The sequence below is a fragment of the Citrobacter sp. KH_055_1 genome, from assembly GCF_057838705.1.
The window spans coordinates 2,067,454-2,124,773 of record NZ_CM174473.1; the positions used below are offsets into that span (position 1 = coordinate 2,067,454).

Annotated in this window: 54 protein-coding genes, 3 pseudogenes and 1 other annotated feature (1 of these 58 running past the window's edge); of the genes and pseudogenes, 30 read left to right on the forward strand and 27 right to left on the reverse strand. The window is 52.0% G+C overall.

Features of this window, described 5'->3' with window-relative positions; all coding sequences use genetic code 11:
- Positions 1 to 7: 7 nt before the first annotated feature.
- Positions 8 to 181, forward strand: coding sequence for a YciY family protein (locus tag AC3ITF_RS09590; protein WP_096756805.1), 174 nt, complete (start codon positions 8 to 10; stop codon positions 179 to 181).
- A 205-nt stretch (positions 182 to 386) separates the two neighbouring features.
- Positions 387 to 548: a hypothetical protein gene (locus AC3ITF_RS09595; protein ID WP_164496617.1), complete on the forward strand. Its 162-nt coding sequence runs from the start codon at positions 387 to 389 to the stop codon at positions 546 to 548.
- Between the two features lie 445 nt (positions 549 to 993).
- Here AC3ITF_RS09595 and AC3ITF_RS09600 read toward each other — a convergent pair whose 3' ends face one another.
- The gene (locus AC3ITF_RS09600; protein WP_003020675.1) at positions 994 to 1,290 is read right to left on the reverse strand and encodes a YciI family protein; all 297 of its coding nucleotides are present in this window, start codon (positions 1,288 to 1,290) and stop codon (positions 994 to 996) included.
- A 215-nt stretch (positions 1,291 to 1,505) separates the two neighbouring features.
- Here AC3ITF_RS09600 and tonB point away from each other — a divergent pair, with 215 nt between their 5' ends.
- Positions 1,506 to 2,231, forward strand: a complete 726-nt coding sequence (gene tonB / locus AC3ITF_RS09605) for a TonB system transport protein TonB (RefSeq protein ID WP_210424343.1) — start codon at positions 1,506 to 1,508, stop codon at positions 2,229 to 2,231.
- Between the two features lie 80 nt (positions 2,232 to 2,311).
- Here the strand turns inward: tonB and yciA are convergent, their stop codons facing one another.
- The 4 genes and pseudogenes from yciA to AC3ITF_RS09625 form a co-directional block, all read right to left on the reverse strand.
- Complete coding sequence (yciA, locus tag AC3ITF_RS09610) at positions 2,312 to 2,713, reverse strand: acyl-CoA thioester hydrolase YciA (RefSeq protein ID WP_115258308.1); 402 nt, start codon at positions 2,711 to 2,713, stop codon at positions 2,312 to 2,314.
- Positions 2,714 to 2,868: 155 nt separating this feature from the next.
- Entirely contained in the window at positions 2,869 to 3,408 is a 540-nt protein-coding gene (locus AC3ITF_RS09615) for a septation protein A (protein WP_115258309.1), read from the reverse strand.
- Positions 3,409 to 3,463: 55 nt separating this feature from the next.
- A complete protein-coding gene (locus AC3ITF_RS09620; protein WP_489176369.1) occupies positions 3,464 to 4,207 on the reverse strand; it encodes a YciC family protein in 744 nt (247 codons plus the stop codon).
- A 28-nt stretch (positions 4,208 to 4,235) separates the two neighbouring features.
- A pseudogene (locus AC3ITF_RS09625) lies at positions 4,236 to 4,322 on the reverse strand (YkgJ family cysteine cluster protein); the annotation flags it as partial.
- 281 nt (positions 4,323 to 4,603) lie between these two features.
- On the opposite strand from AC3ITF_RS09625, the gene ompW reads away from it, so the two are divergent.
- The 5 genes and pseudogenes from ompW (at position 4,604) to AC3ITF_RS09650 (ending at position 12,729) form a co-directional block, all read left to right on the forward strand.
- On the forward strand, positions 4,604 to 5,242 hold the full coding sequence (ompW, locus tag AC3ITF_RS09630) for an outer membrane protein OmpW (protein WP_135911915.1): 639 nt from the start codon (positions 4,604 to 4,606) through the stop codon (positions 5,240 to 5,242).
- A 754-nt stretch (positions 5,243 to 5,996) separates the two neighbouring features.
- A pseudogene (locus tag AC3ITF_RS09635) lies at positions 5,997 to 6,047 on the forward strand (ESPR-type extended signal peptide-containing protein); the annotation flags it as partial.
- A 1,734-nt stretch (positions 6,048 to 7,781) separates the two neighbouring features.
- Positions 7,782 to 10,751: pseudogene (locus tag AC3ITF_RS09640) on the forward strand (autotransporter outer membrane beta-barrel domain-containing protein); the annotation flags it as partial.
- A 128-nt stretch (positions 10,752 to 10,879) separates the two neighbouring features.
- A complete protein-coding gene (locus AC3ITF_RS09645; RefSeq protein WP_117342898.1) occupies positions 10,880 to 11,155 on the forward strand; it encodes a hypothetical protein in 276 nt (91 codons plus the stop codon).
- 101 nt (positions 11,156 to 11,256) lie between these two features.
- Positions 11,257 to 12,729 (forward strand): GGDEF domain-containing protein, encoded by a 1,473-nt coding sequence (locus AC3ITF_RS09650; protein ID WP_117342897.1) that lies wholly within the window; start codon positions 11,257 to 11,259, stop codon positions 12,727 to 12,729.
- Positions 12,730 to 12,762: 33 nt separating this feature from the next.
- Here the strand turns inward: AC3ITF_RS09650 and trpA are convergent, their stop codons facing one another.
- Genes trpA through AC3ITF_RS09675 form a run of 5 tightly spaced genes read right to left on the reverse strand, consistent with a single transcriptional unit; the run spans position 12,763 to position 19,292 of the window.
- Complete coding sequence (trpA, locus tag AC3ITF_RS09655) at positions 12,763 to 13,569, reverse strand: tryptophan synthase subunit alpha (protein ID WP_489176370.1); 807 nt, start codon at positions 13,567 to 13,569, stop codon at positions 12,763 to 12,765.
- Positions 13,569 to 14,762, reverse strand: coding sequence for a tryptophan synthase subunit beta (gene trpB, locus AC3ITF_RS09660; protein ID WP_489176371.1), 1,194 nt, complete (start codon positions 14,760 to 14,762; stop codon positions 13,569 to 13,571). Before trpB ends, trpA begins: the two co-directional genes overlap by 1 nt.
- A 10-nt stretch (positions 14,763 to 14,772) precedes the next feature.
- Positions 14,773 to 16,134 (reverse strand): bifunctional indole-3-glycerol-phosphate synthase TrpC/phosphoribosylanthranilate isomerase TrpF, encoded by a 1,362-nt coding sequence (trpCF, locus tag AC3ITF_RS09665; RefSeq protein ID WP_246864814.1) that lies wholly within the window; start codon positions 16,132 to 16,134, stop codon positions 14,773 to 14,775.
- Positions 16,135 to 17,730 (reverse strand): bifunctional anthranilate synthase glutamate amidotransferase component TrpG/anthranilate phosphoribosyltransferase TrpD, encoded by a 1,596-nt coding sequence (gene trpD / locus AC3ITF_RS09670; protein ID WP_096756814.1) that lies wholly within the window; start codon positions 17,728 to 17,730, stop codon positions 16,135 to 16,137.
- Positions 17,730 to 19,292 carry an anthranilate synthase component 1 gene (locus AC3ITF_RS09675; protein ID WP_181491338.1) on the reverse strand — a complete coding sequence of 521 codons (1,563 nt, stop codon included), beginning with the start codon at positions 19,290 to 19,292 and terminating at the stop codon, positions 17,730 to 17,732. Before AC3ITF_RS09675 ends, trpD begins: the two co-directional genes overlap by 1 nt.
- A 23-nt stretch (positions 19,293 to 19,315) precedes the next feature.
- Positions 19,316 to 19,410, reverse strand: a sequence feature (Trp leader region).
- A gap of 160 nt (positions 19,411 to 19,570) precedes the next feature.
- On the opposite strand from AC3ITF_RS09675, the gene rnm reads away from it, so the two are divergent.
- From rnm to rluB, 3 genes are all read left to right on the forward strand, one after another.
- On the forward strand, positions 19,571 to 20,449 hold the full coding sequence (gene rnm, locus AC3ITF_RS09680) for an RNase RNM (protein ID WP_115258317.1): 879 nt from the start codon (positions 19,571 to 19,573) through the stop codon (positions 20,447 to 20,449).
- Complete coding sequence (locus tag AC3ITF_RS09685) at positions 20,446 to 21,066, forward strand: L-threonylcarbamoyladenylate synthase (RefSeq protein WP_096756817.1); 621 nt, start codon at positions 20,446 to 20,448, stop codon at positions 21,064 to 21,066. The genes rnm and AC3ITF_RS09685 overlap by 4 nt, the downstream gene beginning before the upstream one ends.
- A 100-nt stretch (positions 21,067 to 21,166) precedes the next feature.
- Positions 21,167 to 22,042, forward strand: coding sequence for a 23S rRNA pseudouridine(2605) synthase RluB (gene rluB / locus AC3ITF_RS09690; RefSeq protein WP_096756818.1), 876 nt, complete (start codon positions 21,167 to 21,169; stop codon positions 22,040 to 22,042).
- A gap of 83 nt (positions 22,043 to 22,125) precedes the next feature.
- Here the strand turns inward: rluB and cobO are convergent, their stop codons facing one another.
- Complete coding sequence (gene cobO / locus AC3ITF_RS09695; protein ID WP_096756819.1) at positions 22,126 to 22,716, reverse strand: cob(I)yrinic acid a,c-diamide adenosyltransferase; 591 nt, start codon at positions 22,714 to 22,716, stop codon at positions 22,126 to 22,128.
- Positions 22,713 to 23,474 (reverse strand): YciK family oxidoreductase, encoded by a 762-nt coding sequence (locus tag AC3ITF_RS09700; RefSeq protein ID WP_174360918.1) that lies wholly within the window; start codon positions 23,472 to 23,474, stop codon positions 22,713 to 22,715. The genes cobO and AC3ITF_RS09700 overlap by 4 nt, the downstream gene beginning before the upstream one ends.
- Positions 23,475 to 23,695: 221 nt before the next feature.
- Here AC3ITF_RS09700 and sohB point away from each other — a divergent pair, with 221 nt between their 5' ends.
- Positions 23,696 to 24,742 carry a protease SohB gene (gene sohB, locus AC3ITF_RS09705; RefSeq protein WP_174360917.1) on the forward strand — a complete coding sequence of 349 codons (1,047 nt, stop codon included), beginning with the start codon at positions 23,696 to 23,698 and terminating at the stop codon, positions 24,740 to 24,742.
- Between the two features lie 108 nt (positions 24,743 to 24,850).
- Here sohB and AC3ITF_RS09710 read toward each other — a convergent pair whose 3' ends face one another.
- On the reverse strand, positions 24,851 to 25,102 hold the full coding sequence (locus AC3ITF_RS09710) for a YciN family protein (RefSeq protein WP_003020616.1): 252 nt from the start codon (positions 25,100 to 25,102) through the stop codon (positions 24,851 to 24,853).
- A gap of 399 nt (positions 25,103 to 25,501) precedes the next feature.
- Here AC3ITF_RS09710 and topA point away from each other — a divergent pair, with 399 nt between their 5' ends.
- The 5 genes from topA (at position 25,502) to acnA (ending at position 32,898) form a co-directional block, all read left to right on the forward strand.
- A complete protein-coding gene (gene topA / locus AC3ITF_RS09715) occupies positions 25,502 to 28,099 on the forward strand; it encodes a type I DNA topoisomerase (RefSeq protein WP_174360916.1) in 2,598 nt (865 codons plus the stop codon).
- Positions 28,100 to 28,294: 195 nt separating this feature from the next.
- Entirely contained in the window at positions 28,295 to 29,269 is a 975-nt protein-coding gene (gene cysB / locus AC3ITF_RS09720; RefSeq protein ID WP_115258322.1) for an HTH-type transcriptional regulator CysB, read from the forward strand.
- Positions 29,270 to 29,565: 296 nt separating this feature from the next.
- Positions 29,566 to 29,706 carry a YmiA family putative membrane protein gene (locus AC3ITF_RS09725; protein ID WP_213083822.1) on the forward strand — a complete coding sequence of 47 codons (141 nt, stop codon included), beginning with the start codon at positions 29,566 to 29,568 and terminating at the stop codon, positions 29,704 to 29,706.
- Between the two features lie 2 nt (positions 29,707 to 29,708).
- Complete coding sequence (locus AC3ITF_RS09730; protein WP_168246952.1) at positions 29,709 to 29,879, forward strand: hypothetical protein; 171 nt, start codon at positions 29,709 to 29,711, stop codon at positions 29,877 to 29,879.
- A 343-nt stretch (positions 29,880 to 30,222) separates the two neighbouring features.
- Entirely contained in the window at positions 30,223 to 32,898 is a 2,676-nt protein-coding gene (acnA, locus tag AC3ITF_RS09735) for an aconitate hydratase AcnA (protein WP_115258323.1), read from the forward strand.
- Between the two features lie 64 nt (positions 32,899 to 32,962).
- On the opposite strand, the gene ribA is transcribed toward acnA, so the two are convergent.
- A complete protein-coding gene (gene ribA, locus AC3ITF_RS09740) occupies positions 32,963 to 33,553 on the reverse strand; it encodes a GTP cyclohydrolase II (RefSeq protein ID WP_096756827.1) in 591 nt (196 codons plus the stop codon).
- Positions 33,554 to 33,750: 197 nt separating this feature from the next.
- On the opposite strand from ribA, the gene pgpB reads away from it, so the two are divergent.
- The 5 genes from pgpB to yciH all read left to right on the forward strand — a co-directional run bounded on the left by pgpB (position 33,751) and on the right by yciH (position 37,400).
- On the forward strand, positions 33,751 to 34,515 hold the full coding sequence (gene pgpB, locus AC3ITF_RS09745; RefSeq protein WP_115258324.1) for a phosphatidylglycerophosphatase B: 765 nt from the start codon (positions 33,751 to 33,753) through the stop codon (positions 34,513 to 34,515).
- Positions 34,516 to 34,664: 149 nt separating this feature from the next.
- Entirely contained in the window at positions 34,665 to 34,973 is a 309-nt protein-coding gene (locus AC3ITF_RS09750) for a LapA family protein (protein WP_096756830.1), read from the forward strand.
- Positions 34,974 to 34,979: 6 nt separating this feature from the next.
- Positions 34,980 to 36,149 carry a lipopolysaccharide assembly protein LapB gene (gene lapB, locus AC3ITF_RS09755; RefSeq protein WP_096756831.1) on the forward strand — a complete coding sequence of 390 codons (1,170 nt, stop codon included), beginning with the start codon at positions 34,980 to 34,982 and terminating at the stop codon, positions 36,147 to 36,149.
- Between the two features lie 186 nt (positions 36,150 to 36,335).
- Entirely contained in the window at positions 36,336 to 37,073 is a 738-nt protein-coding gene (gene pyrF / locus AC3ITF_RS09760) for an orotidine-5'-phosphate decarboxylase (protein WP_115258326.1), read from the forward strand.
- The gene (yciH, locus tag AC3ITF_RS09765; protein WP_135911919.1) at positions 37,074 to 37,400 is read left to right on the forward strand and encodes a stress response translation initiation inhibitor YciH; all 327 of its coding nucleotides are present in this window, start codon (positions 37,074 to 37,076) and stop codon (positions 37,398 to 37,400) included. It begins immediately after the preceding gene.
- 103 nt (positions 37,401 to 37,503) lie between these two features.
- On the opposite strand, the gene osmB is transcribed toward yciH, so the two are convergent.
- From osmB to fabI, 7 genes are all read right to left on the reverse strand, one after another.
- Positions 37,504 to 37,722: an osmotically-inducible lipoprotein OsmB gene (gene osmB, locus AC3ITF_RS09770; protein ID WP_096756834.1), complete on the reverse strand. Its 219-nt coding sequence runs from the start codon at positions 37,720 to 37,722 to the stop codon at positions 37,504 to 37,506.
- A gap of 267 nt (positions 37,723 to 37,989) precedes the next feature.
- Entirely contained in the window at positions 37,990 to 38,742 is a 753-nt protein-coding gene (gene yciT / locus AC3ITF_RS09775) for a DNA-binding transcriptional regulator YciT (protein WP_117342885.1), read from the reverse strand.
- A gap of 96 nt (positions 38,743 to 38,838) precedes the next feature.
- Positions 38,839 to 39,021, reverse strand: coding sequence for a YciZ family protein (locus AC3ITF_RS09780; RefSeq protein WP_117342884.1), 183 nt, complete (start codon positions 39,019 to 39,021; stop codon positions 38,839 to 38,841).
- A gap of 183 nt (positions 39,022 to 39,204) precedes the next feature.
- Positions 39,205 to 41,196 carry a cyclic di-GMP phosphodiesterase gene (pdeR, locus tag AC3ITF_RS09785; RefSeq protein WP_115258330.1) on the reverse strand — a complete coding sequence of 664 codons (1,992 nt, stop codon included), beginning with the start codon at positions 41,194 to 41,196 and terminating at the stop codon, positions 39,205 to 39,207.
- Positions 41,197 to 41,457: 261 nt separating this feature from the next.
- The gene (locus AC3ITF_RS09790) at positions 41,458 to 43,392 is read right to left on the reverse strand and encodes an exoribonuclease II (protein WP_115258331.1); all 1,935 of its coding nucleotides are present in this window, start codon (positions 43,390 to 43,392) and stop codon (positions 41,458 to 41,460) included.
- Between the two features lie 89 nt (positions 43,393 to 43,481).
- Entirely contained in the window at positions 43,482 to 44,639 is a 1,158-nt protein-coding gene (locus AC3ITF_RS09795) for a carboxymuconolactone decarboxylase family protein (RefSeq protein ID WP_135911922.1), read from the reverse strand.
- A gap of 217 nt (positions 44,640 to 44,856) precedes the next feature.
- Complete coding sequence (gene fabI, locus AC3ITF_RS09800; protein WP_115258333.1) at positions 44,857 to 45,645, reverse strand: enoyl-ACP reductase FabI; 789 nt, start codon at positions 45,643 to 45,645, stop codon at positions 44,857 to 44,859.
- A 509-nt stretch (positions 45,646 to 46,154) separates the two neighbouring features.
- On the opposite strand from fabI, the gene AC3ITF_RS09805 reads away from it, so the two are divergent.
- A complete protein-coding gene (locus tag AC3ITF_RS09805; RefSeq protein ID WP_117342881.1) occupies positions 46,155 to 46,844 on the forward strand; it encodes an EAL domain-containing protein in 690 nt (229 codons plus the stop codon).
- Between the two features lie 41 nt (positions 46,845 to 46,885).
- Here the strand turns inward: AC3ITF_RS09805 and sapF are convergent, their stop codons facing one another.
- The 6 genes from sapF to pspF all read right to left on the reverse strand — a co-directional run bounded on the left by sapF (position 46,886) and on the right by pspF (position 53,270).
- Positions 46,886 to 47,692 (reverse strand): peptide ABC transporter ATP-binding protein SapF, encoded by an 807-nt coding sequence (sapF, locus tag AC3ITF_RS09810; RefSeq protein ID WP_096756842.1) that lies wholly within the window; start codon positions 47,690 to 47,692, stop codon positions 46,886 to 46,888.
- A gap of 1 nt (position 47,693) precedes the next feature.
- Complete coding sequence (sapD, locus tag AC3ITF_RS09815) at positions 47,694 to 48,686, reverse strand: peptide ABC transporter ATP-binding protein SapD (protein ID WP_096756843.1); 993 nt, start codon at positions 48,684 to 48,686, stop codon at positions 47,694 to 47,696.
- A complete protein-coding gene (sapC, locus tag AC3ITF_RS09820) occupies positions 48,686 to 49,576 on the reverse strand; it encodes a peptide ABC transporter permease SapC (protein ID WP_117342880.1) in 891 nt (296 codons plus the stop codon). The genes sapD and sapC overlap by 1 nt, the downstream gene beginning before the upstream one ends.
- Positions 49,563 to 50,528 (reverse strand): peptide ABC transporter permease SapB, encoded by a 966-nt coding sequence (gene sapB, locus AC3ITF_RS09825; protein ID WP_489176372.1) that lies wholly within the window; start codon positions 50,526 to 50,528, stop codon positions 49,563 to 49,565. Before sapB ends, sapC begins: the two co-directional genes overlap by 14 nt.
- Positions 50,525 to 52,168: an ABC transporter substrate-binding protein SapA gene (gene sapA / locus AC3ITF_RS09830; RefSeq protein WP_117342879.1), complete on the reverse strand. Its 1,644-nt coding sequence runs from the start codon at positions 52,166 to 52,168 to the stop codon at positions 50,525 to 50,527. The genes sapB and sapA overlap by 4 nt, the downstream gene beginning before the upstream one ends.
- 112 nt (positions 52,169 to 52,280) lie before the next feature.
- The gene (pspF, locus tag AC3ITF_RS09835) at positions 52,281 to 53,270 is read right to left on the reverse strand and encodes a phage shock protein operon transcriptional activator (RefSeq protein ID WP_170973006.1); all 990 of its coding nucleotides are present in this window, start codon (positions 53,268 to 53,270) and stop codon (positions 52,281 to 52,283) included.
- A gap of 155 nt (positions 53,271 to 53,425) precedes the next feature.
- On the opposite strand from pspF, the gene pspA reads away from it, so the two are divergent.
- From pspA to AC3ITF_RS09870, 7 genes are all read left to right on the forward strand, one after another.
- Positions 53,426 to 54,094, forward strand: coding sequence for a phage shock protein PspA (gene pspA / locus AC3ITF_RS09840; RefSeq protein ID WP_096756889.1), 669 nt, complete (start codon positions 53,426 to 53,428; stop codon positions 54,092 to 54,094).
- Between the two features lie 54 nt (positions 54,095 to 54,148).
- Positions 54,149 to 54,373 carry an envelope stress response membrane protein PspB gene (gene pspB, locus AC3ITF_RS09845; protein WP_115258337.1) on the forward strand — a complete coding sequence of 75 codons (225 nt, stop codon included), beginning with the start codon at positions 54,149 to 54,151 and terminating at the stop codon, positions 54,371 to 54,373.
- Positions 54,373 to 54,732 carry an envelope stress response membrane protein PspC gene (pspC, locus tag AC3ITF_RS09850; protein ID WP_096756891.1) on the forward strand — a complete coding sequence of 120 codons (360 nt, stop codon included), beginning with the start codon at positions 54,373 to 54,375 and terminating at the stop codon, positions 54,730 to 54,732. Before pspB ends, pspC begins: the two co-directional genes overlap by 1 nt.
- Positions 54,733 to 54,740: 8 nt before the next feature.
- Complete coding sequence (gene pspD / locus AC3ITF_RS09855; protein ID WP_096756892.1) at positions 54,741 to 54,962, forward strand: phage shock protein PspD; 222 nt, start codon at positions 54,741 to 54,743, stop codon at positions 54,960 to 54,962.
- 76 nt (positions 54,963 to 55,038) lie between these two features.
- A complete protein-coding gene (gene pspE, locus AC3ITF_RS09860; protein ID WP_115258338.1) occupies positions 55,039 to 55,356 on the forward strand; it encodes a thiosulfate sulfurtransferase PspE in 318 nt (105 codons plus the stop codon).
- 142 nt (positions 55,357 to 55,498) lie between these two features.
- Positions 55,499 to 56,896, forward strand: coding sequence for a YcjX family GTP-binding protein (locus tag AC3ITF_RS09865; protein WP_135911928.1), 1,398 nt, complete (start codon positions 55,499 to 55,501; stop codon positions 56,894 to 56,896).
- Positions 56,893 to 57,320, forward strand: the beginning of a protein-coding gene (locus AC3ITF_RS09870) for a YcjF family protein (RefSeq protein WP_096756894.1). The gene runs 634 nt beyond the window's last position; the window shows 428 of its 1,062 coding nt (coding positions 1-428); the start codon lies at positions 56,893 to 56,895; its stop codon lies beyond the right edge, outside the window. The genes AC3ITF_RS09865 and AC3ITF_RS09870 overlap by 4 nt, the downstream gene beginning before the upstream one ends.

A 57,320-nucleotide genomic window follows, 5' to 3' on the forward strand; every position in this document is an offset into this window, starting at 1 on the left:
GGTTAACATGAAGCGTAGTAGAACGGAAGTGGGGCGCTGGCGGATGCAGCGTCAGGCCAGTCGCCGTAAAGCGCGTTGGCTTGAAGGACAATCGCGCCGCAATATGCGCATCCATACCATCAGAAAGTGCATTCTCAACCATCAACGTAACTCGTTGTTGTTTGCAATCCACAGCGTCTGATCAAAATGGGCATCGCTGGCGGTGCCCAATGACCACAGCACAACCCGCCATCTTTTATCCTCCCGCTTAATATTCTGCGTTATTCAATCAGCCCCTTATTTATTGATTGCTCGTGTCGGATATGTTTGTAACAATGTGCCGGTAATAACTAATTATATAAATTTTCACCAATATTTTTGTACGGTTTTTGAAAAACGGAGTTTAGATGAAGTATTTAATGGCGCTCATGCTGAGTGTGACGTTGTCTGGTTGCACGGCAAGCGACTGGATTGATGCTGCCGGTGGCATCATGCAGGCAACAGATAAAAATCAAAAAGACGCCAGGACTAAGCGAATCAATGCGGCCAATAAAGCTGCTGGATATTAAAGAATCAGTGAGTTAATGCCACTTCTGATGGCGTAATGCAGAAGTGGTATTGGGTTTCTCAGATGGATGCGGTGATGTATCTTGTTGTTTTAAAAGTGATAAGTTAGTGAGTTAAAATTTTATTGAGCTTGATGTATCGCTTTTCAGAAGTGAAATACATAATAAATTGATAATGATAAATAGCAATTTAATAGGAAGTCGACAGCATTCCTCTACCTTATTATACGTCTATCGAAAAGACTGTCATTATTTATAAAAAGATTCCCTGCATAACATTTTGCCAGATGCTTTAGTTTTCTAACCACTAAGTGTTATATGCCATGGTGAGTATTGAAATAGCAATAATACAGGTGCATTGAATATTATCTATTCAGATGCACCCTTGTGAATATTATAAGCGGGTAGATAATCACTCTACTTATTAATGTTAGTCTGACGTTGTTGCTTAAAATACTTTCTTATACGGTTTTACTGAAACTTGCGCATAAACGCCTGCCGCTACATACGGGTCAGCTTCAGCCCATGCTTGTGCAGCTTCGAGTGATTCAAATTCGGCAATGACGGTTGATCCGGTAAATCCGGCCGCACCCGGGTCGTTGCTATCCACGGCGGGCATAGGACCTGCGGTCAACAGGCGACCTTCGTCATGGAGAAGTTGCAGACGTGCCAGATGTGCCGGGCGCACGGAAAGGCGTTTTTCGAGAGAATCAGCGATATCTTGAGCATAAATAACATACAGCACGGGAAGAGCTCCTTGATCGGTAAAAGTCGTTAATTACGTTATTGGAAAGGCCTAACAACTGCAACGGAAAGATAACGGATTTGTTAAGCCCCTACTTTAGAAGTGGGTTATTATCATAAAATCGCGTTTTAAATGCCGCTTACCGCCATGGGCTTATTGAATATGATTGCTATTTGCATTTAAAATCAGGGCCTGGTTTTTTAACTGAAACGATTATGACTTCAATGACCCTTGATTTACCTCGTCGCTTTCCCTGGCCGACGTTACTTTCTGTCGGCGTTCATGGTGCTGTAGTGGCAGGACTGCTGTATACCTCGGTACATCAGGTTATTGAACTGCCTGCGCCCGCGCAGCCGATTTCTATCACGATGGTCGCGCCAGCTGACCTCGAACCGCCGCAGGTTGTTCAACCGCCTCCGGAGCCCGTCGTCGAGCCAGAACCGGAACCCGAACCGATTCCTGAACCGCCAAAGGAGGCACCGGTCGTTATTGAGAAACCGAAGCCAAAGCCAAAACCGAAGCCAAAACCGGTGAAAAAGGTGCAAGAACAGCCGAAACGTGACGTTAAACCGGTTGAATCACGCCCGGCTGCGCCAGTTGAAAACACCGCGCCTGCGCGCCCGACCACCAGTACCGCCCCGGCCACCAGCAAGCCGACCGTCAGTGCGCCTGCTGGCCCGCGTGCGCTGAGTCGTAATCAGCCACAGTATCCGGCACGTGCGCAGGCGCTGCGTATTGAAGGTCGTGTAAAAGTGAGATTTGACGTGACGTCAGATGGCCGGGTTGAGAACGTGGAGGTGCTTTCCGCGCAGCCCGCCAATATGTTTGAGCGTGAAGTGAAGAATGCCATGCGCAAATGGCGCTACGAGGCGGGAAAACCCGGCTCCGGACTGGTGGTGAATATTGTTTTCCGTCTGAACGGTACTGCGCAGATCGAGTAAGAAGTTGGCCGGATGAGGCGCTACGCCATCATCCGGCAATTAGCATAATGCTTGTCTGATTTCGACGTTAACGTGTCGTATCAGGCAGAGGCGGGGATCGGACGGGGTTTCCCATCTTTATCCACGGCCACGTAGATAAACAACGCTTCGGTGGCTTTGTAGCGTTGCCCAATTGGCTCAGATGCCACTTTCTTAACCCAGACTTCAATATTAATGCTGATGGATGTGTTACCGCGCTTCACACAGCGCGCATAGCAACAGACCACATCACCGACGGCAACCGGGCGTAAAAAACTCATTCCTTCCACTCGCACCGTGACCACACGACCGTGCGCGATTTCCTTGGCCTGAATAGCGCCACCGATATCCATTTGCGACATCAGCCAACCGCCAAAAATATCGCCGTTAGCATTGGTATCGGCTGGCATGGCCAGAGTACGTAAAACCAGCTCACCTTGAGGGGTGTTATTCGTTGTTGTCATTGTAGAACCGACTGTAGAGAAAGATTACAGGCGCGATGCTACTAGAATTTATGGGCTGAGAACAGAGGGGAGGCGGTGTGCAACGCGGTGTTAAAGTGAGAGAAAGGTATGGTGGGTTAAAAATTCGCCAGATCCGCAGATCTGGCGAATGCACATTATGACTTATCTTCCTGCGGCAGATGACGGTAAATATATACCCCGCTCAGCAGCGTGAAGACCAACGTCAGGGCGGTTAAGCCAAACACTTTGAAGTTAACCCAGATATTTTGCGGCAGCCAAAACGCGATGTAGATATTCGCCAGACCGCACAGGATGAAAAAGACGGCCCAGGCCAGGTTCAGTTTCGACCATACCGGCTGCGGCAGCGTCAGTTCTTTACCTAACATGCGCTGAATCAGCGGTTTTTTCATCACCCACTGGCTGACCAGTAAGGCACCCGCAAACAGCCCATATATCACCGTTACCTTCCACTTAATGAATTCATCGTTGTGGAAGAAAACGGTCAGGCCGCCAAAAACAGCCACCAGAATAAAGGTGATCAACGCCATCTTCTCGACCTTGCGATAGCGAACCCAGCTGTAAATCAACACAATGGCCGTCGCGACAATCAGTGCCGAGGTCGCCGCATAGATGTCATAAAGCTTATAAAAAGCGAAAAAGACCACCAGCGGTAAAAAATCAAGAAACTGCTTCATTCTTCGATTCCGTAATCAAAAAGCATCGACCAAGAGGCCGGGATGCGTTCAGGGTTTATTGGCGAATCAGCATATACAGGCGGAACAAATAGATCAGCAAAACGGCAGAAATCATATTGCTCAGCGTATTCGCCACTACCGCGCCAACATTCGGCGATAATACAGCAAAAGTGGGGGCGAGCAGCAACAGTGACGTTTTTGCCAGCAGCCAACCGATCACAGCGGGCGCAACCAGTCGCATATTAGACCACGCCAAACGCATACTGTTGCGCATGGCTGCAAAGACACCCATCTTATCCTGAACCATCATCACTGGCGCAAGCGACAGCAGAATGGCCAGCACAATACCGGGTACAACGACCAGCATAATCCCGATTTGCACCAGCAGGGTAGTCAGAAAAATCAGAATAAACAGCTTAGGCAATACCGGTGCACTGGCGCCAATGGCCCGCAGCGCGCTGACTCGATGGCCTGCTGAAATTAACTGGATCATCAGAATAATACCACCCGCGAGGATGGCATTGCCGATAAGTCCAGAAAATGTCGATGCCGCTGACGCACGTAGCAGGATTTGCTGCTGTTCCGGTGTCATGTTCTGCACCAGGTCGAACAGTCCCACGCTGTTGGTTATCTGATCCCCTTCACTGAGTTGCGCAATCTGCGCGTCGCTGGGGGAAAAAGCATGCCCGAACACCACCGTGATAAACGCGCACAACAGCGATACCAGCAAGATGGTAATGAATTGATTACGGAAAAAGTTTCCCGTGTCACGGTAAACGGACTTCGCCGTGATTGACATGCACTCTCCTTGAGTTTTGCAGGTGTTCATTTGCGGGCAATTGTACCCTGGATAACTCAACAGTGGCAGCATCGCGAGGTGTATGGAAAAGCATATCTTTGTAAAGCGGCGGTAATTTTTGGCTATGACTTCAGCATTATGCAACAACGCTGTTTGTTCTGTGTACACCATGGCGTCATTACATCCGTATACCATTGAAGGGAAAAATGCTCACAGGGTGGAAATATATCAAAATTGATCTGAATTAAGTTAACCAGGATTTTGAATGCAAGTTCTAACTTAATCTGGATCAATAAATGTTAAATTACAGACGTCAATGTGATCTGTGTTAGATCATTTATTACTCCATTGTAGGTATATTCGTTCCGCTTTTATAACCATAACGATGGAGCGGACATGAAAAAATTAACAGTGGCAGCATTGGCATTAACAACTCTACTTTCCGGGAACGCATTTGCGCATGAAGCGGGAGAGTTCTTTATTCGCGCAGGTTCTGCAACCGTAAGACCGACGGAAGGTGCGGGCGGTACGCTGGGAAGTTTAGGCGGTTTTGACGTCAGCAATAACACGCAACTGGGGCTGACATTCACCTATATGGCGACCGACAATATTGGTGTCGAATTACTGGCAGCAACGCCGTTTCGTCATAAAATCGGCACCTCAACCACCGGGGATATCGCGACCGTTCACCATTTACCGCCAACGCTAATGGCGCAGTGGTACTTTGGCGACTCCAGCAGCAAGTTGCGTCCTTACGTTGGCGTCGGCGTTAACTACACCACGTTCTTCGACGAAGGATTTAACGATAACGGCAAAGAAACCGGATTATCTGACCTGAGCCTGAAAGACTCCTGGGGTGCGGCGGGACAGGTGGGGATGGACTACCTGATCAACCGTGACTGGTTGATTAACATGTCAGTCTGGTACATGGATATCGACACCACCGCGAACTACAAACTGGCTGGCGCACAGCAGCACGACAACGTACGCCTCGATCCGTGGGTGTTTATGTTCTCAGCGGGTTATCGTTTTTAAGTTCTTCTGCTTCGCTTTCTGCAAAGACGGGTCATCAAATGGCCCGTTTTTCCACCTTATATCGCCATCGACCATCTCCCTCGCTTTACGCGGCAGAATCATCTTGTGCTGATAGCCGTATTAATATCGAGTATATTTAACCCGATAAGCGATGTCTGTTATTCGTTTATTATGAGCAGCAAACAAAGTCAGCAAACTGGTTATAATAGCCGGCTTGGACGTTACCTGTATCCAGTCGATAACCATCACTCTTTTGGCATTTTATTCGTGCAACGCAAATACATTCCATTTTTAATCGCAATCGAATTTTTAGGGGGGGGAGCTTATAGACGCTGTGTGGTCTGCTTAAATGCGATGATGTTAAAAAGTTGCGTATTGCTTCTTTATATTCTTGTCGTGTTTTAATGAAAATTAAACGTTACTTCTTGTAATGCTGCTTGATCTAATGGATTACATTTTTGACGTGGATCATTAACATTTCATTGTGTATTTTTTGTGCTTATCCAGTTTTAAAGTCTTTGTCAGGGTAATATTTAGATAAATTATCTATAAAGTGTATAAGTTACGATATAAATGGATGCGGTAGCGTTCCTGCAATACCATCAGTCAGTCGCGTACGGATTGCTCAATGTTTCTGCGGATAAGCAGCCGGTGAAGGCGTAGTGTCCGCTGAGCACTCATAAATGCTCCATTGCTATGTTGCCGCGACAATGAGTTGAATGTTGAGGCCTGTGGTATTATTCGGAAGGTAATTATGAACAAGGTTTATCGTGTTATATGGAATTCCACTCAGAATTTGTGGGTTGTGGTTTCGGAATTTGGTAAAGGAAAAACGAAAAGTAAAATCTCGACCCAATTCTCGCAAAAAATACAATGTTTACAGTTTCACCTTAAAGCGGTTGCCGCGGTGGTCACATTGGCCTTTGCTGCCAATGTTAATGCACTAGATATCAATAACTACACTGAGTTTACTTCATCCGAGACCATAACCGATGGCATGCAATGGAATAACACTGCGACAGTTCAGATAAATAATGGTGCTGACGTTACTGTTACCGGTGGAAATATAACTATGGCACCATCGGAAAATGCGAACACGTCTTTATGGATAAATGGTGGGAGCCTGACGTCAGAAAAGAATAGTGCATTATTGTTAGGTAATAATAGCATGCTCCAAATTGGAGGCGCTCAGCTGGGTGGCTTGACCTCCGGGCAGGCAGGGGGAACCGCTGGCGTCCTCTCCGTTGGTGATATCAAAATAGCTTCTGGCGCGACGAGTGCTACTCTCTGGATGTTTGGCTCAGCAGATGCAACGGCTAAATTAACGGCAGAAAACATCAGCCTGACGGCAGACCGTAACCACATATGGCTGGCAAATACTACACCTTCGGAGCGCGGCGTGGATGTTGATGTTACGGGTGATATGACCGTGATAAACACCCTGGGTGGCATGTTTATGATGATTGGCAATTCTCAATTGAACGTGGGCGGCGACCTGTATCTTGATACCACTAACGGAAGTTTTTTAGTCACGGATAATTCCGCGTCGAAGGGGATCAACGTTGGTGGCGATTTCACTATCAGTAACAACGTTGCTTTAGTTGATATCAACGAGGTGAGTATTGCTGCCGGTATTTATTCAACGGTTGTCAATGTTGATGGCGATATCAATGTTATCGGTGAAAATGTCGGTAATACCGGTCTGCAGATAATGAATGCGGCTGGAACCGGCATCACCACGCAGGGTGACTTTAATCTGTCATCAACGGTCGCAGATAATGTCACGAAAGTGATCATCGGGCATAGTTCGAAAGTGACGGCTGAAAATAATATTACATTAAACAGCGTAATCGGTGGCGCCACCCAGCTTTATATTGGTGATTCTAAGTACGGCGCTCCCGCTGCGCTAGTGGCGAAAAGCATCGAAATGAGTGGTGATGGAGAAAACACCGTTATTTTTAATAACACCAATCCAACTCAACCGGGTACTGAAGGTTACCTGTTTAATGTTGCGATCAACGGTGAGGGGGCCGTGGAACAACAGTCAGGGCATACCAGCCTGGGGGTAGTGTCAAATTATAGTGGTGGAACGGCCATTAGTGGTGGTTTGCTTTCCGTGGCGAACAGTAAAGCACTGGGGAGTGGCGGAGTCTCTGTTAATACCGCGCCTAACAATAATACCGGACTGGACATCGCCTATTCTGATGGAAGCGCTTTCGACAATACGCTGACCGGTAGCGGAAACTCAACCGTATCCGGCAATGCCCGGATTACAGGCGCTAACCAAAACTATGCAGGCAACTGGAATATCACGGGTACCGCGTCAACCGATACTACGGTATCCACAACGCAGAGTAATTTTGGCTCTGGCGATATCAATCTTAGCAGCGGCGGATATGTGGTCGCTAAAACGAACGCCGGATTCAGCTTCGATAACCGGTTGACCGGAACGGGATCTCTCGTTGCCGACAACAATGGCAACACGTTTGACTTCAGTTCTACAACAGGAACTGCGTTCGCGGGAAATGTGATCCTCAATAATAATCTGTTTGCCCTGGAAGGGGATAACACCTCTGCCTTAACGCATGCCACGCTGAGTGTGGGTCAGGGTAATGCCACATCTGTTGGCATGGGGACCCAAAATATAGGGGGACTGGCCTTTAATGGCGGGACATTAATCTATGGCGCGGTATCCCCTGGCGATACGCTCAGCGATCGGTTCATTGAGACTGAAAACGATCTCGACTTAACTGGCAGTGGGCAAATTCAAATTAGCATCGGTGGTGATTTTGAGAACACCTCACAGCACCCTGACACGACGAAACCGTTACTCCAACAGGATGAAGGTGGCGTCATGGTTAAGCTGGCTGAGAGCCTGGGTACTGTTACCGGCAGTGGTGGGAACCTCAGCTTGATCGATCAGAATGGCGATGCGATTTCTCATGCCCAGACATCTCACATTACCCAGAATGGAGAGACAGTCGCCAATGGTGTTTACGATTATCGTCTGACAAGTGGTGAGAACGGCGACGGGCTTTACATCAATTACGGTCTGACCCAACTTGAACTATTTGCGCAAGGGAATAACGCGCTGACCCTTGATGCGGAAGGCAATACCGGTAATGCCGCTGATATGAGCGCTAAAATCACCGGTTCTGGTGATCTGGCGTTTGCAAGTCATAAAGGGCAGACAGTCTCACTTTCAAATTCAGATAATGATTACACCGGTATAACCGATGTACGCAGCGGCAATGTGCTGATGCGAAACGATAATGTGCTGGGTCAAACCAGTGAACTTCGTCTGGCTGCCGATACCGGCTTTGACATGAATGGCTATAGCCAAACGTTGGGTAAACTGACCACTGCGGTAGATTCGCTGCTTAACATCAACGGCGGAAGCCTGACGATAGAGCACGGTGGGCAGGTAAGCGGAACCTTAACCGGTAGCGGTGCGATTAACCTGGCGGGGGGCACGTTAGCGGTAACGGGCGAAAACAGCAGCCTGACGGCAGAAACCACCATTGCCAAAGGGGCAACCGCACAACTTAATTCAACGCTGGGTTTAGGCACGGGAAACATCGTTGTGAGCGGGACGCTGACGCTGAACAATGCTGCAGGCACGTTCTCTAATGTAATTAGCAACAACGGCAATGTAGAACTTACTTCAAGTGATGTCGTCCTGACGGGCAACAACAGCGAATTTTCGGGCGTGTTTAATATTGACAGCGACGCCCAATTAACCGCCAGTGTTGCGGAACATCTGGGTGCCGCGGAAGTGAAGAATAATGGGGGACTGGTGCTTGACAGCAACAGTTCTTGGACGCTTGAAAATGCGGTTAATGGCAGCGGCAGCGTCACTAAACAGGGATACGGTACGATAACCTTGGGGGATAACGCTACCTGGGCAGGGCAAACGGATATTGAGCAAGGCGGCCTACAGCTGGGCAGTGAAAGCGCCCCCGTTACGCTTGCCAGCACGCAGGTCAACATTGCTGAACAAGGGATGTTGTCCGGGGTTGGCGGTGTTGCGGGCAATGTCGATAACGCCGGTGTACTGCAGGTGGGGGCCGGGACCGGCGATAATCTGCTGTTCACGGTGGGGGGCGACCTTGTTAACAGCGGTATGCTTGCCACAGGCGTCAATGGTCAGCAGGCCGGTAATCTGCTGGTGGTTAATGGTAATTACACCGGTAATGACGGTCATCTTTCCTTAAACACCGCGCTGGGGGATGACAATTCCGTAACCGATAAGCTGGTGGTGAAAGGTGACACCAGCGGTACCACTTCTGTCAGTGTTACCAACGCCGGTGGGCAAGGGGCCGCGACGATCGACGGCATTGAAGTTATCCATGTTGACGGCGAGTCAAACGGTGAGTTCACTCAGGCTGGCCGTATTGTGGCCGGGGCCTACGACTACAGCCTTGGACGCGGGCAGGATGAAAACAGCGGTAACTGGTATCTGACCAGCGGTAAAACTAATCCTGACCCTGAGCCGGAGCCAAAACCAGATCCGAAACCTGATAACGATCTGCGTCCGGAAGGGGGCAGCTACACGGCTAACCTGGCGGCGGCAAACACCCTGTTCGTCACCCGCCTGCACGATCGTCTTGGCGAAACACAGTATATCGATGCCTTAACCGGCGAGCAGAAAGTGACCAGTATGTGGATGCGTCATGTCGGTGGGCACAACCGCTGGCGTGACGGCAGCGGCCAGTTGAAAACCCAGAGCAACCGTTATGTCATGCAGCTGGGGGGCGATATTGCACAGTGGAGCCAGAACGGGCTCGATCGCTGGCACCTTGGCGTGATGGCGGGCTACGGCAACGATCACAACAGCACCCAGTCCTCGCGTACGGGTTACCGTTCAAAAGGGTCAGTCAATGGCTACAGCAGCGGCGTTTATGCCACGTGGTATGCCAACGATGACTCGCATAATGGCGCCTGGCTGGACAGCTGGGCGCAGTACAGCTGGTTTGATAACCATGTTAAAGGTGATGATTTACAGGGCGAATCGTACAAATCGAAAGGGATCACCGCCTCGCTGGAAATGGGTTATGCCCAAAAAATGGGGGAATTCGCCGGTAGTCAGGGCACGCTGAACGAATGGTACATACAGCCTCAGGCCCAGGCGATATGGATGGGCGTGAAAGCGGACGATCACCGGGAAAGCAACGGTACGCGCATCAAAGGCGACGGGCACGGTAATGTGCAGACTCGTCTGGGGGTGAAAACCTGGATTAAGAGCCATCACCAGATGGATAACGGGAAAGAACGCGAGTTCCAGCCCTTTGCCGAGGTGAACTGGCTGCACAATTCACACGATTTTAGTACGCAGATGGACGGCGTGAACGTGCGTCAGGACGGCGCAAAAAATATCGCCGAGGTCAAAGTGGGCGTGGAAGGACAAGTGAGCCCGCGCCTGAATCTGTGGGGTAATGTCGGCGTTCAGGTTGGCGACAAGGGATATAACGACAGCGCCGCGATGGTCGGCGTGAAGTGGAACTTCTGAGTCGGTAATCCCCCTGAAAAGCGGGTCGCACTGCGACTCGCTTTTTGCATACTGTTTTTCCCCTCCCGCCTTTTCACCCTTCGATCAAATGCTACTCTTTAAGCAAACCTGCTTTGAGGGCATTGACGATGGAATTGTCCCGCCAACAGCTGCAACAAAAAATTTCACTTCTGGAATCATCACCCAACGATGACATAGCAGAATTCGCCCTGTATGCTGCGCGCGCACTGCTGGGGTATATGACTCGGGTGGAGAGCCTTGAACACGCTCTGGCCGTACCGATCAAATTACCTTATTGCAGTGCCAGCCCGGTTTGCGAAATTGAAGCGGGTTATGCCGCTGGCGTCAGCGACTGCCGTGAGGCCATTCGCCGGGCGGGCTATCTGCTCGATGGTGAAGACTAGTTTGCGCATTTGTTAATAAAGATATGCTTTTTATGGGTAAATCTGTAACTTAGCGCTCAAGTAACTGATTTGGCAATGCGGGTAACTATCAGGGTGGACGCGTGAAGATTGTGCAGGATAAGCTCAGAAACAGGCAGGCGTTGCTGGTCTCTGGCCTCATTACACTGATATTTACATCACTGTTCCTGTTCATCATTTACGAGCAGCGTACGGCCACCGCAAGTGAAGGTATCAACCGTCTCCAAACGCGTCTCATGGACATCTTTAACGACAATGAACTGATCGCGGACGCCATCGGTGAGCGTTATCACCACACCATTAATGGTGGACGATGTGGCAGCAAGTCGCGCTTTGTTCCGCGCGAGGAGGGGGAGTGGGGAATCAACGCCGATCGAAAGCGGATACATTCGGCATCTGGAGCCATTATCGCTAAGCAGCCCAGCCAGCAGGCCCTGTGTATGTTTACCGCCGCAGAGTTTATCCGCGGAATGGTGAATGAGCTCAATCCGGGCACTTTCGACGCGCATCGTTATATTATCGCCAAAGACGCAGATTATTTTTACTGGTTTACTCCTGCCGACTCTCACAATTTTTCTTTCGCTGACTCCGAGATGGCGCTCGATATTTCCAATTTTTTCTACCCGCCGGTCGATTTTTATACCCGACTACTGCAAAAAAACGTCAAAAACAAAGCCCTTAGTTCGACCAATTTTTACACCGATAAAATCACCGGTGATAAGGCGTACAGTGTCGTTAGCTATATTTACGATCTGTCAGGCGATGATATCTCCGATCATATCGTGGCGTACCTGGTTTATGACCATTCGAAACCGGAATTGCAAGATGAGTTGGCAAACGCGTTTGAATACCAGCTTCCGCCGGGTCTTAATGTGGCATTGGTGAATTTACTCAACAACGAGAGTCTCTGTTTAGCGGGGAAATGCGCAAACCTGAACAACGCTCATGTCAGGATGTTGTCAGAAAAGTACGCGCTGCACTATTCGATCTCGTTAGGTCGTTTTATGGTACACGATGCGCATGCCGGAATTGTGATTCTTTTGGCGCCGTTCTTCTTTATTATCATTAGCTTTTCGTTGAAATCGTGGCTGAATGAAAGCGATCTAAAGGTGTATATCGATTCGCTGACCGGTTGTTTTAACCGCAGGATCCTCGACATTATTAAACGCCGGGATTTATCCCATTGTTCGGTGGTACTTCTGGACTGTAATAAGTTTAAGGCCGTCAACGACACCTGGGGCCACGCGGCCGGGGATCGCGCACTGCAAACCATTGCCAACAGAATGCTGTCTAATACCCGAACCAGTCACGATCTGGTGATTCGTACCGGCGGGGATGAGTTTATGATCCTGCTGTTTCGCTCTCAGGCGAGTGACGCTATCGCCATCGCTGAGCGTATTAGCGGTCAGGTCAATAATCACGTATTTGTGGTGGAGGGGCACACTGTGCCGCTGTCGGTGTCATGGGGAATTGCGGAAGTGAACGGTGAACTGGATGTGGCTATTCAGAACGCAGATAACGCCATGTACAAAATGAAGCAGGCGAAAGAAGGATAAAACCGCCAGATTTACGCTGGCGGTTGTGGCTTATTACTGATGCGTGGCGGCTTTCATCGCGCTGACAAAAGCCCTTAGCTCTGTCAGCATCTGTTCCGGTGCGGCGACATTTTTCTCAATAATTTTCACAATCGCCGAGCCTGAAATCGCCCCGGCAGCACCTGCTTCAATCGCCCCCGCGACCTGCTCAGGCGCTGAGATACCGAAGCCTTGCAACGACGGCGGTGCATTGTATTGTTTCAGCTTCTCGACCAGATGATGCAGCGGTAGCGCGGCACGCTTTTCAGCGCCAGTCACACCAGCACGAGACAACAGATAGGTATAACCGCGACCATGGGACGCAATCTGGCGCAGCAGGTCGTCATCAGCGTTCGGCGGGCAGATGAAAATCGGTGCCACGTTGTGGCGCAGTGCCGCTGTCCGGAATGGCGCAGACTCCTCAACCGGCACATCTGCGACTAACACGGAATCCACGCCGACTTTTTCACACTGGGCGTAAAATTCGTCAATGCCTTTACTGAACACCAGATTGGCGTACATCAGCAGGCCAACAGGAATGTTGGGATGTTTTTGACGGATCAACGCCAGCATTTCGAAGCATTGCGACGGCGTGACGCCTGCGGCAAAAGCACGTAAGGTCGCATCCTGAATGGTCGGGCCGTCAGCCAGCGGGTCGGAGAAGGGGATCCCGAGTTCGAGCGCATCAGCTCCGGCGTCGATCAGCGTATCAATAATCTTCAGCGACTGCTCAACAGAAGGGTCGCCGAGGGTGACGAAGGGGACAAATGCACCTTCTTTGCGGTCCTTCAGCAGTGCAAACAGGTTTTCATAACGTTCCATCAGATTTCCCCTCGTGCTTTCAGAATATCGTGTACGGTGAAGATGTCTTTGTCGCCGCGACCGGAGAGATTAACCACCAGCAGCTGCTCTTTGTCCGGATCCTCACGCATCATTTTCAACGCGTGCGCCAGGGCATGTGATGACTCCAGGGCCGGAATGATCCCTTCATGCAGGCACAGGGTTTTAAAGGCTTCCAGCGCTTCGTCATCGGTAATCGATACGTAATCGGCACGGCCAATACTGTTCAGGTAAGCATGCTGTGGCCCGACGGACGGGAAATCCAGACCCGCTGAAATCGAATAGGACTCTTCGATTTGCCCCTCTTCGGTTTGCATCATCGGCGATTTCATGCCGAAGTAAATTCCGACGCGACCATGCTTCAACGGCGCGCCGTGTTCACCGGACTCAATCCCGTGACCGCCCGGCTCAACGCCAATCAACCCGACGCTGGTGTCATTAATAAAATCAGCAAACATACCGATAGCATTCGAACCACCACCCACGCAGGCGATAACGGCATCCGGCAGACGACCTTCTTTTTCGAGGATCTGCGCTTTGGTTTCTTCGCCGATCATGCGCTGGAACTCACGCACAATAGTTGGGAAAGGATGTGGGCCAGCCGCCGTACCAAGCATATAGTGCGCAGTATCGTAGCTGCCGGACCAGTCGCGCAGCGCTTCATTACAGGCATCTTTCAGCGTGGCGGAGCCGCTGTGAACCGGGATCACCTCGGCGCCCATCAGCCGCATACGGAACACGTTGGGAGACTGGCGTTCGATGTCTTTCGCACCCATATAGATCCGACACTTCAGGCCAAGCAAGGCACAGGCGAGCGCGGAAGCTACGCCGTGTTGACCGGCACCTGTTTCAGCGATGATCTCGGTTTTACCCATACGTTTTGCCAGCAGCGCCTGACCCAACACCTGGTTAGTCTTGTGCGCACCGCCGTGCAGCAAGTCTTCACGCTTCAGATACAGGGTGGTGCGAGTACCTGCGGTGATGTTCTGGCATTTGGTCAGCGCGGTAGGGCGGCCTGCATAGTTTTTCAGCAGGTCGGCAAACTGCGCCTGAAACTCAGGATCTTTCTGCGCGCTGACGAAGGCTTCTTCCAGCTGGCGCAGGGCAGGCATCAGAATCTGTGGCACATACATGCCGCCAAATTCACCAAAATAGGGGTTGAGTAATGTTGTCATGTCCTTTTCCTTAATATGCGCGCAGTGTTTGAAAGACCGAGGCCAGCAGACGCGCATCTTTGATGCCCGGCTGCGACTCTACGCCAGAATTGAAATCGAGACCGGCACAGCCGGTTTTAGCCGCCTCGACGCAGTTATCTGCACCGAGTCCGCCAGCCAGTAAAACGTTATCCAGTGATTGCCCACCCAACAGCGACCAGTCAAAGCGCTGTCCGCTGCCGCCCTGGCCGTTGTCGAAAACGTATCTATCAACATGCAGATAGCTGCGGACTGGCAGTGACTCGCCCACGCTCAGCGCCTTCCAGATTTGCACCTGTTGCGGTAATGCCGCACGCAGCGTATCGATATAAGTCTGATTTTCGTTCCCGTGCAGTTGCACGGCTGTCAGTGATAAATGCCCTACGGTGGAGCACACGTCATCAATATTGCTGTCGCGAAACACGCCAACGTACTGTAGCGGCGCACCTGTCATGACCTCACGAGCCTGCTCAATATTGACGGCACGTGGTGAAGAAGGAACAAAAATCAGTCCGCCATAAATTGCGCCGGATTCATACGCCGTATGGGCATCCTGTGCGCGCGTCAGTCCGCAGACTTTATTCTCGCCGAGCAGCACGCGACGTACCGCTGCATGTAGGTCCTGATGCGACATTAGCGCGGAGCCAATCAGAAAACCGTTGGCGAAATGGCTGAGTTCGCGCACCTGGCCGTAGGTATTAATGCCGGACTCGCTGATGACGGTCACGCCGTGGCCCAGTCGCGGTGCCAGTTGGCGGGTGCGATTGAGGTCAATCGACAGATCGCGCAGGTCGCGGTTGTTAATGCCCACGACTTTTGCGCCAAGCGCAATGGCACGTTCCAGCTCTTCTTCGTTGCTGACCTCGGTCAGCACACCCATTTTCAGGCTGTGTGCCACGGCGGCAAGCTGACGATATTGTTCGTCATCCAGCACGGACAGCATCAGTAAACAAGCGTCAGCCTGGTAGTGACGGGCCAGGTAAATCTGGTAAGGATCGATAATAAAGTCTTTACACAGAATCGGCTGTGGTGCGATGCGGCTGACGATGGGCAGGAAATCAAAGCTTCCCTGGAAATATTTCTCGTCGGTCAGCACAGAAATCGCCGAGGCATAATGTTTATACACACCCGCAATATGTGCCGGGTCAAAGTCATCACGGATCACGCCTTTTGACGGAGAGGCTTTTTTGCACTCCAGAATAAACGCGGTCCGCGCGCCTTGCAGCGCATCATAAAAATGTCGCGAGCTTGGCTGAACATCATTTTGAAAGCTGGCCAACGGTTGTTGCTGTTTGCGGGCTTCTACCCAAATCGCCTTGTCTGCGACAATTTTCGCTAAAACGGTTTGCATCATTTACCCTCTTGCTGCCAGGGCGGTGACCCGGTCATAGGCCGCACCGCTCCGCAGGACATTAATCACGATTTGTGCGTTGGCTTTTAAATCTTCTTCGCCGTGCAGGCGCATTAACATGGCGACATTCGCTGCCACGGCGGCCTCGTGCGCGGCTTCACCTTTACCTTGTAACAAGCGACTGAGAATGTCACGGTTTTCTTCCGGCGTGCCGCCCGCCAGCTGTTCCTGGTGATATGGCGTCAGGCCAAAGTCGTCTGCCGTCAGCTGATAACTCTTGATTTCGCCGTCATGCAATTCGGCCACAATGGTCGGTGCATGCAGCGAAACTTCATCCATTCCGCCGCTGTGCACCACGGCTGCACGCTGATATCCCAGCACGCGCAGGGTTTCGGCAATGGGCAGTACCAGCTCCGGGCTGTAGACGCCGATCAGCGCCAGCGGCGGATGCGCAGGGTTAATCAGCGGCCCGAGCACGTTAAACAGCGTGCGGGTTTTGAGCTGCTGACGAACCGGCATGGCGTGACGAAAACCGGTGTGATATTTCGGTGCAAACAGGAAACATACGCCCAGTTCGTCAAGCGCCAGGCGCGACTTATCGGCATTCATATCCAGGTTGATGCCAAAGGCCGCCAGCAGATCGGATGATCCTGATTTACTGGAGACGCTACGGTTACCGTGCTTCGCTACCTTTAACCCACAGGCTGCGGCGACAAACGCGCTGGCGGTGGAAATATTGATGCTGTTGCTGCCGTCACCGCCGGTCCCGACAATGTCGGCAAACAGATAGTCCGGACGTGGGAACGGCGCGGCGTTCTCCAGCAGGGCCGTCGCCGCCCCGGCAATTTCATTCGGATGCTCACCGCGCACTTTCATGCTGACCAGTGCGGCAGCCAGCTGCTCCGGCTTCAATTCACCGCGCACGACTGCAGAGAACAATTGGTGGCTCTCCTGCTGGGACAGCGTCTGGGCCTGATACAGTTTTTCGAGAATAGGCTGCAGCGTGTTGGTTTGTTCAAGCTTCTGCTGTGCCCAGGCCAGCGTTTGCTCCAGCAGACGCGCGCCCTGAGTGGTGAGAATTGATTCCGGATGGAACTGGAATCCGCACACGCGGTCGGTGTCGTGGCGAACCGCCATCACCATGCCGTTGAAGTGGGCGTTAATGGTTAGTCCCGCCGGGACGTTGCTGCCGACCAGTGAATGGTAACGCGCCACAGGCAAGGGATTAGCCAGACCGGCGAACATTTCCTGACCGTCGTGTTCAATACTGGAGGCTTTGCCGTGCAGGATTTCTCCCGCCTGACCTACATATCCGCCGTAAGCTTCGACAATCGCCTGATGCCCAAGGCAAATACCGATAATCGGCAATTTGCCGCGCAGGCGAGTCAACAACTCCGGCATGCAGCCTGCTTCGCTTGGCGCGCCCGGACCTGGCGAAAGCATCAGTACCGGGTTTTTCATGGTCGCTAAGCGGTCAATTAAGGTCTGAGCCGGGATATGGTTGCGATAAATCACCACGTTGTGGCCGTTGGTACGCAGCTGATCTGCCAGGTTATAGGTAAAAGAGTCAATGTTATCGAGCAGCAGAATATCAGCCATTAGAAAATCTCCTGTGCGTGGTGTGCTGTGGCGATAGCACGCAGAACCGCACGCGCTTTATTACGGGTTTCATCGGCTTCAGACTGCGGTACAGAGTCCAGAACAATCCCGGCACCCGCCTGCACGGTGGCGATACCGTCTTCTACCAGGGCAGAACGAATCACAATGCACGTGTCCAGATCACCGTGGGCGGTGAAGTAACCGACCGCGCCGCCATAGCTACCGCGGCGGCGACCTTCAGCCTCGGCGATAAGCTGCATGGCGCGCACTTTCGGCGCACCGCTCAGCGTGCCCATGTTCATACAGGCACGGTATGCATGCAGGACGTCCAGGTCATGACGCAGTTCGCCGACCACGCGGGAAACCAGGTGCATCACGAAGGAATACCGGTCAACTTTGGTCAGGTCGGCCACGTAGCGACTGCCCGGGGTACAAATACGTGCCAGGTCATTACGCGCCAGGTCCACCAGCATCAGGTGCTCGGAAAGTTCTTTATGGTCAGTGCGCATTTCCAGCTCAATACGGCTGTCGAGATCTCGGTCCAGCGATCCGTCAGCACGACGGCCGCGTGGGCGAGTCCCGGCAATAGGGTAGATCTCAATCTGGCGGCTGGCGGCATCGTATTTCAGCGAACTTTCCGGCGAGGCGCCGAACAACGTGAAATCGTTATCCTGCATAAAGAACATGTACGGGCTAGGGTTGCTCTTTTTCAGAACATAATAGGCAGCAAGTGGTGACGGGCAGGGCAGTGAAAAACGGCGGGAAGGCACCACCTGGAAAATCTCACCGGCACGAATGGCTTTTTGCAAACCGCGCACGACGGTACCGAACTCTTCATCGCTCTGATTACACTCGCAGCGCATTTCTGGTACTTCAATAACGGGCAGCGGCGGCGCGGGTTCGGTTAACTGCTGGCTCAACTGCGCCAGTCGGTGGGCCAGACGCTGTTTTTCTTCCTCGCAGGGCGTGAACACGCTGGCCTGAATACGGGTGCTTTTTTTCTGGTGGTCAATGACCATCAGGGTTTCGGCCAGGTAGAAGCAGTAATCAGGGCAGCGGTTGCCGGCTTCAAGCTGGGGTAAATCTTCGAATCCAGCGACCAGATCGTAGGAAAACAGACCGCCGAAGAACATGGCTTCACGCTCCTGCTCCGGCACATTAACCAGTTCCTGCATTAAACGGAACGTGTCAAAGACCGACAGGGAACATAAGCGGGCATCTTCATCTAGCAGTGGGCTGACGGCCGGAAAACGCAACTGGCGGGCATTCGGCTGTTGTTGGTTTTCAACACCAGTTGGCAAGGCGGCATCCAGCAACGGGAGCAGGGAGGCACCATTCGCCGACAACGCCTGAATGGTAACGGTGTCACCTAAGGCGGTAATACGCAGCGCGCTGTCGACCAACAGCAGACTCTTCAGGTCGTCCTTGCTGTCGATATCGGCGGATTCCAGTAACAATGTCGCCGGGCGCGCGCCGCAGACCTGATGAAACAGCTCGGTCGGGTTGTTACGGTAGGCGGCGTCACAGGCCAGCAGTTCGAGTGTCGGTTTTTGTGTTTGCATCGTTATTCTCATTAATTTTGTTCAAAAAAAAGCCCGCTTAGTTGGCGGGCCGGGTATCTGGTTGCATATTGCAGACGTAAGACACTGCCCGAAATCAGGAAGTGCGCCACCCACCGTGCAGGACATATGTTGCTTTCATCTCAGATACCTTCTTTCTTCATGTGAACTTGCGTACTAGTTAACTAGTTCAATGGAATAAAGTCAACACCTGATTTCAGTAAATTTGTCTAAAACGCTATGATGAGCGTGATACGACATTTATTGAAACGGGAGCCGCCTTGAGCGACACGAATTACGCAGTGATTTACGACCTGCACAGTCATACAACGGCGTCCGATGGACGATTGACACCTGAAGCATTGGTACACCGTGCGGTAGAGATGCGAGTCGGGACATTGGCGATTACCGATCATGACACCACGGCAGCGATTCCGGCGGCAAGAGAAGAAATTTCACGTTCAGGTTTAGCGTTGAAGTTGATAGCGGGCGTTGAAATTTCCACGGTCTGGGAAAACCACGAGATCCATATCGTCGGCCTGAATATCGATATCGACCACCCCATGATGCGTGCGTTTCTGGCAGAACAAACCGCGCGTCGTCAGCTGCGTGCGCAGCTAATTGCTGAGCGACTGGACAAAGCACATATCCCGGGCGCGTGGGAAGGCGCGTTACGTCTGGCTGACGGCGGGGCCGTCACGAGAGGCCATTTTGCGCGTTTCCTGGTTGAGAGTGGCAAAGCCACGACCATGGCTGACGTGTTTAAAAAATACCTTGCCCGCGGGAAAACCGGTTACGTTCCGCCACAGTGGTGTACAATAGAACAAGCTATTGATGTCATTCATCATTCTGGCGGTAAGGCGGTACTGGCTCATCCTGGTCGGTACGATCTTAGCGCTAAGTGGCTGAAAAGACTGGTTGCCTGGTTTGCCGAACATCACGGTGACGCGATGGAAGTGGCACAGTGTCAACAGTCTCCCAATGAGCGTACCCATCTGGCGACGCTGGCGCGTCAGCATCAGCTGTGGGCATCACAAGGATCTGATTTTCATCAGCCGTGCCCGTGGATTGAATTGGGTCGTAAGCTCTGGTTGCCCGCAGGCGTTGAAGGCGTCTGGCAGCTTTGGGAACAGCCCGAGACCACTGAGAGGAAAGTATGAGTCAGTTTTTTTATATCCATCCTGATAACCCACAGCAACGCCTGATCAATCAGGCCGTTGAAATTGTGCGTAAAGGTGGGGTGATCGTTTATCCCACTGATTCCGGCTATGCGTTGGGCTGCAAAATCGAAGACAAAGGGGCGATGGAGCGTATTTGCCGTATCCGTCATTTGCCTGATGGACACAACTTCACGTTGATGTGCCGTGACCTGTCCGAACTGTCGACGTATTCGTTCGTGGACAACGTTGCTTTTCGTTTAATTAAAAACAATACGCCGGGCAACTACACCTTCATCCTGAAAGGGACGAAAGAAGTGCCGCGCAGGTTGCTGCAGGAAAAACGTAAAACCATCGGTCTGCGCGTACCGTCCAATCCGATTGCGCTGGCGTTGCTGGAAGCGTTGGGCGAGCCCATGCTCTCAACATCGCTGATGCTGCCGGGTAGCGAATTTACCGAGTCCGATCCGGAAGAGATTAAAGATCGTCTGGAGAAGCAGGTGGATTTGATTATCCACGGCGGGTATCTCGGTCAACAGCCCACCACGGTTATCGATTTAACCGATGACTCGCCGGTGGTGTTGCGTGAAGGCGTCGGCGACGTTAAACCTTTCTTATAAGGGCGCAACTCGGTATACTACGCGGCCTTAAAATGGTGCTAACTGGCGCCGTTGATTCTCCTGTTCGACGCCTGTGAAGGCGACACCTAAAGGAAGCTCTATGAGCGAAAAGTTACAAAAAGTGCTGGCGCGCGCTGGCCACGGTTCTCGCCGTGAAATTGAAACCATTATTGCAGCAGGTCGCGTGAGCGTTGACGGCAAAATTGCCACGCTTGGCGATCGCGTTGACGTAACACCGGGTCTGAAAATCCGTATCGACGGTCATCTGATTTCGGTTAAAGAATCTGCGGAACAAATCTGCCGCGTTCTGGCGTATTACAAGCCGGAAGGTGAATTGTGTACCCGTAATGACCCGGAAGGTCGTCCGACCGTCTTTGACCGTCTACCAAAACTGCGCGATGCGCGCTGGATTGCGGTGGGGCGTCTGGACGTGAATACCTGTGGTTTACTGCTGTTCACCACCGATGGTGAACTGGCGAACCGTCTGATGCACCCGAGCCGTGAAGTTGAGCGTGAATACGCGGTGCGTGTGTTTGGTCAGGTGGATGAAACGAAACTGCGTGACCTGAGCCGTGGCGTGCAACTCGAAGATGGTCCGGCCGCATTTAAAACCATCAAGTTCAGCGGTGGTGAAGGGATTAACCAGTGGTATAACGTCACCTTGACCGAAGGGCGCAACCGCGAAGTGCGTCGCCTCTGGGAAGCCGTTGGCGTGCAGGTGAGCCGTTTGATCCGCGTACGTTACGGTGATATTCCGCTGCCGAAAGGTCTGCCGCGTGGTGGCTGGACGGAGCTTGATCTCGCCCAGACAAACTATCTGCGTCAACTGGTGGAACTGCAGCCGGAAACCAGCTCGAAGGTTGCTGTTGAGAAAGACCGTCGTCGCATGAAAGCGAACCAGATCCGCCGTGCAGTTAAACGTCACACCCAGGTCGGCGGTAGCCGTCGTCCGGGCGGTCGTAACAACAACGGTTAATCATGAGTAGGCCTGATAAGCAAAACGCCATCAGGCGTTAGCGTGGAGCCGGATGCGGCGCAAACGCCTTATCCGGCCTACACTCAATAATCGATCCCTATTTGGGCTTTCACCCCCGCCTCAAAGGCGTGCTTGACCGGGCGCAACTCGCTGACCGTATCAGCTAATTCCAAAATATCGCGATGGCATCCTCGACCAGTGATAATCACTGTCTGGTGAGAAGGGCGCGCGCTTAAGGCGTCGAGCACCTCTTCCAGCGGTAGATAGTCATACGCCACCATGTACGTCAACTCATCCAGCACCACCATATCCAGCTCAGGATCGGCCAGCATCCGTTTACCGTGCTCCCACACGGCCAGACAGGCAGCGGTGTCAGAATCTCGGTTTTGCGTCTCCCAGGTAAATCCTGTCGCCATGACCTGAAACTCCACGCCGTGGGGTTCCAGTAAGTTTCGTTCGCCGTTGGGCCACGTGCCTTTAATGAACTGCACCACGCCGACTTTTTTACCGTGACCGACCGCGCGCGTGGCGGTACCAAATGCGGCGGTGGTTTTCCCTTTACCGTTGCCGGTAAAGACGATGATGATACCGCGCTCGTCCTTTGCGGCGGCAACGCGTGCGTCAACACGGTCTTTTACGCGCTGCTGGCGCTGCTGATAGCGTTCTTCACTCATTGGGCAATTCCTGGTTTACGGCCCGGTTGGGCGTCGAAGGTCATACCGGTTTTACGCCGGCTGTCGTCGCCCATCAGCCACAGGTACAGCGGCATAATGTCGGCGGGTGTTTTTAATTTTTGTGGATCTTCTGTCGGGAATGCGCTGGCACGCATGCCGGTACGCGTGCCGCCAGGATTAATACAGTTTACGCGCAAATGATGGTTTTGATACTCGTCTGCCAGCACCTGCATCATGCCTTCGGTGGCAAACTTCGAGGTTGCATAGGCCCCCCAGTTGGCGCGTCCCTGACGACCAACGCTGGATGAGGTAAAGACCAACGATCCAGAATCAGACTTAAGCAACAAAGGGAGCAGCGCCTGGGTCAGCATAAAGGTGGCATTGACGTTTACCTGCATGACCTCCTGCCAGACCTGCGGAGTTTGTTCGATCATCGGACCGATTTCACCCAGTAACCCGGCATTATGCAACACGCCATCCAGACGCGGGTAATGGGCGTTGATTCGCTGCGCCAGTTCATGGCACTCAGTGGAAGTACAGGTCAGCAGATCCAGCGTAAACCACTGCGCGGGCACGCCGTTTTCTGCGGAAACGGCCTGGGCGACCTGACGAAGTTTTTCTTCATTGCGCCCGAGCAGAATCACGGTTGCACCGTAGCGGGCATAGGTCAGCGCAGCTTCTCGACCGATGCCATCGCTGGCTCCGGTGACCAGAATAATGCGATCCTGTAACAGATCTTGTTTGGGTTGGTAATGCACGGTTACTCCTCGGCGACGCTCTGGCCATCCCGTTTTCTAGAACTTGTCGGTTTTATGCCTTAAACCCTGCTATTTTTCAATCAGCCAAAGGTAATAACACCGTAAAATGAACACTTTGTCATGCTTTTTACCGATTACCATGCGGATGGATGAAGCAAGACGGGTTAACACACCTGTTGTACACTGAGCGAAAGTTGCGTTGTTTAACCAAGGTGGGATTCGTGGAATTGTTGTCTGAATATGGGCTGTTTTTGGCAAAAATCGTCACAGTGGTAGTGGCGATTGCGGTGATTGTTATGCTGATCGTTAATGCGACACAACGCAAGCGTCAGCGCGGTGAACTCCGGGTCATTAATCTCAGTGAACAATATAAAGAGATGAAAGAAGACCTGGCGATGTCTTTACTGGACAGCCACCAACAAAAGCTCTGGCATAAAGCGCAGAAAAAAAAGCACAAGCTGGACGCGAAGGCGGCCAAAGCCAAAGCAAAATTGGGAGAGAATACATCGTCGGGTAAACCGCGTGTCTGGGTGCTTGATTTTAAAGGCAGTATGGATGCCCATGAAGTCAGCGCGCTGCGTGAAGAGGTGACGGCGGTACTGGCGGTAGTAAAACCACAAGATCAGGTGGTTATTCGCCTGGAAAGCCCCGGCGGTGTGGTGCATGGCTATGGGCTGGCGGCATCACAATTGCAGCGTCTGCGCGATAAGCAGATCCCATTAACGGTGACGGTCGATAAAGTTGCCGCCAGCGGCGGATACATGATGGCCTGCGTGGCAGATAAAATTGTTTCGGCACCGTTTGCTATTGTGGGCTCAATTGGCGTGGTGGCGCAGATCCCTAACTTTAACCGTTTCCTGAAAGGCAAAGACATTGATATTGAGTTGCACACTGCCGGGCAATACAAACGGACGCTGACGCTGCTTGGTGAGAACACGGAAGAGGGGCGTCAGAAATTCCGCGAAGACCTGAACGAAACGCATCATCTGTTTAAAGATTTTGTGCACCGCATGCGTCCGACTCTGGACATTGAACAGGTTGCCACTGGGGAACACTGGTTCGGTCAACAGGCGCTGGAAAATGGGCTGGTGGATGAAATCAATACCAGCGATGAGGTGATCCTGAGTTTGATGGAGGGTCGCGAAGTGCTTAACGTACGCTATCTGCAGCGCAAAAAACTGATGGACCGTTTCACTGGTAGTGCAGCGGAAAGTGCGGATCGCTTGCTGCTGCGCTGGTGGCAGCGTGGTCAAAAACCGTTGATGTAAAATTGTCATTGCCGGATGGCGATGCTAAAGCATCTTATCCGGCCTACAGGATCGTCGCATCGTAGGCCGGATAAGGCGGAGCCGCCATCCGGCAAATCATTTCTTGTATTAATCGATCAGGTGATACTTTTCAGAAAGGACATGCGCCAGGTGTTTAAACATATTAAACACTGCGGTGCTTTTTGGCGTAGGAAGCCCTTGTTCATCTAAAAAGTAATCTCCGCTGAAAACCAGCACGCCATTACGCTGTGTGACGCCGGTGGCGACAATCCCCGCCAGCGTGTCCTCATGCTCACGAATGATTTTGTTGGCTTCAATCAGCAGAGTTTCGCGATCGATGGGTTGAGTGTCTTTATGCATTATTTACTCCTTAAACAAGGACATTAGTCTACGCCGAGCCCGCCTTATGGGCAAATATTCCCTGATAAAAGAGCGGGTCTTACGATAGTGTGCCTACTGGCGAGATTTGTTTTTGCATGCTAATAAAGTTGCGTAACGCATTTTATCAGGTACAGTGTGACGCTTTCGTCAATCTGGCAACAGATTTGCTTGACATTCGACCAATATTCCGTCGTGCTTTAGCGAATTCGTGAAAAAAATCCTGTTAACTCAGTTAGATGGGAGTTACATTACGAACCCGCGACCGGTACCAGGGTTGATATCCGCCGACGCAGAGACCATATCGATGTCTCGTCGCCAGTGGAAGGTGAATCAACGCGCGACGCATTCCTGGAAGAATCAAATTAGGTAAAGGTGAATATGGGTAAAGCTCTTGTCATCGTTGAGTCCCCGGCAAAAGCCAAAACGATCAACAAATATCTGGGTAATGACTACGTGGTGAAATCCAGCGTCGGTCATATCCGTGATTTGCCGACCAGTGGCTCAGCAACTAAAAAGAGCGCCGACTCAACCGCCACCAAAACGGCTAAAAAGCCCAAAAAGGATGAACGTGGCGCTCTCGTCAACCGTATGGGGGTTGACCCGTGGCACAACTGGGATGCGCGCTATGAAGTGCTGCCCGGTAAAGAGAAGGTCGTCTCTGAACTGAAACAATTGGCTGAAAAGGCCGACCACATCTATCTCGCAACTGACCTTGACCGCGAAGGGGAAGCCATTGCATGGCACCTGCGGGAAGTGATCGGGGGCGACGACACCCGCTACAGTCGCGTGGTGTTTAATGAAATTACCAAAAATGCCATTCAGCAAGCGTTTGAAAAGCCGGGCGAACTGAACATCGACCGTGTCAATGCGCAACAGGCACGCCGCTTTATGGACCGCGTTGTGGGCTATATGGTGTCGCCGCTGCTGTGGAAAAAGATTGCTCGTGGCCTGTCTGCCGGTCGCGTACAGTCGGTCGCCGTGCGCCTGGTTGTAGAGCGTGAACGTGAGATCAAGGCATTCGTTCCGGAAGAATTCTGGGAAATAGATGCCAGCACCACGACGCCTTCCGGTGAGGCGCTGCCACTGGAAGTCACGCACCACAACGAGAAGCCGTTCCGTCCGGTTAACCGCGAACAGACACTTGCTGCGGTAAGCCTGCTGGAAAAAGCACGTTACAGCGTGCTGGAGCGTGAAGATAAGCCGACCAGCAGCAAACCTGGCGCGCCGTTCATCACCTCTACGTTGCAACAGGCTGCCAGCACCCGTTTGGGCTTTGGCGTGAAGAAAACCATGATGATGGCGCAACGCTTGTATGAAGCGGGCTACATCACCTATATGCGTACTGACTCAACCAACCTGAGCCAGGATGCGGTTTCTATGGTCCGCGATTACATCGGCGAAAACTTTGGTAAAAAGTATTTGCCGGAGAGCGCAAACCAGTACGCCAGTAAAGAAAACTCGCAGGAAGCGCACGAAGCCATCCGTCCTTCAGACGTCGCCGTACTGGCTGAATCGCTGAAAGATATGGAAGCTGATGCGCAAAAACTGTATCAGCTGATCTGGCGTCAGTTTGTCGCCTGTCAGATGACGCCAGCTAAATATGACTCCACCACGCTGACCGTTGGCGCAGGTGATTACCGCCTGAAGGCGCGCGGTCGTATTCTGCGGTTTGATGGCTGGACTAAGGTCATGCCAGCCCTGCGTAAAGGCGATGAAGATCGTATCTTACCGGCGGTGGATAAAGGCGATGTGCTGACATTGGTTGAACTGACCCCCGCACAGCACTTTACCAAACCGCCTGCGCGCTTCAGCGAAGCGTCACTGGTTAAAGAGCTTGAAAAGCGCGGTATCGGTCGTCCATCTACCTATGCGTCGATCATCTCTACGATTCAGGATCGCGGCTATGTCCGTGTTGAGAACCGTCGTTTCTACGCAGAAAAAATGGGTGAAATCGTCACCGACCGCCTGGAAGAAAACTTCCGCGAATTGATGAACTACGATTTCACCGCGCAGATGGAAAACAGTCTCGACCAGGTGGCGAAACACGAAGCCGAATGGAAGGGCGTGCTCGACAACTTCTTCAGTGATTTTACTCAGCAACTCGATAAAGCCGAGAAAGATCCTGAAGAGGGCGGTATGCGTCCGAACCAGATGGTTCTGACCAGCATCGACTGTCCAACCTGTAGTCGTCAGATGGGTATCCGTACCGCCAGTACCGGTGTATTCCTCGGTTGTTCCGGTTACGCGCTGCCACCAAAAGAGCGCTGCAAAACCACCATTAACCTGGTGCCGGAAAACGAAGTGCTGAACGTGCTGGAAGGCGATGACGCGGAAACTAACGCGTTACGCGCGAAGCGCCGTTGCCAGAAGTGTGGCACGGCGATGGACAGCTACCTCATCGATCCAAAACGTAAGCTGCATGTGTGTGGTAACAACCCAACTTGCGACGGTTACGAAATCGAAGAAGGCGAGTTCCGCATCAAGGGCTACGACGGTCCGATCGTCGAGTGCGAGAAATGTGGTTCTGAAATGCACCTGAAAATGGGGCGTTTCGGTAAATACATGGCGTGTACTAACGACGAGTGTAAAAACACCCGTAAGATCCTGCGTAATGGCGAAGTTGCGCCACCGAAGGAAGATCCGGTTCCACTGCCGGAATTGCCGTGTGAAAAATCGGACGCGTATTTCGTGTTACGTGATGGCGCAGCAGGTATCTTCCTGGCGGCGAATACCTTCCCGAAATCGCGTGAGACGCGTGCGCCGTTAGTGGAAGAGCTGTACCGCTTCCGCGATCGTCTGCCGGAAAAACTGCGCTACCTTGCCGATGCGCCGCAGACCGATCCGGATGGCAACAAAGCGATGGTGCGTTTTAGCCGTAAAACCAAGCAGCAGTATGTGTCTGCCGAGAAAGACGGTAAGGCGACCGGCTGGTCTGCATTCTTTGTTGACGGTAAATGGGTAGAAGGCAAGAAGTAACAGCCCGACAGTTTGACATCGCCTTAAAGGGTCGCGTAAGCGGCCCTTTTTTATAGGTGACGGTATCTATACAGCTCTGATTAAAATGATATAGTGGTTATAGTTAACAAACTTTTTATTATTAAATCGTATTAGCAGCGCGATTCAGCCTGCTCATAAACGATGGTCTGATGCCGCTAATCTGGATGGTCTAACATGAAATTACAGCAACTTCGCTATATTGTTGAGGTGGTTAACCACAACCTTAATGTCTCCTCAACGGCCGAAGGGCTCTATACCTCTCAACCGGGTATCAGTAAGCAAGTTCGTATGCTGGAAGACGAACTGGGTATCCAGATTTTTGCCCGTAGCGGTAAACACCTTACGCAGGTTACCCCGGCAGGGCAGGAAGTCATTCGTATTGCGCGCGAAGTTCTGTCTAAGGTAGATGCCATTAAGTCGGTTGCCGGTGAACATACCTGGCCGGACAAAGGCTCGCTGTATATTGCGACCACCCACACCCAGGCGCGCTATGCGCTGCCTAACGTGATTAAAGGCTTTATTGAGCGTTATCCTCGCGTCTCTTTGCATATGCATCAGGGCTCGCCGACCCAAATTGCGGAAGCCGTGTCGAAAGGCAACGCAGATTTTGCCATTGCAACCGAAGCGCTGCACCTGTACGACGATCTGGTGATGCTGCCGTGCTACCACTGGAATCGTTCGATTGTTGTCACGCCGGACCATCCGCTGGCGGGTAAATCCTCCGTGTCGATTGAAGAACTGGCGCAATACCCGCTGGTGACGTACACCTTTGGCTTTACCGGACGTTCAGAACTCGACACCGCGTTTAACCGCGCGGGTCTGGAGCCGCGTATTGTCTTTACCGCGACCGACGCGGATGTTATTAAAACCTATGTGCGACTCGGACTGGGCGTGGGCGTGATTGCCAGCATGGCGGTCGATCCGATTTCCGATCCGGATTTGGTACGGGTTGATGCGCATGATGTCTTTAGCCATAGCACCACCAAAATCGGTTTTCGTCGTAGTACGTTCCTGCGCAGTTACATGTATGATTTTATTCAGCGTTTTGCGCCGCATCTGACGCGCGATGTAGTGGATACGGCGGTCGCGTTACGTTCTAACGATGACATTGAAGCAATGTTTAAAGATATTAAATTGCCGGAAAAATAATAACGGGCCAGCGCTCGTCGGTATCTCAGTATGAAAAACGCTACCGACGGGCAAATCTGAATTAGTTACATTAACCGCATATTATTTAAGGAGAATGTTCGCCAAAGTAGTTTTAAATTAGAAAATCTGCTCAAAACCCTGTCAAATATTTAAATCGGATCAAACAATTGATTTATTCACGGCCCAGGATTCGAAAATTAACTGGCTTTTTCACGCCTTTTTCTTTAGGATTTCTCTTATCTGATGATTAATTGTACCAATCGTTTGGTGCCAATATGATAAGTGATTTCGATAGTATGAGGTTAGCGATGCCTTCTGGAAACCAGCCAGCACGCCGGGATCCCGCGCTGAAACGTAAAGCATGGTTCACGGTCTTTCTCGGTTCAGTCCTGTTCTGGATTGTTGTTGCGCTCGTGGTTTGGAATGTGTGGAGTTAGTCATGTCCGTGCAACAGCAGCAACCCACGTCTACACCTTCTCAGCAAGACAATGAGCCAGCGCAGGATGCGACTACTGAATGTAGAAAGAATATTCCTGACGCGTGGCAACTTTCCCCGGCACAGCAGGCTTTTATTGATCTATTTGATGAAGATGAAGAACAGAAACAATAATTAACCCGCGTTTTATAGCCGTCATACTTAAAGCAGCATGTGCGTTATTTCCGTTCGTTCACCCCAGTCACATAGTTATCTATGCTCCTGGCGATTCACTCACTTGCCGCCTTCATGCCGCTCTAATTATTTTGGCTATATCTTCATTAGAATTAGTTCACCGTATTGAAGAGTGAATGACGTAATTCCACCTTCACGCCGTAATCCCCTTGTATCGCCATTTATGCTTCTCCGCTTTTATCAATTTGAGTTGTTATCAAAGCGTTACATTTTGTTTGTGTTATCTTTAATACTAACCCTGAGAAAAGTCAGGGGATGCCACCCTGTCATTTAAGGAGGAGCTATGTCGTCGACCCTACGCGAAGCCAGTAAGGACACATTGCAGGTTAAAGATAAAACCTACCGCTACTACAGTTTGCCGCTGGCTGCCAAATCATTGGGTGATATCACCCGTCTACCCAAATCGCTAAAAGTCTTGCTGGAAAACCTGCTGCGCTGGCAGGACGGTGATTCAGTTACTGAAGAAGATATTCATTCTCTGGCTCGATGGCTGGACAATGCCCATGCCGATCGCGAGATTGCCTATCGACCCGCCCGTGTACTGATGCAGGATTTTACCGGCGTTCCGGCGGTGGTCGATCTGGCGGCCATGCGCGAAGCGGTTAAACGCCTCGGCGGTGATACGGCTAAAGTGAACCCGCTTTCACCTGTTGATCTGGTGATTGACCACTCGGTGACGGTAGACCACTTCGGTGATGATGATGCGTTCGAAGAGAACGTTCGCCTGGAAATGGAGCGTAACCACGAGCGCTATGTGTTTCTGAAATGGGGGCAGCAGGCATTCAGCCGCTTCAGCGTTGTACCGCCGGGGACGGGGATCTGCCACCAGGTTAACCTCGAATACCTGGGAAAAGCGGTGTGGAGTGAATTGCAGGATGGCGAGTGGGTGGCTTACCCGGACACGCTGGTTGGTACCGACTCCCACACTACGATGATTAACGGCCTTGGTGTACTGGGGTGGGGCGTGGGCGGAATTGAAGCAGAAGCCGCGATGCTGGGGCAACCGGTCTCAATGCTGATCCCGGATGTCGTTGGCTTCAAGCTGGATGGAAAACTACGTGAGGGGATCACCGCCACCGATCTGGTCCTGACCGTGACCCAGATGCTGCGTAAGCACGGTGTGGTCGGTAAATTTGTTGAATTCTATGGTGATGGCCTCGACACGCTGCCGCTGGCAGACCGTGCCACCATTGCCAATATGGCACCGGAGTATGGTGCGACCTGCGGTTTCTTCCCCATTGATGGCGTCACGCTCGAATACATGCGCCTGAGCGGTCGCAGCGAAGAGCAAGTTGAGCTGGTTGAGTCCTACGCCAAAGCGCAGGGAATGTGGCGTAATACGGGCGATGCGCCGATCTTTACCAGTTCACTGGAACTGGACATGGCCGATGTGGAAGCCAGCCTGGCCGGACCGAAGCGTCCGCAGGATCGCGTCGCGCTGGGGGATGTCCCGAAAGCATTTGCGGCAAGCAATGAGCTTGAGCTGAACAGTTCGCACAAAGACAGTCAGCCGGTCGACTATGTTCTGAACGGTCATCAATACCAGCTGCCAGACGGTGCGGTGGTGATTGCGGCTATTACCTCCTGTACCAACACCTCAAACCCGAGCGTGCTGATGGCGGCGGGCTTACTGGCGAAAAAAGCGGTCACTCTTGGTCTGAAACGTCAACCATGGGTCAAAGCCTCGCTAGCACCGGGATCAAAAGTGGTGTCTGACTATCTGGCGCAGGCCCGGCTGACCCCGTACCTTGATGAACTGGGGTTCAATCTGGTTGGCTATGGTTGTACCACCTGTATTGGTAACTCTGGGCCGTTACCCGATCCTATTGAAACGGCGATTAAAAAAGGTGACCTGACGGTGGGGGCGGTACTTTCCGGTAACCGTAACTTTGAAGGACGCATTCATCCGTTAGTGAAAACGAACTGGCTGGCCTCTCCGCCACTGGTGGTCGCTTACGCGCTGGCGGGCAATATGAACATTAACCTGACCAAAGATCCGCTCGGGCACGATAAAAAAGGTGACCCCGTATATCTGAAAGATATCTGGCCTTCTGCACGGGAAATTGCCCGCGCCGTCGAGCAGGTATCCACGGAGATGTTCCACAAAGAGTATGCGGAAGTGTTTGAAGGCACGCCGGAATGGAAATCGATCAATGTTGATCGTGTCGACACCTACGGCTGGCAGTCTGACTCGACCTATATTCGCCTGTCACCGTTCTTCGAGGGCATGCAGGCTACGCCGGCTCCGGTAAACGATATTCATGGGGCGCGTATATTGGCGATGCTGGGTGACTCGGTGACCACAGATCATATTTCCCCCGCTGGCAGCATTAAGGCGGACAGCCCGGCAGGACGCTATTTGCAGAGCCACGGCGTTGAACGCCGGGATTTTAACTCCTATGGTTCACGACGTGGAAATCATGAAGTGATGATGCGAGGTACTTTTGCCAACATTCGTATCCGCAATGAAATGGTGCCGGGAATTGAAGGCGGGATGACTCGCCATTTACCGGGGACGGAAGTGGTAGCCATTTACGATGCGGCCATGCGTTATCAGCAGGAGAGCGTGCCGCTGGCGGTGATTGCCGGTAAGGAATACGGATCAGGCTCCAGTCGCGACTGGGCAGCGAAAGGCCCACGTTTACTGGGTATTCGCGTGGTCATCGCAGAATCGTTTGAGCGAATTCACCGTTCCAACCTGATTGGTATGGGGATCCTGCCGCTGGAGTTCCCGCAAGGGGTGACGCGTAAAACGTTGGGACTCACCGGTGAGGAAGTGATTGATATTACGGATTTACAAACAATTCAACCGGGCGCCACAATTGCGGTGAATATGATGCGCGCAGATGGCAGCAAAGAGGTGATTATGTGCCGCTGTCGTATCGATACTGCGACGGAGTTAACCTACTACCAGAACGACGGTATTTTGCACTATGTGATTCGTAATATGCTGAAGTAAAAAGTGAAAAAGCCTGCGTAAGCAGGCTTTTCATGGGGCAGGTGCATGTGCAATTACCGGGCGATTATTCGCTCAATAAATGGCCCATTTTGGCGGCTTTGGTATCCAGATAATGCGCATTTTTCGGGTTCCGGCCCACGATCAGCGGCACGCGTTCGACAATATTGATCCCAGCTTCGGTCAGAATCTCAACTTTCTTCGGATTATTGGTCAGCAGTCGTACTGCATCTACGCCCAGCAGCTTAAACATATCTGCGCACAGGGTGAAGTCGCGCTCATCGGCAGCAAAACCTAACTGGTGGTTGGCTTCAACGGTATCGTAGCCTTGATCTTGCAACGCATAGGCGCGGATCTTATTCAGCAGGCCGATGTTGCGACCTTCCTGACGATGGTAAAGCAGGATACCGCGTCCCTCTTCAGCAATGTGCGTGAGCGCGGCTTCCAGTTGGAAACCGCAATCGCAACGCAGGCTGAAAAGCGCATCGCCAGTCAGACATTCGGAATGGACGCGTGCCAGGACCGGTGTTTGACCCGAAATATCGCCAAATACCAGCGCGACATGATCGTGCCCGGTTGCCAGTTCTTCAAATCCCACCATCAGGAAATCACCCCAAGGGGTTGGCAGTTTGGCTTCTGCCACACGTTTAAGCTGCATGTATTTCTCCAGATTACGCTGGCACTCGCCGTGCCGTCGCCTATTGGCTTCTGTATGGCACTATTTTGCCATAAGGCGACGGCGTTCGCCTAATGGCGACAGCGCATTCGTATTTGCAATGGCACAAAATTGTCAATTTTCCCGGCGCGCAATTTTTTCAGTTATGATTGTGAGACTTATCGACGAAAGGAGATGCAATGCTTTCTATCGCAAAGCGAACCGCCGTAGGTGCTGTTCTGTTGTTGATTATGCCAGTGTCCATGTGGGTGTCTGGCTGGAGTTGGCAGCCAGGGAACAATGTCTGGTGGTTAAAATCCTTATACTGGATAACGGAAACGGTGACGCAACCCTGGGGAATCATTACTCATGTGTCCCTGTGTGTGTGGTTTTTGTGGTGTCTGAGATTTCGTCTGAAAGCCGCGATGATGCTGTTCGCCATCCTTGCCGCGGCAATTTTGATCGGCCAGGGGGTCAAGTCATGGGTAAAAGAAAGGGTGCAGGAGCCACGACCTTTTGTGGTTTGGCTGGAAAAAACGCACCATGTCCCTGTTGATGAGTTCTACACTTTAAAGCGTAAAGAGCGCGGACACTTAGTCAAAGAGCAATTATCAGGACAGCAGGATATCCCGACCTTTTTACGTAAACACTGGCAAAAAGAGACGGGTTTCGCATTTCCCTCTGGTCATACGATGTTTGCCGCCAGTTGGGCGTTACTGGCCGTGGGGCTATTATGGCCGCGTAGACGTACGCTGACGATTGTTTTCTTGCTGGTCTGGGCGACGGGTGTAATGGGCAGTCGTTTGTTACTGGGCATGCACTGGCCGCGAGATTTAGTCGTGGCGACGTTGATATCATGGCTGCTGGTTACGTTGGCGACATGGCTTGCACAACGGGTCTGTGGGCCATTAACACCGCCGGTTCAGGAGCAACAAGAAATCGCGCAGCGTGAACAAGAAAGCTGACCGTGATTGATTTTTCGTGTTTTGCCCTTAAATCATAAAGACTAAAGCGCTTTTCCATTTCGCACTCGTCGTGAAAATGGTAATTTAAAGGGCTCAACGCGGTAAGTTGTACACGATTTATTCGCTCAAACCACATAACGGGAAGTAATGTGAAATATTTACTCATTTTCTTACTGGTGTTGGCGATTTTTGTTATTTCGGTGACATTAGGTGCGCAAAACGATCAACAGGTAACGTTTAACTACCTGCTGGCCCAAGGTGAATATCGTATTTCTACGCTGCTTGCCGTGTTGTTTGCTGCAGGATTTGCGATTGGTTGGTTAATTTGCGGCCTTTTCTGGCTGAGGGTTCGCGTGTCTCTTGTGCGTGCCGAACGTAAAATCAAACGACTGGAAAACCAGCTTGCGCCTGCGACCGACGTTGCGGTTTCTGCCGATTCGTCGGTTGTGAAGGAATAATTATTTATGCTGGAGTTGTTGTTTCTGCTGTTACCTGTAGCCGCTGCCTATGGGTGGTATATGGGTCGCAGAAGTGCGCAACAAACAAAACAGGACGAAGCTAACCGTCTGTCGCGTGACTATGTCGCCGGGGTTAACTTCCTTCTGAGCAACCAACAAGATAAAGCGGTGGATCTGTTCCTCGATATGTTGAAAGAGGATACCGGCACCGTTGAGGCTCATCTCACCCTCGGAAACCTGTTCCGCTCGCGCGGTGAAGTCGATCGCGCTATCCGCATCCATCAAACGTTGATGGAAAGTGCGTCATTGACCTACGAACAGCGTTTGCTGGCGGTTCAACAACTCGGTCGCGATTACATGGCCGCAGGTCTGTATGACCGCGCTGAAGACATGTTCAATCAGCTTACCGATGAAACCGATTTCCGCGTGGGTGCGTTGCAACAGCTGTTGCAGATCTATCAGGCAACCAGTGAGTGGCAAAAAGCCATTGACGTTGCGGAACGCCTGGTGAAGCTCGGTAAAGATAAGCAGCGAATTGAGATCGCACACTTCTACTGCGAACTGGCCCTTCAGCAACTGGGCAGCGACGACATGGACCGCGCCATGACGTTGTTAAAAAAAGGGGCTGCCGCCGACAAAAACAGTGCGCGGGTTTCCATCATGATGGGACGCGTGTACATGATGAAAGGGGACTATGCGAAGGCGGTCGAAAGCCTGCAGCGCGTAATTTCCCAGGACAAAGAGCTGGTCAGCGAAACGCTGGACATGCTACAGAGTTGCTACCAGCAACTTGGTAAGAACGATGAATGGGCGGAGTTCTTACGCCGCGCCGTTGAGGAAAATACCGGTGCCGCCGCTGAGCTGATGTTGGCGGATATCCTCGAAGCGCGTGAGGGCAGCGATACCGCGCAGGTTTATATCACCCGTCAGTTGCAGCGTCATCCGACGATGCGCGTCTTCCACAAACTAATGGACTATCACCTCAATGAGGCCGAGGAAGGGCGTGCTAAAGAGAGTCTGATGGTGTTACGGGATATGGTCGGCGAACAGGTTCGCAGTAAGCCGCGCTACCGCTGCCAGAAATGCGGATTTACCGCCTACACGCTGTACTGGCATTGCCCATCGTGCCGTTCATGGTCAACCATTAAGCCAATTCGCGGTCTTGACGGTTTGTAATTAAAAAAATACCGACTTTAGTTACAACATCCTTATTGTTTAATAACATCCTGCACATTTAGCCTCCGTGCCACATCGCCAGGCAGTGATGTAATCGAATCTGTTAATTTCCTATGACCACAGGTAGAATGCACGCCGTTTACCCATTTTGTGCCGAAAGGTGCCCATCTTCAGGAAGGTCTGGTTATGACGTTTACTGCTTCATCTTCTCCCCGTGCTGTTACTGATTCTCCTGTCGTTGTCGCTCTGGACTACAATAATCGCGATAAAGCATTGGCATTTGTCGACAGAATTGATCCCCGTGATTGCCGTTTGAAAGTGGGCAAAGAGATGTTCACGCTTTTTGGACCTCAATTGGTGCGCGACCTGCAACAGCGTGGATTTGACGTATTTCTGGACCTGAAATTCCACGACATCCCCAATACCACGGCACATGCCGTAGCGGCTGCGGCAGACCTTGGCGTGTGGATGGTTAACGTTCATGCTTCGGGTGGGGCACGGATGATGACGGCGGCTCGTGAAGCCTTGGTACCATTTGGTAACGATGCGCCGTTGTTAATTGCCGTGACGGTGCTGACCAGCATGGAAGCCAGCGACCTTGCCGATCTGGGAGTGACGTTGTCACCTGCGGAGCATGCAGAAAGACTGGCACGGTTAACGCAAAACTGCGGGCTGGACGGCGTTGTCTGTTCTGCACAGGAAGCGGTACGATTCAAACAAGAGTTTGGTCAGGCGTTTAAGCTGGTAACGCCTGGTATTCGTCCTGAAGGCAGTGAAGCGGGCGATCAGCGCCGCATTATGACGCCACAGCAGGCACTGTCAGCGGGTGTGGATTATATGGTGATTGGTCGTCCGGTCACGCAGTCGGCGGATCCGGCCCAGACGCTGAAGGCGATCAACACCTCACTGAAACGAGGAGCGTAAATGAGCGACGCTAACTCTCGTCTGGTCTACTCGACTGAGTCCGGACGAATTGACGAACCTAAAGCGGTGACAGAACGTCCAAAAGGCGATGGTATTGTGCGAATTCAACGCCAGACCAGCGGTCGAAAAGGAAAGGGCGTTTGCCTGATTACCGGTATTGATCTGGACGACTCAGAGCTAACCAAATTAGCAGCCGAGTTAAAGAAAAAATGTGGCTGTGGTGGGGCCGTGAAAGAGGGCGTCATTGAAATACAAGGCGATAAACGCGACCTGATTAAATCCTTGCTGGAAGCCAAAGGCTTGAAAGTTAAACTGGCTGGCGGCTAATAAAAAAAGCCACGAAAATATTCGTGGCTTTATTATTAGTAATGTAAATAGTACGGTCGCGAAAAAGTAAACGTATTATTATATCGAGCCGGTCAACCGTAGATTATTTACCCACCTGGTGGCCGATAATACCACCTACTGCAGCACCACCCAGCGTACCCAGCGTACTGCCGTCCGTCAGGACTGCACCACCAATGGCACCTGCACCCGCACCAATGGCGGTGTTGCGGTCTTGTTTAGACCAGTTAGAGCAGGCACTCAAAGACATAGCCAGAGTAATCGCCAGAATGGCAGCGGTCATTTTTTTGCTCGTTACTAACATAATACTTTCTCCTGAATGATTGATTCACGGAATCCAGTCTCTTTAATGATAGCGTGAAATTAAGGTCATTAAAGGTATTTCCGTGAAACCGTTTAGCGCAGGGCATGACCATCAATCATCTGTTGATGAGAGTGTGTTCCTGTTATATCGCTAACATTAATTTTACGACATTACCCTGTTAACAACAGGTAAAAAGTCTTAATTGGACGGTCGGATAAGTCTCAGAGAGAAGATGATTTGCCGACAGACAAATCATCTGGTGATGTATTATGCGTGGGTATCGATGATGTTAACGATTAGTCCTGAATGCTCTAGTTGCATTTGCACGCTGGCGCTGAGTTTTGCATCAGTGACGACACGATTGAATCGCTCCAACGGACCTAGTGTGTACGGATGAATGGCGTCAAACTTCGAGCTGTCGGTGAGCACAATCACCTCTGAGCCTTTTTCCAGCACTGCATTGACCACGTCTGAACGCATCATGTCACGGCCGGTGAAGCCGGTTTCAGGCTGCCAGCCATCGATTCCAATAAAAGCCTTACTAAAGTGAACCTGCTGGATAAACTGACGCGTTAATGGCCCAACCATGCTTTCGCTTTTTTTCTGATAGATCCCGCCGAGGAGGATTACTTCGCAGGGTGTTTCTTTCAGCAGGTGAGCGATATAGCTGCTGACCGTAATGATAGTGACGTCTTTTTGTTCCGCCAGCGTTCTGGCCAGCAGTGCATTACTGCTACCGTTTTCAATAAATACGGATTCACCAGGATTGACCAGTGAGGCGGCAAACTCAGCCAGTTCACGTTTCAGGGTGAAGTTGGTCATCATACGCGTTTCAACATCGTCGCTATTCAGTGACACTGCGAAACCATGCGCACGGCGTAAATAACTCTGTTTTTCCAGCGTGTTCAGATCCTGTCGAATCGTCACTTCAGAGACACCGGTGATTTTGGCAAGCTCAGATACGCTCATCTGGCCTTTATCGGTCACCATCTGCAAAATAGATTGTTGTCGGGAATTCATAGTATTAATTTTTATAGCGGTATCGTATCGGACATTAAACGGAGGTTACGTTATCAGCAGTCTGATATCAGCAACCACATAACAAGTACAAAGCCGTCAGATCTCCCACGGGGCTTTGTGTTTTTTTGACACTGGCGCTGTTTCTTCGTTGACCGTGCTTAACAGTTCAGCCTTGAGGATTTCGAGATTGTGGATGGCTGAATGAGAGTCACCTGCAACAAGGATATCCAGTACGGTATCAATGCGTTCGGCCAGTCGTTTTGCGTCGATATCAGACATGGTCATCATCCTGGTGTCAAAAAATTTAGAATTTCATGATGCAGAAAATCATCACAAAAGAGAAGGGAAAAATAGTATTAACCGACATGATCGGAGAATATTATATATTCCGTGATTACAGACAGATACGATAGTCACGGAATGTACATTCTTCGCTATTTCTCGACGAGTATTCCTGCATGGTTAGCGCATTTTTTTATTCAGATGTCGCTTATACCAACGTTCAAACGCGGCAGCTGGCATTGGCTTAGCGAACAAAAATCCCTGACGCTCATTGACACCATTCTTGGTCAGAAAGGCATCCTCTTTCGCACTTTCCACGCCTTCAGCAATCACCTGTAGATTTAGCGCTTGCGCCACCGCAACAATGGCGCGTACCAGCGACTGTGAAATTGATTGTTTGTGGATATCCCTGACGAAGGTCTGGTCCAGTTTAATCGCATCGAGCGGGAAGCGGGCAAGCTGGGAAAGTGAAGAGTATCCTGTGCCAAAATCATCCAAATGGATCTGGGCGCCAAGCTGACTAAACTGCTGAATAACGGACAGTGCTAGCTGTTCATTCTCAATTAAACTGCTTTCTGTTAACTCGACGTCAATGGGGCAATACTCAAAATTCAGATCGTGGAGAACCTGCTTCAGATCGGTGAACAGTGTTTGATCGGCCAGTTGACGCGCCGAGACGTTTACCGCCACGCGCAGATTGATTCCCTTATCGCGCCACTTCGCCACCTGGCGCACAACGTCCAGAATCACCCAGCGCCCCAGCGGGACGATAAGCCCTGATTCTTCGGCGTAAGAAATAAATTCCAGCGGCGGAATTAACCCACGCTCTGGCGACTGCCAGCGGACCAGCGCCTCCAGGCTGCGGACTTCACCCCGCCAGGTTATTTTGGGCTGGTAGTGGATCAGCAACTGATCGTTTTCCAGCGCCTTACGCAGGTTGGTATCCAGCCACAGATACTCGAACACCCGCTGATTCATTTCAGGGGAGAACACGCAAAACTGCCCACGTCCGCCTTCTTTGGCGGTATACATGGCGGTATCCGCGTTGCGAATGACGTTTTCGCTGTCATTACCATGCTGGGGTGCCAGGGAAATGCCGATAGAACAGCCGGTATACACTTCAATCAGGCCAATGCGGAACGGTAGCCGCAGACGGGTCAGAATGCGCGAGGCCGTGGCCTCCAGCGCCCCCTGGGAGGTTCCCGTCGCGAGGACGATAAACTCATCACCACCGAAGCGCGCCAGTAACTGGTTATCTTCGAGGCAACTTAGGATGGCCAGCGAGACACTCTGTAAAAGCTGGTCGCCAAACATATGCCCGTAGGCATCGTTGACCTTTTTGAAGTTATCGAGGTCGAGATAAATAATGCCGACCTGCGTGTCGCCCGCGTTATCAATCGCTTCGCTAATCAACTCATGAATGGCGTTACGGTTGGGTAACCCAGTGATGGAGTCGGTGTTCGCCAACACGCGAAGTCGCTCCTGGGCGCGCCGTTCTTCGGTAATATCGGTCCCGGAACAGATCAGAAATATTTCGTTCTTACCGCTGCCGTTATGCACAAATTTATTACGAAACAGGAACAGGCGCTGACCCTTACAGGTGTTAACCCAGCGCTCGACTTCATACGAGTTGCCTTCACGAAAAAAAACGTCAATATTGCGTCTTGATGCCGCAGCTTCACGACGGCTCATAAACAGCGTGAAGACGCTTTGCCCGATCACTTCACGTTCTCTTAGTCCGGTGTATTCTTCGCATAACCGATTAAAACGTTGAATGTTACCCTGTCGGTCAAGTATCACGATAACTGAATTGGCTTCCGATACGACCTGTTCGGCAAAGGATAATCCTTGTGCCAGATCGCGTGCTACAGATGGGGTGTCGTCCCAAGCTGATGCGCTACCAGCCCATTCACGTTTATTAATTTTTCGCCCGACAAGGTGCACGGGAATGTCATCCGTATCGATGGGAAGGGTCATCAGCAGACTGGATGTAATCACTGTCATTTCCCGAATGCGATCGGCTTGTTCCGGTGATAATTCGATGGTTTGTTCTGCTGCGGCCGTTTCGTCAATAGAGAAATGCAGGATGTTACACTCCTCTGACAAACGCCAGTAGGGGTTGTGAGAACCCACAAAGCTATACAACGTTACCAACTCCCGAACGTCTTTCATGATGTGTACTATCCCGTTTAAAGCGCATAGAGCCTCAAAAGTAAGGGTAGCCATGATTCATACAGGGTGATTATGGCTGAACATATTGTTTTATTTATATATTTATGTGTAATCCAGATTCAGGAAAAAGCAAAGTCAGCAGACCTGAAAAGAGTAAAAATAATTTGGACTGGATGAAGGAAGTGTAGTGCGTGGCGGCGTATCAGGGGGAAAAGAAAACGACCTTTCACAAAAAGAGAAAGGCCGTTGAGTTTAGTGGTGCTACGCGGCTGGACGTGCGATAACGCTGCGGGTTTCCATTCGCACTTCTGCGATGGTCACGTCGATCACGTCAGTGACCTTGTAAACCACGTCACCTTTGATCTGTACCGTGCCGTTTTCCTGGCTGCACACCAGTTCATCACGGACCGCGTGCAGGAACGGTGCCGGGATAAACGCGACGGCGCCATTGTCGACTAAGCGCACCCGCATACCGCCGCGGCTGACATCGATGATTTCAGCCGCAAAACGGGTGTCAGTCCCGGCTTTGTCACTCAGGAAGCGGGCGTATAACCAGTCACCGACGTCACGTTCGGCCATCCGGTTCAGGCGACGGCGTTCCGTCATCTGTATCGTGATGTCGTCCTGTGGTCGAGCGATGGTTTCGCCTTTAATTACCGCTTTTAACAGGCGATGGTTGATCATATCGCCATACTTACGGATAGGTGAGGTCCAGGTGGCGTATGCCTCCAGGCCCAGGCCAAAGTGCGGACCTGGCTCGACGCTGATTTCAGCGTAGGACTGGAAACGGCGAATACGGCTATCGAGGAAACCAGAAGGTTGAGCATCCAGTTCACGACGCAGTTTGCAGAAGCCTTCCAGCGTCAACACCTCTTCGGCATCCACGTGCATACCATGGGTTTTCAGCAGGGCGGCCAACGCTTCAGCATTCGCCGGATCGAACCCCATGTGTACGTTATAAATCCCGAAGCCTAGTTTGTCGCGAAGAACGCGCGCGGCGCAGATGTTTGCCGCAATCATCGACTCTTCCACGATACGATTAGCAATGCGACGCGGTTCCGCCACGATATCCAGCACTTCACCTTTTTCACCCAGTACAAAGCGGTAATCCGGGCGATCTTTAAACACCAGGGCGTGGTTATGACGCCACTCGCCACGGCTCATGCAGATACGCTGCAACAGACGGATCTGCTCGGCAATCTCGTCGTTTTCAGGCTGCCAGCCATTATTCCCTTCCAGCCAGTCAGACACGTTGTCATAGGCCAGTTTCGCTTTGGATTCGATGGTCGCCGTGAAGAAGGTGATGTCGTCTTCAATAGTGCCGTCAGCCGCAATGGTCATGCGGCAAGCGAGCACCGGACGGACTTCGTTAGCCCGCAGCGAGCAGAGGTCGTCTGACAGTTCACGCGGTAACATCGGGATATTGAAGCCCGGGAGATAGTTGGTGAACGCGCGAATTTTAGCAGTGTTATCCAGCTTGCTGCCTTCGGCAATCCAGGCGGTAGGATCGGCAATGGCGACGGTTAATTGCAGTTTGCCATCTGCCAGTTCCTCGGCGTACAGCGCATCGTCCATATCTTCGGTGCTGGCACTGTCAATGGTGACGAAGTTCAGTGCGGTAAGATCCTGACGTTCCAGACCTTCATCCAGCATTTCGGTGGCTACGCCGTTAGGTGCTTCTTTTTCAAGATTGTGGCGCGCCAGCGTGACCCACCAGGGGACGAAATGATCGTCAGCAAAGGTGATGAACTGGGTTAATTCAGCGTAGAAGGTGCGGTCGCCTTTCAGCGGATGGCGACGCATTTCTGCGACGGCCCAGTCACCTTCCTTAAATTCATGATCCACACCGCGAGCAGCGCGGCAGGGGATAGCGTCTTTCAGTAACGGATGATCTGGCACAATGGACAGACGATCGTTCTTACCCTGAACTTTACCCACAAAACGCGTCAGGAACGGTTCAACCAGTTCTTCCGGCTCGGCAGATTCGCGATCTTTTTCGCTATGGATCACCGCGACAATGCGGTCACCATGCATCACTTTTTTCATCTGCGGCGGTGGAATGAAATAGCTTTTTTGTGCATCGACTTCCAGGAAGCCAAAGCCTTTTTCCGTGGCTTTTACCACCCCTTCAGCACGCGGCGTCTGGGAATGTAGTTGCTGTTTAAGCTGCGCTAGCAGCGGGTTGTCCTGAAGCATAATTGTCTATTTTCGTGGCCAAAAGAGCGGCTGACAGTTTTACGCGAAACTGCCAGTCGCAGCAAGCGCTCTTTCAATGAGCGGAGTGGTTAGTGAGTCTCGCCCAGCGCGATTTTCAAGCGATTCAACCATCCGCACAATCCACTCCAGGCCAGTAAGTTAATAGCCTGTTCCGATGAGGTACCCTGTTCAAATAACGGGGTTAACAGTGCGGCGCTAAAACGGTCGGGCGCCCGGGTTAGCCATTGTACCGCTTGCAGGGTAGCGCGCTCAACCGGATGTCGTTGTTCCCAGCGCTGCAATTCGCGTTCATCCAGACGCAGTATCGTGATGAAGTCCGCCAGTTGATGAGCTGTGAGGGCCTGTTCATTAAAGCATGCCACGCTGCCGTTAATGCGTGATGTCAGCAGTGTGGCGAGAGAAAACGCCCTCGACGGTGTATCTGTACATAGCGTACTGGTCAGCAATGATCTGAGTAAAGCCAGTATCGTCGGTGAATGTGCCAGCAGCGGCGCGAGCGTTTGTAAATCCGGGATGCGCCCGTTTTGGTCAACGCTGCCTGGTGAAGCCTCGCGAGGCGGGATGACGTCTATCGGGAATGCGGCCATTTGCCATTGTGCATCGGCGTTGTTAAAAATAGCGGCCTGCGCGTATTGCTGAATATCAAGGCCCGGTATGCGACGCAAGGGATGGCCAAAATAAGCCTGAAGGACCGCCACGACACGGGCCTGAAAACCGACAAAGCCGATGACCTGATTAATCAAGATGATATCGCAGGTTGTTAATCCAACGTCATCAAGATGCTGGCGATCGCGTGCGCCAATCACGGCGGGAGAACTGGCAAGTTGGCGAGCATACTGGGTAATTTGTGCCAGCCGGTGATTACTCTCACGGGAGGAGTCCGGGCCTGGTAGCGGGGTCAAACGCGCTGCGTAGTGGTTACACAATCGTTGGATGCCGTAAACCTGAGCGACAGTTAAGGCGGTACTCATTCGTTCATAGGCGCTGAACGTATGTAACGAATTTAGGTCAACATCAGCAGGGAAGAGAAGGTGAGCAAGTTCACGGGCAGGTTCTAACCAGGACTGAAAGGGTAACAGCGCGACTTCCGGTATCGCCAGGTCCAGCAAAAAACTGTCTTCGACGTCTGCTGCTTCTGGCACCAGCGGGAGAACATCTTGCGGATAGGTGCTGGACTGCGTTTCATGATACCAGTGGCTTTTGCCTTCAATTCGGCGTTGTTCCATGGGCGTTCCTTGGTCAAAAAAGTGGCGACCCGGATACGTCGTTATGTTCGTCCGCCGGATCGTTTGCGCTGCAATATCCTGGCGTAAGCTGATGAGGGGATGAAAGATTGTTACGTGATAATAAATATCAGAAAAGTATATATGACAGGGAGTAGCTGACGGGAGGGGGAAAAAATCATGGGCGACATCGCGCCGCCCACAGAGGAGGTCTGAAAGATTATTTCAGTTCCAGCTCGTTCATTGCCGCGATGCTGAAGCCACCATCAACGTGAACGACTTCGCCAGAGATGCCGGCAGACAGGTCAGAACACAGGAATGCTGCTGAGTTGCCCACATCTTCAATGGTCACGGTACGACGAATCGGGGTAACCGCTTCGCAATGGGCCAGCATTTTACGGAAATCTTTGATGCCAGAAGCCGCCAGAGTACGGATTGGACCTGCGGAGATTGCGTTGACACGCACACCTTCTGGACCCATCGCGTTAGCCATATAGCGGACGTTTGCTTCCAGAGACGCTTTCGCCAGACCCATTACGTTGTAGTTCGGGATAGCGCGCTCTGCGCCCAGGTAGGACAGCGTCAGCAGTGCAGAGCCTGGGTTCAGCATCGAGCGGCAGGCTTTTGCCATCGCTACAAAGCTGTAGGCGCTGATGTCATGAGCGATTTTAAAGCCTTCGCGGGTTACCGCATTCACATAGTCGCCATCCAGCTGGTCTGCCGGTGCGAAACCGATGGAGTGTACGAAACCGTCGAATTTTTCCCAGGTTTTGCCCAGTTCAGCGAACATGGTGTCGATGCTGGCGTCTTCAGCCACATCGCACTGCAGGACGATGTTGGAACCCAGTTGAGCTGCAAATTCTTCCACGCGGCCTTTCAGTTTGTCGTTCTGGTAGGTGAACGCCAGTTCAGCTCCCTCGCGGTGCATCGCTTGAGCGATACCGTAGGCGATGGACAATTTACTGGCAAGACCGGTCACCAGAATGCGCTTACCGGAAAGAAAACCCATAGCTTTAATCCTTATAGTCATTACTTATTTTTTTAGCAATCAATGCGTTATGATTGCAATTTCAAGGTCACTCGAAATTGGTCTGAAATTATATCCCACTCTCTGCCCCTTGTGTCACGATCTTTCTCTGCGAGTCACCATACGGTTAACGACAGTAAAAGGGATTTCGGGAACCGTGGCATCGTTGTCAGTATCAGTGGCCTGTCACTATTCGTTGCACGTGAGGAGTATATCACTCCCCCCAGGTTCTGCCTCCTCCAACCAGACCGGAGCAGGGGCGAGGGCAGAAAACACGAGGACTCAACGGCGTAAAATGGTATGATTTAGCGCTAGTCGATGTTGATGAACATATCAATGTCAGAAGATTCTTAAAACTAAAAAATCGGCTATATTCATCCTGTTATCATATATTGTTTTTATCGATCAATAATGAATCATTGATCGATATTATTGATTGATTATAATTAAAAGCGCATTATCAGTATGTTATGATCAATTGGAGTGGTCTTATGCGCTATCATTTCATCGCGGAACCGATGAGAGACACAACGGAAAAGTTGCTGGGTGTTGAGATGATCGCCCGGTTTACCTCAGAGACGGTTCACCCGTTACATTCAGATTTCATCATTGCCGCGTGGAATAGTGCACAAAAACGCCATTTCATGCTTGAACAAATCGCGTTAATCACCCGAAAGCGCGCCTGGTTTGAGAGCAATAACCTTTTTTGTACACTTAATCTGATTGATGAAATGGCGCTTCTCGCGATAGGCGACCCTGCTATAACCTCGGCCTTACACGCTATGCCGTTTATTGCACTTCAACTCTCAGAACGTTTCCTGTCGAATACTGCTTGCCTGAATAACCTGCTGATTAATTCTCTGCGTGACGGGCCTAATGCCTTGTGGTTGAACAATCTTGGCTCTGGTAGCGTGGGGGCAAACCCGCTGGTCAGCGGTAATTTTGATGTAGTGAAAATGGATCGCGGCTTCTTTTTGTCGCAGGTCGAAAAGCCGATGTTTCCGGTTCTGATTAAGAACATCAGGGAATATTGTGACCGAGTGGTCGTCGAGGGGCTGGAGGACGCGCGGCTTATTGATGAACTAAGCCATGCGGGTATCTGGGCCGTGCAGGGTGATATTTTCCCGCCGGTTGCATTTAGCGACATTGAAGCATTGCTGCCTGTAGATATTTATCACTGATGACCAAAAGGCCCTCCATCAGAGGAGGGCGTCAATAACAGTTAGCGATCTTTGCGCCAGGCATCGGCGGTGAGCGCCTCACCGAAATGCCCGGATATCAGGCGGCGGGTCAGTTCATGCAGCGGCGAGGCCAGCACATCCGCCGTACTGCCGCGCTCGACGACCTCGCCCTGGTGCATCACCAACACCTGATCGCTGATGTGTTTCATCATCCCAATATGCTGCGTCACATAGATATATGAAATACCCTGTTTTTCCTGTAGCTCGAGCATCAGGTTAATCAGCTGCGAGCGCATCGACATATCCAGAGAGGCCAGCGCTTCGTCCGCGATAATCACTTTGGGACGTAAAATCAGGGCGCGAGCTAACCCCAAGCGCTGTTTTTGTCCTGGTGCCAACATATGCGGGTAGTAGCTAACGTGATCGGGCAGCAGACCGACCATGCGCATGGTTTCGACGATCTGCTTGCGGCGTTGCTCCGGCTCAAGATCGGTATTCAGACGTAGCGGAAAATCGAGGATCTGCGAGATACGTTGACGCGGGTTCAACGATGTTGACGGGTCCTGGAAAATCATACGAATGCGCTGGCTGCGAAAAGAATAATCACCGTATTTTAGCGGATGATCGTCAATCAGCAGCTCACCGCTGGTCGGCTCAACCATTCCGGCCAGCATTTTTGCCAGCGTCGATTTACCGGAGCCGTTTTCGCCAATGACGGCAAGCGTCTGGCGCTCACGCAGTGTAAAGCTCAGTGGCTTGACGGCTTCTACGGTCTGGCGACGAAACAAGCCCGTCCGGTAGCGAAAGGTTTTGCTCAGGTTACGTACTTCGAGCAGTGTTTCTACCATCTCACTCTCTCTCCATGTTCAGCGGGAAATGACAGGCATAGAGATGATTCTTTGCTCCGGTCAGTCGTGGGGTTTCAATGCACTCACGTTGAGCGTAAGGGCAGCGCGGCCCCAAACGGCACCCCATTGGTAACTGTTCCAATAAAGGGATCGCGCCAGGCATCGTATTCAGGCGGCTTTTATGCGGCATTGGGCTACCAAAATCTGGAATGGCACGGATCAACGCCTGTGTATAAGGATGGTGCGGAATCGTCACCAAATCTTTACTTGGCGCGGTTTCCACCGTTTGTCCGCAGTACATGACGTTGATTTTATCCGCCCACTGGCTGAGCATTTGCAGGTCATGGCTGATCAGCAAAATGGTGGTGTTGCTGTTTTGATTGAGCCGGGTCAGTAGACGGAAAATTTGCGCCTGAGTGGTGGGCTCCATCGCATTGGTCGGCTCATCGGCAATCAGCAAACGTGGCTGATTCGCCAGGGCGATGGCAATCATGACTTTCTGGCACTCGCCGTCCGTCAACTCATACGGGAAGCTGCGCATCGCATCTTTATGGTCTTTTATCCCGACGCGGTGCAGCAGTTCAATCGCGCGGCGTTTGCGCCAGCCAATGCGTTGCCACCAGCGCCCTTTATAGGTCCAGGCGGGAATATTTTGCATCAGCTGCCGTCCGACGCGTTCAGACGGATCGAGACAGGACTGCGGTTCCTGAAAGATCATGGACACATTATGCCCGACCAGTTTGCGCCGCTCGCGGGCAGACAGTCGTAGCAGATCGATATCATCAAAGCGCATGCGGTCAGCGGTCACGCGCCAGTTGTCTTTTGCCACGCCGCAAATAGCCTTGGCGATTAAACTTTTACCGGAGCCAGATTCACCGACCAGCCCACGGATCTCGCCTTCATTGAGTGTCATACTGACGCGGTCAACGGCCTTTACCCAGTCGTCGCCGGTTCTGAACTCAATGGTCAGGTTACGAATATCCAGTAATGGCATTATTCCACCCCCGCGATAATTGCGCGGCGTACACCGTCACCTAACAGGTTTACCAGCAGCACGCTAATCATGATCGCCGCCCCGGGCAACATCACGGTCCATGGGGCAACGTAAATTAACTCCAGCGCGTCGCCCAGCATGGCTCCCCATTCCGGCGACGGAAGTTGTGCGCCGAGGTCGAGAAAGCCCAGTGCGGCAATATCCAGAATCGCCATCGACAAAGCGCGGGTGATTTCAGTGATAAGCCCAGCGGTAATATTGGGCAAAATCGCAAACCACAGAATGTTGAGCGTGGAGGCACCATCCAGACGGGCAGCAATGACATACTCTTTTTCCAGCTCGTCATGCACCATGCTATAGACAGAGCGCACCATGCGTGGCAACAGCGCCAGCCAGACGGCAAACATCGCGTGCGTCAGATGGGGGCCAGCAAACGCCACCACAATGATCGCCAGCAGCAGCGACGGGATCGAGAGCAGGGTATCGAGAATATGGTTCAACACTGCCGAGCGTAAACCGTGGCTTGCCCCGGCTAAAACCCCCAATACCAGACCGCATATCGTGGCGGCGAGCGTGACAACAAATGCGCCGCCGACAGTGGGAGCTGCACCGCTCAGCAGGCGGCTTAATACGTCACGTCCCAGATCGTCGGTCCCAAGGAAGAATGACACCTCGCCATAACGCGACCAGGAAGGCGGGAGCAGTTGATAACCCAGAAATTGCTGATCGATACCATAAGGCGCAAACCAGCCACCGAAAACACACAGTATGGCCAGTCCCGCACAGCCATACAGACCGACCATTGCAGACGCATCGCCATAAAAATTTCGCCACGCGGTACGCAGCGTGCCAGGCGGGCGCTTTTCGCTGTATACGCTATCGTAAGGCATACCATTCCTTATGTTTCAGAGGGTTAGCCATGGCACCCAAAATATCAGAGATCACGTTTACGATAATGACCAGTGAGCCAATCACCATCACGCCGGCTGAAATTGCGGCGTAATCCTGCTGGCGAATGGCGTTGATCAGCCAGCGGCCAAGGCCTGGCCAGCTAAAGACCATTTCGGTGATCATCGCCAGCGTCAGCATGGTGGAAAACTGGAGACCAAGACGCGGGATTACCGGCGGTAGGGCATTATGCAGTACGTGGCGACGCAAAATGGTCAGCCGTGACAGGCCGCGAGTGGCCGCCGCTTTTACGTAATTTTGATCGAACACCTCGATGGTACTGATACGCATCAGGCGAATGACTTCGGTCGTTGGCGCAACGGAGAGCGTTAACACCGGCAGCACCATGTGGCGTATTGCGCTGACCAGCATTTCATCGCGCCACGGCGAGTCGGAAAGCCACGCGTCGACGATGGCAAGACCGGTAACAGGTTTGACTTCATAAAGCAGATCAAAACGGCCAGACACGGGCAGCCACCCGAGCGTTAACGAGAAGAACAGCGTCAGCAACAGTGCTAACCAAAAAACCGGGATGGAAAAACCTATCAGGGCAAAGGCACTAATGCATCGATCCGGCCATTTATTGCGTGTGATCCCCGCCAGCATGCCAATCGGAATACCGACCATTAGCGCAAAACCGAAGGCGAGAACGCACAATTCCATTGTGGCAGGGAACACTTCTTTCAACTGTTCCGAGATCAGTTGTCCGTTAATGCTGGATACACCGAAATCCCAGTGGATGAGGCCATTGAACCAGAATACCCACGCATTCCACAGCGACGCACCCTGCAGAGGAGCATGGGGGGTAAAATAACTCAGGCTGAACCCGATAAACGTCAGGAAGAACAGGGTGACCAGGAGCAATAGAAAGCGACGCAGGGTAAAGATAATCATGGTTTTTTCACCTCATCTTTCTTTTCCCTGGATACGCCGGCAAAGGAGGCATTACCGAATGGGCTGAGTACCAGGCCTTTGATGTCATAGCGATAGGCCTGCAAACGCAGTGAAGAGGCCAGCGGCAGGATGGGTAGCTCTCGTGCCAGGATCGTTTGCGCTTCGTCATAGGCATCAATGCGTGACGAGAGCTGCTGCGATGACAGCGCTTTGCGCAGAACGTTGTCAAACTCCGGATCACACCAATGGGCAAAGTTGGTCTGCGAGTTGATGGCGGCACAGCTAAGCAGCGGACGGAAAAAACTGTCAGGATCGTTACTGTCTGTCGCCCAACCGGACAACGTCAGATCATGGTTCATATCCATTAATCTCGCCTCCTGAAAACGACCTTCCACCGGAATAATCTTCACTTTCACGCCAACCTGCGCCATGTCCGCTTGAATAAGCTCGGCGGTTTTCAGCGGGCTGGGGTTCCAGGCCTGGGAGCTGGTTGGTACCCAAAGCTGTAACGTCAGGTTCTCCAGCCCCAGCGCTTTTAACTGCTCGCGAGATTTTGCCGGATTGTATTCTGTAATTTTAGCTTCGTTGTCATACGCCCACGAGGCGCGCGGCAAAATAGATGCGGCGGTTTCTGCTGTACCGTAATAGATCGACTGCATCAGCCGCTGGTTGTTGATTGCCAGCGCCAGTGCATGACGCACGGCCGGATTGTTCAACGGGGGTTTATTGGTATTGAAAGCCAGGTAAGCAATGTTCATCCCAGGGCGCAGCGTCAGGCGCAAACGTGGGTCATCACGTAAGATGCTGAGCTGACTGGCAGCAGGCCAGGCCAGCACGTCGCATTCACCGGTGAGCAGTTTTGATAAGCGCCCGGTTCCACCAGAACCGAGATCAACGACGACCTGCGGCATTAAGGGTTTCCCGCGCCAGAACGCGTCGTGACGCTGCAGGCGAATATATTGCCCGCCACGATTTTCCGAAAGCTGATACGGACCGGTACCGACAGGCTGTCGGTCCAGTAATTCCTTGCGATCCTGTTTTGCCAACTGCCCCGCGTATTCCGCTGACATAACCGACGCGTAATGCGTGGCCAGATGCCACAGGAAAGACGCATCCGGTTGAGTCAGGCGAAATTCAACGGTATGGCTGTCCAACTTGCGCACGCTTTGCACATTATCGGCGAACTGGAGGCTATCAAAGTAGGGGAAGTTGCTGCCGTTAACATTGTGCCACGGATGCTGGCGGTCAAAGATTCGCTCGAAGGTAAACACCACATCGTCTGCATTCAGTTTACGAGTAGGGGTGAACCAGGTGGTTTTTTGAAATGGCACGTCACGACGCAGGTGGAAGCGGTACGTTGCGCCGTTATCCAGCACCTCCCAGCTTTCGGCCAGTTCTGGCACCAGGCGATAGGTGTAAGGATCCACATCAAGCAGACGGTCATAAAGTTGGGCGGCAAGCGTGTCGACGATCAGTCCACTGCTCGCTTTCTGTGGGTTGAACGTATTGACCTGTCCGCTGACGCAATAGACAAAGCCGCTGTCACGAATATCAGCGTGCGTGGTCTGCTCAGGCGCGGCAGCAGCCTGACCACTCAGAAGTCCAGCCATCACAATCAGAGATGATAAAACCAGGCGCATAATTTTTAAGGTTTTTAGAGTCGATCTGCAAAGTGTATCGCACAACGGCCCGTCAGGTAAAAATGTCTGCAGGTAACTGGCGTAAATGTGTGCGATTCAGGTCAAGGAACCGCTAAATCTGATGTTTTTTGAGCAATGCCCGCAGCTGGTGGTAGGTCAGCCCGAGTAATTCTGCCGCCTTTTTCTGATTAAACTTTGCCTGCTGCAAGCTGGTTTGCAGAAATGCTTTTTCTTGTTGCTGCTGGAATTCACGTAGATCCAGCGGCAGTGTCACCGGCGCGGAGTGAGTTTCCTGCTCCGAAGGTTGTACGGTGTGGCGTTTGAAAGGGTCAATCACGACTTCATCCAGTGGAAATTCGCTGGTGCCGTGGCGGTAAACAGAGCGCTCGACGACGTTTTTCAGCTCACGAATATTGCCCGGCCAACGGTAGTGCAGCAGAGTATCCCTGGCCTGTGCGCTAAAGCCTGGAAACAGTGGTAAGCCAATTTCCCGGCACATTTGAATGGCAAAGTGCTCGGCCATTAGCATGATGTCGCTTTGACGCTCCCGCAACGGGGGAAGTTGCACCACATCGAAGGCCAGCCTGTCGAGCAGGTCCGCGCGAAACGTCCCTTCATTAACCATCCGCGGTAAATCGGCGTTGGTGGCGCAGACCAGGCGCACGTTAACCTGCAGCGGTTGGCTGCCGCCAACACGTTCGAGTTCCCCGTATTCAATCACCCGTAGCAGTTTTTCCTGTACCAGCATCGGGGCGGTGGCCAGTTCATCAAGAAACAGCGTCCCGCCATCAGCGCGTTCAAAGCGTCCGGGATGACGTTTTTGTGCGCCGGTAAAGGCGCCGGCTTCGTGACCGAACAGTTCTGAATCGAGTAAGTTTTCATTGAGCGCCGCACAGTTCAGCGAAATAAACGGCCCTTGCCAGCGCGAAGAGAGGTAATGCAGGCGGTTAGCGATCAGCTCTTTGCCCGTGCCGCGCTCACCGATCACCAGTACCGGTTTATCCAGCGGTGCCAACTGAGAAACTTGCTCAAGCACCTCGATGAAACTGTTGGCTTCGCCGAGAAGGTTGTCTTTGTATCCGGTCATGATGAAATTCACTATTTGTTAGTGTTATTCACCAATGTACCCTAATTTCGCTATCAGGTAAAATTAACTATTATTTTTATAATCAAATAGTTATAAAGTTGGCACGCAATCTGCATTAATCCAGCAGCAGGGCATCGCCCGATATCAGAACTATCAGTGAGGATTACATTATGGGTATTTTTTCTCGTTTTGCCGACATCGTGAACGCCAACATCAATGCGTTGCTGGAAAAGGCTGAAGATCCGCAGAAGCTGGTGCGGTTAATGATTCAGGAAATGGAAGACACGTTGGTTGAGGTGCGTTCGAACTCGGCACGTGCGCTGGCGGAAAAGAAACAGCTATCCCGCCGTATTGAACAGGCCACAGCGCAACAGGTTGAGTGGCAGGAAAAAGCAGAACTGGCGCTGCGTAAAGAGAAAGAAGATTTGGCGCGCTCTGCCTTAATTGAAAAGCAGAAGCTTACCGATCTGATCGCCTCGCTGGAACATGAAGTGACGCTGGTTGATGACACGCTGTCACGCATGAAAAAAGAGATTGGCGAGCTGGAAAATAAACTCAGTGAAACCCGTGCTCGTCAGCAGGCATTGACCCTGCGTCATCAGGCCGCCAGTTCTTCACGTGATGTTCGTCGTCAACTGGACAGCGGTAAGCTCGATGAAGCCATGGCGCGCTTTGAGTCTTTTGAGCGTCGTATCGACCATATGGAAGCTGAAGCTGAAAGCCATAACTTTGGTAAGCAAAAATCGCTGGATCAGCAATTCGCCGACCTGAAAGCGGATGATGAAATTAGCGAGCAGTTGGCGCAACTGAAAGCCAAAATGCAGCAAGACAAGCAATAATAATATCTGGCGGCGCCCGAACGCGCCGCCGCTCATCACCTGTAAGGAGTACTCATGAGCGCGCTATTTCTGGCCATCCCGTTAACCATCTTTGTGCTGTTTGTTTTACCGATTTGGTTATGGCTGCATTACAGCAACCGTTCCAGTCGTGGCGAATTGTCGCAGAACGAACAGCAGCGTTTAGTGGAGCTGAACGCTGAAGCGCAGCGCATGCGTGAGCGTATTCAGACGCTGGAAGACATTCTGGATGCTGAACATCCTAACTGGAGGGACCGCTAATGGGAGGCGTTAACCTGAACAAAAAGTTGTGGCGTATTCCGCAGCAGGGCATGGTGAAGGGGGTCTGCGCAGGCATTGCGCAGTATCTCGACGTGCCGGTGAAGCTGGTGCGAATTCTGGTGGTGCTGTCGATCTTCTTTGGCCTGGCCTTTTTCACCCTGGTGGCCTATATCGTACTGACTTTTGTGCTGGACCCGATGCCGGACAACGTAGCAACCGGTGAACAGCAGCCGTCCAGTGGAGAACTGCTGGATGCCGTCGACCGCGAACTCGCGGCCAGTGAAAATCGTTTGCGGGATATGGAGCGTTATGTGACGTCAGATACCTTCACATTGCGTAGCCGCTTCCGTCAACTGTGAGGAATGAGATGAACAATCGCTGGCAACGTGCCGGGCAGAGGGTAAAGCCTGGCGTTAAATTAGCAGGTAAGCTGGTTCTGTTTACGGCACTTCGCTACGGCCCGGCGGGCGTCGCCGGGTGGGCGGTAAAATCCGTCGCCCGTCGCCCGCTAAAAATGTTGCTGGTTTTGATGCTTGAACCTTTATTGAACAAGGTCGCCAAAAAAATATCCCGCCGTTATGGTCAGTGATAGTGCGCTCGCAATATTTTCTTAAGATCAGTTATATAGTGTTAGATGAAATTAGGTCATTTAACAGGACGATACTATGTTGAGAAAAGGGGTATTCGCGCTAGCGTTGCTCATCGGTATGCCGGTTTTTGCCGCGGAACATTGGATTGATGTCCGCGTACCTGAGCAATACCAGCAGGAGCATGTTCAGGGAGCCGTCAACATTCCCTTAAAAGATCTCAAAGCGCACATCGCGTCCGAGGTTCCGGATAAGACCGACACCGTGAAACTGTACTGCAACTCCGGGCGGCAATCGGGACAGGCGAAAGATATGCTTACCGAGATGGGATACACGCAGGTAACAAATGAAGGGGGGATCAAAAGCATTGATCTTCCGAAAGTAGAAAACAAATAATCGCACAATGTACATCTATTTCGGGCGGCATTATTTTTTGTCGCCTGCTAGACCTCAGGTAGTTGATAAATAAGAATTACCCCCTATCTTTAGTTCCAGTTTGTTATATTTTCTACGGTTCCTTCAGCATAACGGGATGGCGATGAAGCGACTCAAAAATGAACTCAATTCGCTGGTGAATCGCGGCGTGGACAGGCATCTGCGTCTGGCTGTCACCGGGCTTAGCCGCAGTGGTAAGACCGCGTTTATCACCGCGATGGTGAACCAATTACTCAATATTCATGCCGGCGCTCGTCTGCCGCTGCTCAGCGCGGTGCGCGAAGAGCGTCTGCTCGGCGTTAAACGGGTTCCACAACGCGACTTTGGCATTCCGCGCTTTACCTATGATGAAGGGCTGGCCCAGCTGTACGGTGCTCCGCCGACCTGGCCGACACCGACGCGCGGCGTGAGTGAGATTCGTCTGGCGCTGCGTTATAAGTCCAATGACTCATTGCTGCGCCACTTTAAAGACACCTCCACGTTATATCTGGAGATCGTCGATTATCCGGGCGAATGGCTGCTTGATTTGCCGATGCTGGCACAGGATTACCTGAGCTGGTCGCGGCAAATGACCGGATTATTGCAGGGCCAGCGGGCAGAATGGTCGGCAAAATGGCGGCAGTTAAGTCAGGGGTTAGATCCCTTAGCGCCCGCCGATGAAAATCGTCTGGCGGAGATTGCCGCCGCCTGGACGGATTATTTGCATCAGTGTAAGCAGCAGGGGCTGCATTTTATTCAGCCGGGGCGCTTTGTTCTGCCGGGCGATATGGCGGGCGCACCCGCGCTGCAGTTTTTCCCGTGGCCGGATGTTGACGCGTATGGCGAATCGAAACTGGCGCAGGCTGATAAACACACCAACGCTGGCATGCTGCGCGATCGATTCAATTACTACTGCGAGAAAGTGGTGAAGGGGTTTTATAAGAATCACTTCCTGCGCTTTGACCGTCAGATTGTGCTGGTTGACTGCCTGCAACCGCTCAATAGCGGACCACAGGCGTTTAACGATATGCGTCTGGCGCTCACGCAGTTGATGCAAAGCTTCCATTATGGTCAGCGTACATTGTTCCGGCGGTTGTTCTCACCGGTGATCGACAAGTTACTGTTTGCCGCTACCAAAGCCGACCACGTGACGGTCGATCAGCATGCCAACATGGTGTCGCTACTGCAGCAACTGATCCAGGACGCCTGGCAAAATGCCGCCTTTGAAGGCATCAGCATGGATTGTCTGGGGCTGGCGTCGGTACAGGCCACTACCAGCGGATTGATCGATGTGAAAGGCGAGAAGATCCCGGCACTGCGGGGGAACCGCCTGAGCGACGGCGCGCCGCTAACCGTCTATCCGGGAGAGGTGCCAGCACGCTTACCGGGTCAGGCGTTTTGGGACAGTCAGGGCTTTCAGTTTGAAGCGTTTCGTCCGCAGGTCATGGATGTGGATAAGCCCTTACCGCACATTCGTCTTGATGCCGCGCTGGAGTTTTTAATAGGAGATAAATTGCGATGAGCGAGCCGTTAAAACCGCGTATCGATTTCTCAGGACCGCTGGACGTTGATCAACGTCCGGCCTTTAAAGCGCAGCAGATGTTCGACGATACGCAAGCGCAGACTTTTTCTCCGGCTCAACTTGACGAGCCGCTGGCAGATGAAGGACAAGCTGAAGCGGTCATTGATGCTGCTTTACGTCCTAAGCGTAGCCTGTGGCGCAAAATGGTGATGAGCGGACTGGCATTGTTTGGCGTCAGCGTGGTCGCACAGGGTGTGCAGTGGACGATGAATGCCTGGCAAACGCAGGACTGGGTTGCGCTGGGCGGGTGTGTCGCCGGGGCGCTGATCGTTGGCGCCGGTGTCGGTTCGGTGGCAACGGAGTGGCGTCGGCTGTGGCGTTTACGCCAGCGCGCGCACGAGCGTGATGAAGCGCGGGATTTGTT

What these genes read in the sequence shown, in the direction of transcription:
- pspE (WP_115258338.1), top strand. Translation starts at nt 55,039, where the DNA reads ATGTTGAGAAAAGGGGTATTCGCGCTAGCGTTGCTCATCGGTATGCCG.
- AC3ITF_RS09710 (WP_003020616.1), bottom strand. Translation starts at nt 25,102, where the DNA reads ATGCATAAAGACACTCAACCCATCGATCGCGAAACTCTGCTGATTGAA.
- yciA (WP_115258308.1), bottom strand. Translation starts at nt 2,713, where the DNA reads ATGACAACAACGAATAACACCCCTCAAGGTGAGCTGGTTTTACGTACT.
- AC3ITF_RS09725 (WP_213083822.1), top strand. Translation starts at nt 29,566, where the DNA reads ATGAGGTTAGCGATGCCTTCTGGAAACCAGCCAGCACGCCGGGATCCC.
- AC3ITF_RS09865 (WP_135911928.1), top strand. Translation starts at nt 55,499, where the DNA reads ATGAAGCGACTCAAAAATGAACTCAATTCGCTGGTGAATCGCGGCGTG.
- yciT (WP_117342885.1), bottom strand. Translation starts at nt 38,742, where the DNA reads ATGAATTCCCGACAACAATCTATTTTGCAGATGGTGACCGATAAAGGC.
- pspB (WP_115258337.1), top strand. Translation starts at nt 54,149, where the DNA reads ATGAGCGCGCTATTTCTGGCCATCCCGTTAACCATCTTTGTGCTGTTT.
- tonB (WP_210424343.1), top strand. Translation starts at nt 1,506, where the DNA reads ATGACTTCAATGACCCTTGATTTACCTCGTCGCTTTCCCTGGCCGACG.
- AC3ITF_RS09805 (WP_117342881.1), top strand. Translation starts at nt 46,155, where the DNA reads ATGCGCTATCATTTCATCGCGGAACCGATGAGAGACACAACGGAAAAG.
- trpD (WP_096756814.1), bottom strand. Translation starts at nt 17,730, where the DNA reads ATGGCTGATATTCTGCTGCTCGATAACATTGACTCTTTTACCTATAAC.
- pdeR (WP_115258330.1), bottom strand. Translation starts at nt 41,196, where the DNA reads ATGAAAGACGTTCGGGAGTTGGTAACGTTGTATAGCTTTGTGGGTTCT.
- AC3ITF_RS09615 (WP_115258309.1), bottom strand. Translation starts at nt 3,408, where the DNA reads ATGAAGCAGTTTCTTGATTTTTTACCGCTGGTGGTCTTTTTCGCTTTT.
- osmB (WP_096756834.1), bottom strand. Translation starts at nt 37,722, where the DNA reads ATGTTAGTAACGAGCAAAAAAATGACCGCTGCCATTCTGGCGATTACT.
- trpA (WP_489176370.1), bottom strand. Translation starts at nt 13,569, where the DNA reads ATGGAACGTTATGAAAACCTGTTTGCACTGCTGAAGGACCGCAAAGAA.
- sapF (WP_096756842.1), bottom strand. Translation starts at nt 47,692, where the DNA reads ATGGTAGAAACACTGCTCGAAGTACGTAACCTGAGCAAAACCTTTCGC.
- AC3ITF_RS09780 (WP_117342884.1), bottom strand. Translation starts at nt 39,021, where the DNA reads ATGTCTGATATCGACGCAAAACGACTGGCCGAACGCATTGATACCGTA.
- ompW (WP_135911915.1), top strand. Translation starts at nt 4,604, where the DNA reads ATGAAAAAATTAACAGTGGCAGCATTGGCATTAACAACTCTACTTTCC.
- ribA (WP_096756827.1), bottom strand. Translation starts at nt 33,553, where the DNA reads ATGCAGCTTAAACGTGTGGCAGAAGCCAAACTGCCAACCCCTTGGGGT.
- yciH (WP_135911919.1), top strand. Translation starts at nt 37,074, where the DNA reads ATGAGCGACGCTAACTCTCGTCTGGTCTACTCGACTGAGTCCGGACGA.
- topA (WP_174360916.1), top strand. Translation starts at nt 25,502, where the DNA reads ATGGGTAAAGCTCTTGTCATCGTTGAGTCCCCGGCAAAAGCCAAAACG.
- trpB (WP_489176371.1), bottom strand. Translation starts at nt 14,762, where the DNA reads ATGACAACATTACTCAACCCCTATTTTGGTGAATTTGGCGGCATGTAT.
- AC3ITF_RS09675 (WP_181491338.1), bottom strand. Translation starts at nt 19,292, where the DNA reads ATGCAAACACAAAAACCGACACTCGAACTGCTGGCCTGTGACGCCGCC.
- cysB (WP_115258322.1), top strand. Translation starts at nt 28,295, where the DNA reads ATGAAATTACAGCAACTTCGCTATATTGTTGAGGTGGTTAACCACAAC.
- sapD (WP_096756843.1), bottom strand. Translation starts at nt 48,686, where the DNA reads ATGCCATTACTGGATATTCGTAACCTGACCATTGAGTTCAGAACCGGC.
- trpCF (WP_246864814.1), bottom strand. Translation starts at nt 16,134, where the DNA reads ATGATGCAAACCGTTTTAGCGAAAATTGTCGCAGACAAGGCGATTTGG.
- pgpB (WP_115258324.1), top strand. Translation starts at nt 33,751, where the DNA reads ATGCTTTCTATCGCAAAGCGAACCGCCGTAGGTGCTGTTCTGTTGTTG.
- pyrF (WP_115258326.1), top strand. Translation starts at nt 36,336, where the DNA reads ATGACGTTTACTGCTTCATCTTCTCCCCGTGCTGTTACTGATTCTCCT.
- AC3ITF_RS09685 (WP_096756817.1), top strand. Translation starts at nt 20,446, where the DNA reads ATGAGTCAGTTTTTTTATATCCATCCTGATAACCCACAGCAACGCCTG.
- AC3ITF_RS09730 (WP_168246952.1), top strand. Translation starts at nt 29,709, where the DNA reads ATGTCCGTGCAACAGCAGCAACCCACGTCTACACCTTCTCAGCAAGAC.
- sapC (WP_117342880.1), bottom strand. Translation starts at nt 49,576, where the DNA reads ATGCCTTACGATAGCGTATACAGCGAAAAGCGCCCGCCTGGCACGCTG.
- AC3ITF_RS09795 (WP_135911922.1), bottom strand. Translation starts at nt 44,639, where the DNA reads ATGGAACAACGCCGAATTGAAGGCAAAAGCCACTGGTATCATGAAACG.
- lapB (WP_096756831.1), top strand. Translation starts at nt 34,980, where the DNA reads ATGCTGGAGTTGTTGTTTCTGCTGTTACCTGTAGCCGCTGCCTATGGG.
- rluB (WP_096756818.1), top strand. Translation starts at nt 21,167, where the DNA reads ATGAGCGAAAAGTTACAAAAAGTGCTGGCGCGCGCTGGCCACGGTTCT.
- AC3ITF_RS09645 (WP_117342898.1), top strand. Translation starts at nt 10,880, where the DNA reads ATGGAATTGTCCCGCCAACAGCTGCAACAAAAAATTTCACTTCTGGAA.
- AC3ITF_RS09595 (WP_164496617.1), top strand. Translation starts at nt 387, where the DNA reads ATGAAGTATTTAATGGCGCTCATGCTGAGTGTGACGTTGTCTGGTTGC.
- pspC (WP_096756891.1), top strand. Translation starts at nt 54,373, where the DNA reads ATGGGAGGCGTTAACCTGAACAAAAAGTTGTGGCGTATTCCGCAGCAG.
- pspA (WP_096756889.1), top strand. Translation starts at nt 53,426, where the DNA reads ATGGGTATTTTTTCTCGTTTTGCCGACATCGTGAACGCCAACATCAAT.
- cobO (WP_096756819.1), bottom strand. Translation starts at nt 22,716, where the DNA reads ATGAGTGAAGAACGCTATCAGCAGCGCCAGCAGCGCGTAAAAGACCGT.
- pspD (WP_096756892.1), top strand. Translation starts at nt 54,741, where the DNA reads ATGAACAATCGCTGGCAACGTGCCGGGCAGAGGGTAAAGCCTGGCGTT.
- fabI (WP_115258333.1), bottom strand. Translation starts at nt 45,645, where the DNA reads ATGGGTTTTCTTTCCGGTAAGCGCATTCTGGTGACCGGTCTTGCCAGT.
- acnA (WP_115258323.1), top strand. Translation starts at nt 30,223, where the DNA reads ATGTCGTCGACCCTACGCGAAGCCAGTAAGGACACATTGCAGGTTAAA.
- AC3ITF_RS09620 (WP_489176369.1), bottom strand. Translation starts at nt 4,207, where the DNA reads ATGTCAATCACGGCGAAGTCCGTTTACCGTGACACGGGAAACTTTTTC.
- AC3ITF_RS09590 (WP_096756805.1), top strand. Translation starts at nt 8, where the DNA reads ATGAAGCGTAGTAGAACGGAAGTGGGGCGCTGGCGGATGCAGCGTCAG.
- AC3ITF_RS09790 (WP_115258331.1), bottom strand. Translation starts at nt 43,392, where the DNA reads ATGCTTCAGGACAACCCGCTGCTAGCGCAGCTTAAACAGCAACTACAT.
- sapB (WP_489176372.1), bottom strand. Translation starts at nt 50,528, where the DNA reads ATGATTATCTTTACCCTGCGTCGCTTTCTATTGCTCCTGGTCACCCTG.
- sapA (WP_117342879.1), bottom strand. Translation starts at nt 52,168, where the DNA reads ATGCGCCTGGTTTTATCATCTCTGATTGTGATGGCTGGACTTCTGAGT.